The organism is Pelosinus propionicus DSM 13327 (assembly GCF_900114615.1).
Lineage (GTDB): Bacteria > Bacillota > Negativicutes > DSM-13327 > DSM-13327 > Pelosinus > Pelosinus propionicus.
This window is the reverse complement of the sequence record NZ_FOTS01000014.1, coordinates 1-57,671: the sequence shown is the minus strand read 5'-3', so window position 1 is coordinate 57,671 and position 57,671 is coordinate 1. Positions and strand designations below refer to the sequence as shown.

The window sequence follows — 57,671 nt, the reverse complement described above, 5'->3', positions numbered from 1 at the left end:
GGTACAATTGCCAATATGATTGCATCTTTTATACCGGGGCGCCTATTTCTAATGTATGGGAAAGATTCTACAGAAGCCTTTTGGCTAACGGGTCTCATTTATGGACTCATGACAGCCTTTGCATTACTGTTAGTGTGGACTTTTACTTTTGAACGCGATCCCAAAGAGGTAGAATATAATAGTAATATCGGCAGTATCTGGCAGATATTACCTCAGATCTGTTCTGATGTAGCCTCCAGTATGAGAATAAAAACCTTTAGACTACATTGTGTATTAATGGGGGTTGGTGGTATATTTAAAAATCTGACTACCGGAGTGTTTACGTATTTTGTTATTTTCGTTTTAATGTTAGACACAGTTACCACTTCAAATATAACAAGTGTCATGGCCCTTGTTTCATCTATCGCGTTATTGTTTTTTATAGGAACTTGTTATAGATATGGAGGACCTGTTACTTACAAAATATCGACTGTTATCATTTTTGCATCATTACTTGGATATTATGTATTAACCTTAGGGGTTTCCTCCAGTTTGGTAATTATGTTAACGATTCTTGCAGTCATCAATACTGTAGGAAGAACGGGCATTGATTATGTACCCGTATTTCAATTGGCGTTTATCGCAGATGTAGATGAAGCTGTAACAGGGCAGAGAAGAGAAGGATTATTCTCAGGAGTGAATTCCTTGCTCTCAAAGGTCGCAACTGCGGTTGAAGCAGCATTGCTTGGCTTTGTGTTACAGGCGTTTGGATTTAAAGCAGGTGTTACTGTGCAGCCGGAGAGTGCAGTGCTCGGAATTACCATTTTAACTATTGGTGCTCCATTTTTACTACTTGGAGTTACCTGGATTGCTTCAACAAGATTGAAATTAAATAAGGAAAGACATAAAATATTAGTAGATGAAGTTAACAGATTGAAACAAGGTGGCTCTATGACAGATGCTACGGTAGAAGCAAAAACTGCATTTAAAGAATTAACAGGTTGGGATTATAAAGAATGTTGGGGAAATAATAATGTAGTACATGGTGGGGTAAGTGCTGTAACTCACTTTACAGAAAAAGTATAATGAATCATGTGATACTTTTAGACTCAACTTTTGCACTTCAAAATTCAATAGCGAACGTCTCAGATTTTGTTAAAATGGTAATAATATCCACGAAAGAGATGACCATTTATGCAAAACGTACAAATGCAGAGATCTTTTCAAAGACCCTATGCAACAATTTCTGGAGGCTGAGATGGCAGACCATCTAGGTTATGACGAACATAACGAAGATGATAATAATACTGGCAATAGCAAAAAGCATGAGAGCACCTCTAACGCAATCGAAGAGCAAATTATCGGTATGTATGCAAAGTGTATGCCTACTCGTGATATTGAAGACCAATTGAGAGATATTTATGGGATAGATGTATCACCTTAGCAATGTGTGATGAGCTTGGCGAACTAGATAGGGGCGTTGCTTTGGCTCAGTTACTTGAATTTCTTAATGGGGTCGCGAAAAAGGCTAACAAGCGTATTGCAACAATGATTAAATGTCAATTTTCACAATGGATGAATGCCTTGCCCAATTACATCAAGGTTTATTTACCTATTTCTATCTGCGAAAATTGAGTTTTAAAGTAATACTAAATCGCCTGCTAGTATTGATTAGTAATATTTAAAGACTGTTATGGTTGCTATAAAATGCATTTGAGAACCTAAATAGCATTAGGGTTTCAAATGTCATTTTTATTAAAAGAATTAAATGTCTGATAAACAAATCGATTTACTGGTTAGAAAATATGATGTAAATGCATCTATGCTATGTATATATCTTTTCCAAATAATTCAGAATTTTGCTATAAGAATCAAAGAAAGAATAAATAAAATATAAGCTATAATATAAAAAAAAAGAATAAATTGACAATTTATAAAGAATATCAGTAGTTATTAAAGCATATAAGTTCATAATAAGATTCTTCGTGATTATGGAGAGAGGTGACATTTGTTATGCTCCAAAAAACAGCGACAAACTTAGTGTTTGTATGTATAATTAGTGGTTTGTTATTGGCAGGATGTGGACAGAAGGATGCAACTGCTATTGTGGTTCAAGAAGAAGTAAGGGAAAAGGTAAATATTGTATTTTGGGATGAAAATACTGGTACTGACCGTACTCCATACTATCGAGTATTAATAAAAAGATTTGAAGAGCAGAATCCCAATATTCATATTGAGTATATTGGTCTTCCTAAAATATCTGCTAAACAGAAAATTGACACAGCTATTGCTGTAAATGATCTTCCTGATGTGTGTGGTGTACCAACCAGCTGGGTAGCGGATTTTGCAGCACAAAATGTATTGCTGGATCTGGATACATTCTTTGATCAATGGGATGAAAAAAATAAGTTATCGCCATCAATCATTCAGTCGAATCGTGATATGGTACTAGATAAAAGACTATACCAACTTCCTAATACAATGAATATGGAGATTTTATGGTACAGAACCGATTGGCTGAAAGAGGCTGGCATAAAGCCTCCTGAAAATTGGAATGATTTTTTTTTTACAGTAGAGAAAATGACTGATAAAGATAAAAAGAAGTATGGTTTTACGATTCGTGGTGGAGATGGTGCGGCAATACAATTGCTAAGAATGATGTTTGCTTATTCTGGCTTAACTAACTTTTGGGATGAAGATGGAAAATGTCAAATTAATCATCCTAAACATATTGAATTTGTGAAAAAGTACATGTCTCTTTATAAAAAATACACTCCAATGAGTGATATAACGAATGGATACAAGGAAATGATTGCTGCTTTTGATACTGGCACAGTGGCTATGGTTCAGCATAATATTGGATCCTATTCACAACATAACAAATTCTTAAAACCAGAGCAATATGCTCCGGTACCTTTGCCTAAAACAGTGGATGGTAGATTTATACAAGAAAGTGGAAATACGAATGGGTATGGTATTTTCAAAACAACTAAACACCCAAAGGAGGCATGGAGATTTGTAAGTTTTTTATGCTCACAAGCAAGTCAAAGCTACTGGAATCAAAGCATTGGGCAGGTTCCGACACATTTAGATTCATTAAAAGAACCATGGGCAAAAGAATTGCCTCATATGCAGCTTGTATTACAAATGCTTTCTAACCCAAATCTTAAATTCTATCAGCCTCCAATGTATTTACCCGAATATCGTTCCATTTTTGATCAAATTGGCGACCCTGGTATCCAAGCTGTAATGACTAACAAGAAATCAGTAGAAGAGTTTCTAAATGAATGGGCGGCAGCGTTTGAAAAATCAAAAAAGAAATATGATAAATATGTAACTGATAAAAAGAATAGCTAAATTTTAAGAAAAATTTTGATTCCTTCACATGTATTATATTAAGGAGTATCTTGCCATGCAGGACAAGAAATCAAGACTGCGATGGATTTTTTGAAAAATTAAAAAGTGATATTCCGAAAGACAATTAACGTTTGTATATTATATAATAAAAATATAAAATGAGTGGGCAACCTATAGAAGTGCAGGAGAGGGCAGCCATGAAAAATATCTTTTTCTATCAAACGAATATTGGGGAAATTGGGATTGTGGAAAGCAATAATGCAATTACCAATTTATTAATGACAAGAGAAGGCGCTCCTCAGGATGCCGTTGTGAAGGAAACAGCAGTGCTAAAAGAAGCAGGCAAGCAGCTGCTGGATTACCTTACAGGAAAGCGCAAAACATTTAAACTTCCCCTTGCTCCAGAGGGGACGGCATTTCAGCAAACAGTTTGGAAGGCGCTGCAAGAAATCCCCTGTGGCGAAACACGAAGCTATAAAGATGTCGCGAGAAGTATCGGTCAACCAAAAGCTGCTCGTGCAATTGGCATGGCTAACAATAAAAATCCCATTTTGATTTTTATTCCTTGCCATCGAGTTATAGGTGCAAATGGAGATTTAGTTGGTTATGCTGCAGGGCTGAAGGTCAAAGAACATTTATTGAATTTGGAACAATAGATGGGATACGTAAAGACGAAGTTTTTTTCATATGGTCAAAGAGAAATTGAGCACCTGCAAAATGTGGATAGCATACTTGGCGATGCAATGAAACGATTGGGGAAGGTTGAACGTGAGGTGATTCCTGATCTGTTTACAGCTCTTATCCATGCGATCGTTGGACAACAAGTTTCTGTTAAGGCAGCGTATACAGTTTGGCATAGAATGCAGCTCCATTTTGAAGATATGATTCCGCAGCAGATTGCTTTTGCTACGGTGGAGGAAATACAGCAATGCGGTATGTCCACAAGAAAAGCGGCTTATATTAAAAATGTTGGCGAAGCGGTGATGTTCTGCAGTTTGAATCTTATGGAACTATATAACCTGCCAGACGAAGAAGTGATTAAGCGCCTATCTAGAGTGAATGGTATTGGTGTCTGGACGGCAGAAATGCTTCTTCTTAATTCTATGGAACGTCCTGACATTGTTAGCTGGGGCGATATTGCTATAAGACGGGGCATGATGAACCTCTATAATCTTTCTGATATTACAAAAGAACAGTTTGAAAAATACAAGAAACAGTATTGTCCTTACGGCTCTGTAGCATCCATCTATCTTTGGAAATTATCCTTTGAATCATAAGCAGCAAAAAAATCACATAAAACAAACGCCTGCCAGAATCTATACGGATTCGGCAGGCGTTTATGTTGTAATTGTGAGGGAAAAGAATGATATTCCATGTCATATGAAATTTAAGCTGAATTCATTAATGCTTTCAATACATCTTGCCAGCTATTCGCTATATGAATTGCTTTCTCATACGCTGGAGTATTACGCTGTGTCTTAACAGGAAGGCAATTTATCATAATAGTATTATGGTCAGAGTCTTTTAGATGCATTACAACATGTATCGTATTTACATTGGAGTCTGACTTATTACGAATCAAGCCGCCAATGGGGCCTAAACTTTCTAAAAAGGTCTTGCCGATTCTGTCAGTCAGTTTAGTTTCGTTACGAATTGCCGGATTATTTTCAATGATTGAGACATCTATAATATCATTAGGCTCGAAGATTTTATATGACATAGTAGTGGATACGATACAAAATCTTTTTGACTCGACGTCAACATAGAGGAATCCTGATAAATCGATACCATCGACAATTGTACATGCACTTGAAGCTTTAAAGCCATCTAGCTTTGCGACGATCGTGTCAGACTGAACAGCTAAAGCATGAACTTTCTTTTTTAATTGATTACCTTTAAACATTCCAAAAATCAAGGCCCCAATCGCTCCAAGGGCTGTTAATAAGAATATATCAGTCACGGTGTCACTCCTTATTTCCGTTAATAAAGTACTATTACTACAAATAACGGTGTATTCCTGCATAACAGAAGAAGAAAGCCTATGGACAAGGATGGGAAAGGGATAACAGATGTAAATAATCATTATTAAATAATTAAAAACACTAAAATAGACTGACTATTTCCTACTAGAATAGTATGATATAAATACAAACAGCGAATCAAAGGAGGTTTCTAAGATGAAACAGGTAGAATTAAAATATGGGTTTGAGGCATTGGAGCCTCATATTGATGAACTTACTATGAGGACGCATTATAGCAAGCATCATGCGACGTATATCAATAATTTTAATGTGGCATTGGAAAAACTCCCAGAGCTATCCGGGAAGACAGTAGAGGAAGTCTTGGCAGATCTGCCTGCGATTTCTGATGCGGCGCTGCGAGCTGCTATTCAGAATAATGGAGGCGGTTTTTATAATCATAATCTCTATTTTACAATTATGTCACCTGAAGGCGGCGGAGAACCGGCAGGTGCTTTGGCAAAACGAATCGAGAAAGAATTTGGAAGTTTCGCTGAGTTTAAAGAAAAAATAAAATCTGCAGCTGTTGGTCGATTTGGGTCAGGATGGGCATGGCTTTCTACCGATTCTGAAGGAAATCTTGCAATCAGCTCTACTCCCAATCAAGATAATCCTTTGATGGAAACAGGCAACAAATGGATACCCATTCTTACTATTGATGTATGGGAGCATGCTTATTATTTAAAGTACAAAAACCTGCGCCCCGATTATATCGAAGGTTTCTTTCAAGTGATTGATTGGAAGGAGGTAGCTAGATTATACGAAGCGTCGATTACATAATGACTTTTAGAGGCTCCGCTGCTTTTTTTGAGCACGGAGCCTTATTTTTTGATTAAGACTTTGCATGAGAAGCAGTTTCCTTAACATTTTATCGAATCCTATTTGTGATCAGTATAATAAACCTGCAAAGGCAGAGACTAAAAAAAGTCTGCCTCATGTTGCTATAGTACGTAACCTAAACAGCATAGAATGTTTATGGTCTTTATTAATAGAAGCAAACTAGGATGCCAAAGGAAAAGGAGATTTGATAAAAAATGGAATCAGGATGGAAGTTAGATAACAGTTATGCCCGGCTGCCAAAATCATTTTTCACCAGACAGAGTCCAACTGCTGTACCCTCTCCGAAGTTAATCATTTTGAATGATCCCCTGGCAGTATCCCTGGGATTGAACGTCCAGGAACTTCAAAGCAAGGATGGTGTAGCAATATTTGCTGGGAATCAGATTCCAGAAGGAGCTTTGCCTTTAGCTCAAGCTTACGCAGGGCATCAATTCGGAAATTTTACAATGTTAGGGGATGGGCGAGCCCTGCTGATTGGCGAGCAAGTCACTCCTCATGGTGCGCGGCTTGATATTCAACTTAAGGGGGCAGGTAGAACGCCATATTCCCGCCGGGGCGATGGAAGAGCAGCATTGGGACCGATGCTGCGCGAATACATCATCAGCGAAGCAATGCATGCTCTTGGTATTGCAACTACACGGAGCTTGGCGGTAGTAACAACCGGTGAGTCTGTAATCCGCGAGACTGACCAGCCTGGCGCGATTCTGACCAGGGTAGCTGCTAGTCATTTGCGTGTCGGTACGTTTCAATATATTTCAGCATGGGGAACCACTGAAGAACTCAGGGAATTGGCAGATTATACATTGCAGCGACATTTCCCGGGTGCTGAGGATACAGATAATCACTATCTTTTCCTACTACAGGAAGTGATTAAGCGCCAAGCAGCATTAATTGCAAAATGGCAGTTAGTTGGGTTTATTCACGGGGTAATGAACACCGATAATATGACTCTTAGTGGAGAAACGATTGATTATGGTCCCTGCGCCTTTATGGATGCTTATGATCCAGTGACGGTATTTAGCTCGATTGACCTCAAAGGCCGCTACGCCTATGGCAATCAGCCCATGATTGCCGTATGGAATCTTGCAAGATTTGCTGAAACTCTATTACCATTACTGCATGATAATGAGGAGCAGGCTGTCAAAATAGCCCAAGATGCAATCTCAAATTTTACTGCCATGTATCGTTGTAACTGGCTGGCGGGAATGAGGGCAAAACTAGGAATAGTTACTGAAGAGGCACAGGATGAATCTCTTATTGAAGACCTCCTGAGTATGATGCAGAAGTATCATGCAGATATGAGTAGTAATATAAGTGTACAAACACTGAAATTACTACTTGTTTTTTTTTGTCACTTTAATATAATATGGTTGGTAAATATTATGTCCATTTATAAATAACAACTATTAACAGAACGGGGGTAAATATGGGTGTTATAAAAGAAAGGCAAATGAAACTTGGTACGATTTATGAACGTTATGATAGTAAAGGAAATATTATTCAAACTGCAGGTGCTTTAGGGTTTGTGAAAGAATCAACAGAAAAAGGCTTTACATACTTTATGATAATGGATTTAAACGGACAATTAATAGAAGATGCTAATACTTATCTAAACACGACTATACAAAATTCAAATTATAAGAAAATAGAAAAAGCTTTTACAGCCCTCAAATTGTTTTTTGCCTTTCTCAGTCTATATTCTCTAAATGATTACAAAAATGACTTCACGAATGAAAACCTAACCCAATTAAGAACATTCTTAGAAGGTGGAAAAATTGAAGGTAAACTATGGAATATTGATTTATCGGCAAGAAGTAACAGTACCGTAAACTCCTACATTGGTGTATACCGTGATTTTTATAAAAAAATGTATCGTATTAACGACAATCCTTTATTCGATAAATATTCTATAGAATGGGGACAAGGCAAAAAAGAAAAATATTCTAGTAATGAATCATCACCAATTCCAACCCAAGTACCTATGTACATTAAACCAGATGAATACTCAAAAATTATTGAGGACATTAAAGAATATCACAGTCTACGCGACAAAATTATCGTTGACCTAATGTATCAGTACGGTCTTAGAATTGGGGAAGTTCTTGGATTGACATTAGAAGATATAGATGAAAGTGAATTAGGAAATCCGCGAATCATTATAAGAAACAGAGTATCCGACAGACCTGACCAAAGTGCCAAGGGCGTTTTAAAAGTAAAATCGGCTCACAAGTATAAAACATCAGAATATAGGACTTATGGCGTTGGTTTCCAAATCGTATACATTAGTCAATACATGAAAGAAGAAATCGAGGAATACATTGATGAATCAAGAGACGAATTTTTATTAAATCGCTCCGATAAAAAAAGAAATAATTTAGATAAACTAGCTTTTGCAGATTATATCGGAACGAAATCATTGGAGAACAATGAAAATCAATACCTGTTTCTTAGTGATAAAAGATATTCTCCACTAACACAAGTCGGTTGGAACTTCGTACTCCGAGATATTTTTACCAAAGCAGGAATACCGCTAGATAAAGTTGTTCGGGAACACAATTTAAACCATCGTTTTCGGCATGGGTTTGCTATGGTAAGAGTAAGATCAGGAGTGGGAGTTGAAGAATTAGCAGAGGAACTGCGCCATCGTAGCACCGAAAGTTGTAAGGCATATTATAGACCTGATGAAAAGGACAAAGTAGAATTGCTAAATAAAAATCAAGATAATCAAAAGGAGAAATATCAATTTTGATAACTAAGTTGTCAATTGCCGAAGCATTAAGCGATAATTCTATGCTAACTTTGGTAACAAACTGGATGCAAACTGATGAATGGAAAGAAAATATTGCGTCCCTTCCTCCATCTGAACCATACTTAGTAACACATGCTTTTAACAACTTTGTAGAGTTGCTTTCTACTTATGTAATAAAAGAACAAGATTTAACATGGGAAAATTATTGTAAGATAATTCATGGCACTCCTAGACTATATAGGTATCCAAGACTATTACGAAAATCATTTAGAGAATTTTTTAAATTTGCCTCTAAAGAAGCGAAAGACCAAAATGTACGGACTTACTTAGAACAATATAGTTATTTATTCATTGAAAATGAGATATACTCAAACAAAAATAACCGCAACACTCCTTTTTTAGAGCAGACCATTAGTAACTTCCCAATAAACTCTACCCCGTCTGAAGTCTTGCAAGTCAAAGTACCAAGCAGGGGAAATGAAGAAATTGTTACGCATAACATATTTCTTGGCACAGATAATCCCTTAATGCACGAACTTTTGGAGTCATTTATTAATTTTAAAATTACCGCAGATGCTAGATGGATTCATTTAATGAGTCGAGTTTGCTATAGCTTTTTTAATGCTAGTTTATCGCAAGCAAAGATTAGCGATATAACCGACTTCACAGAAGCGACATTCAAAAGTCAAGTTGAATATTTTAACAATTTATTTTTGGAATTGAAATTGGAACCTTCAGAGAAAGAAATAAATTCATTTAAATTCCTTGTCCATTTTTACATATTTTTAAATGATGTTCACCAAAAATCAAATGGTAAACAATTGCTTTTATCTTCAACTTTTAATAAAGATGTATTATTATCAAAACAGGTCAAATCATTAAATAAAGACTTCCAGTTTGTGATCTTAAACCCATTAGATAGTATCCCTGAGTTCGATAAGTGGATTCTCTTTAACCAAGGCACCAAGTCTAATATCTCACACGCAGTAAAGAAAAAAAGAATCGACTTCACGTTAATAAAAAATCCACAATTAAGGATAGACATGAAACAATATGTATGGAGCACTACTTTTCAGCCCAATGGTTTCCCATACAGTCGGTTTGTAACGTTCTTAAATGCGACAGACGATTTTTACCAATCAAGAACAAAACTATCACATATAACCGATACCGACAAACTAACTTTCTTCTCAAATGAGTTTTTATTTTTCTATTATGCAAAGGTTGTTTCCGACGAAAAATATAGTAAGAGTTCCCAAAACAACACTATTCAGGCGATCAGGTCTTTTTTGAAATACCATCAAGACAAATATAAGATTTCTAATATAGTAATAGAGCAGTGGAGACGAAAATCGTCTATGAACGAACGGGGAGGGGTTCCGTTTTCTCCAATAGATTTTGAACAAATTCGTGATGCTTTTAAAGAAAGTATAAGGAATGAAGAGGATGAATTGCTTTATATCGTCTTTCAATTAGCAATGAGTACCAAAATTCGCACAGGAAATATTCTTAGTCTTAAAAGGGATTGCATTGTTTCTGTAGACGAGCAAGCAGGTTATGGAAAAATAAAATATGTTCACAAAACGTCTCACTGTGAACCCGTTGAAGAGGTATTACTCCTTAATCACATACGATTAATCCAAAAGTCTATACAATATTCTCAGAGAGCATTTGAATGCGCTGATGAACGACTAAAAAAATATATTTTTATAGGGTTTAGTAGGTTATGGAATAGCCAAAGTCGTGTTTCTATATCTTTGAGTAGACGCTATGAGCATACGTTCAACTCCCTAATTGATAATTTATATCAAGAGAAAAGAATCAGCAAAAAGTATTCCTTTAATAGTGCAAGAGACACATACATGAATGATGTTTATGAAGGTGTCGAAGACGGGCATTATTCAACGCTAGAGGCTACAACGTTATCTGGCGACAGTCCTAAAACTGTATACAAACATTATCGAAAACGAAACAGAATCAAGCGTTATTTGGAAGCTGTAAATGAAGTCTTTCTATCTTCTGAGGAGGTTTGCGGTACTGTTTTAAAAGATGAAAAAATGGTTGATGAGAGCTTCGCCCCTATCCAGAACAATGCAGGTATATGTTCTGCTATCGAGTGTACGAAAACAGGCGTTGAAGAAGACTGGTTTTATAAATGTTTAGCTTGTACTAAATTTGTAACAACTTGTGAACGCATCCCCATATTTGAGCAACGTTTAGAGAATTTCAAAACCAAAAGAGAAGAATCAACTTCTGAAACAGAAATGAATTACTACACAGGATTAATTGAATTGTATAGTGCTTACCTACTTGAAATGTACTTAAAATTGGAGGATAAAAGTTGAGTACAGATAATGAAATATATGAGGAAATCTCTTGGAATGTAGAAGTTGTTCAACAACTAATTAACAAAGAAAAAGATGCTGATAATTTATTTGTAGAGCTGGACTCTTACTTTACAGTTGGAATACGGTTTTCGGATAGTTTTTGGGATTTTAATTTTGCAAGAAAAATCCCGCTTAGTGCCGATAAGAACAGGTTTGATTTTGCAAAAATCATCTCAAAAGAATTTCGGGTAATTATTAAAAAAAATGTTATTCGCGATTTATATATAAGCAAAAATAATCGAACGACAACTACACATGGGTATTATATGCGTATGAGACGTTTTGCTTTATTCTTGCAGAACGAAAAATTTATGCACAATTTTGCCCACATTACACCCTCTATAATACAAGAGTATATTGATAAGAAACTTAGTAACACAACTAAAAAGAATATAAGTACTAATCTATTCGCTATTCGCAAAATGCTTGATGAACTTGAATTCGGAGGTTACAGCCTCGATTACAGTAGTTTCGAGCCAATTATGAATAGTATTCCGGTAGGAGAGATAATAGCAGAATCAGAGAGTAATAAACACCCTAATATTCCTAAACAATTACATGAACGAATTATAAAGTGTGCCTTACGTGACATGGAAGACGAAACTCTAAGGCTACAAAGTTGTATTATGGCTTGCTTAATTGTTATATTAGCCCGTACTGGAATGAGAAATGGAGAACTACGAATCTTAGAAGCGGGCAAGCTAAAAGAAGAAACGATTTTCAAAAATAAAAAGAGTGCCTATTACCTTGAATTTTTCACCTTCAAAACGACTAGCACAAGAGAAGGTAGATGGACTCAGACATTCTTATTTCCCGATTCGCTAAAAGCCTACCAGACGCTCGAAAAAATAACCGAAGAACAAAGAAACAAATTAAATACTAATTACTTAGTTAATTCATATAAAGGGCGAGTGCTTTCAAATACATCATTTTACGACAGGTTTGACGGTTTTTTCTTGAGACACCAAGAAGAACTAGGATTTAACTCTCTTTCTGAAATAGAAAAATTACAACTTAAACAAAGAACGTTCAAAAATTTACTGGAGGCTAAAACATTTAAAAGTAATTACTGTGAACCAGTAGACTGTGATTTGCTGTTGAGCCAACCTATTTACACCCTAAATCCTCACCAATTTCGTGTTGCATTAGCGAATTGGTTAAAGGATAGAGGATTAACTATAGAATGGATTCGTGAACACATGAATCATATGGAATCGGAAATGACAATGTGGTACTTTAGAGATCCCGAAAGCGTTAAAGAAACCCTCTACTATCGTGCTTCTATGGATGGCACTAGGATTGAAGCCCAAAAAGCTAATCTTGTCAAAGAACTAACCGATCCAGATTTAGTACAAGCATATGAAACAATTAACAAGTTTCTTAAAAAGAAGAAACTTAATATATTTAAAAACATAGATGAAATTTTAAGAATTTTAAAAAAATCCGCAGTAAAAGAATCACTTGTTGGTATGTGTACCAAGGCAATTGGAACTCTATGTGAACAACAAAAACGTTTGGCTTTACTGGAAAAACATTTTTATATTTCTTACCAATTACCTGACATCACATCTTTTGATTTTAATTACAAGCGGCTAATAGAAAAACTAAAAGTTGTCGAGCATAATAAAGCTCTTTCTCAAATAAACCCTAAATTTCAAAAGGATTATGAATTAGAATTTACTGCATTGAAAAACTTTTATCAAAACCGCTTTAAACCAGAACATGAGGATTTAGTTGAGAAAGTGGCGATAGATGGAGAGATCGAAATCCTCAAAGCATACCCTCAGTTAAAACAAGTGATTGGTAGACTTACTGAAATAGATAAGGAGGTTCAGGAGTGGGTGAAGAAGTTGAACTTAGAGAATTTGTTAGCGAACGAACAAAACAATATAAAATAGGTGAGTTAACAATCCAAAGTCCTAAAATACAGGACCAGCTGTTCCAAATCGAAGAATATTTGCAGAGCCTTATTCTCGCACAAAAAGAGATGGCTATAAGAATAAAAGAAATTAGTAAAATAAACATTAATTCTGTCTCGGCTGGAGCTAAAGTACCACGAAGCACTATATACAACAACAATAGAACTCTTCAAGTTTATATCGAAAAACGGTGCAAGGAGATTGAAGACCAAGACATTTTGCAGTTAAAAAGGTTTAACAAGGTTAAAGCCAATGATAAAGCGATTCAAATTATAATTGACGGACTGCAACTTCAAATAGTTGATAACTATGAATTAAAACAGCAAATCAAAGAAGGAGAAAGACAATTAAAATCTCAGATTGGTCAACTTGAAGATAAACAAAAAGAAATCTTTGCACTACAGAAACAAATCAACGAATTACAAAAGCGACAAAGTGGTTCTACCGTTATACCTATCAATACTAACACCAATAAAGTAGCTAGTCGTTCCCAAAAACGAAATCCCAAGGAAATTACTGCAGTCAAGAAAGATAATGAATAAAAACGCAGGAAAACAAACCCAAGGATAGCTTTTTTAGCTAAAATATGATAAGAATATCGATGACAATAAGTTTCGGCTAATCACAAGAATAAGTATACTTTCATAAACAAAAGTTATAAGTTATGTGCTTAATGGATAAACATAGTAAATAAGAGTAATGAAGAGTTTTGTTTAATACTAAGTAGCAGTAAGCGAAATAAACAAAATATATATCTTATTTTTGATGACTTTTGTTTAGAATTGAGAAATGGAGAGTATGCTATGGAAAAAACAATTGAAAGATATAACGAATTGGTAGCCCTTGTGACAAAATATAATAAATAGTATCATGAAGATAACGGAACTTATTAATGTTGATGTAGCTGTTGGGCGCACTGGCAAGATTACTGTTACTGGGATTTTAAAGCCGATTAGATTATGTGGAACTATCGTTCAGAGAGTAGCACTTCATAATCAAGATTTCATTAATGAGAAACAGGTCGGTATAGGCGGTACTTATTTGATTTATAAGTCAGGGGAAATCATCCCTGCTTTAAAAGAAGTGGTAAAACCGCCTAAGATGGTATATATAATTCCTAATGAATGTCTGTATGTGGTCAGCCAGCAATTAGAGAAAAAGGCATGTCTGCTATTAAGTGCGTGAACCCTTTTTGTCCTGTACACTGGTAAGTTAAATCTCATTTTTTACTAGCAGGAATGTTATGGATATTAAGGCTTTAGGAGACCTATATCCAGACATTAGTTGATGAAGGTTATCTTCATAGCTATGCCGATGTTTACCACTTAAAGGAGTATCGTGACGAGTTGATAGAAAAAGGACTTATCGGTAAAGACAAAAATACGCATTAGATTCTTCAAGCTATTGAAAAATCAAAGGCGAATGAACCTTCGAAGTTGCTAACAGGTTTGGGTATCAATAATGTCGGCAAATCTACGGCAAAGGCGATTATGAGACATTATTTCAGTATCCTTACTCTTGCAGAAGCAACTGTTGAGGAACTAACAGCCATTCAAGATGATGGTGAAATAACGGCAAAATGTATTGTCGATTTCTTTGCAAATCCTACAGATAAAGCTGTTATCGATGATTTAATTAAATCTGGGGTAAACATGGAAGTACGTACAGAGATGAGCAATGCCAGGAAATGCTGGACACTCAATAAATCGTATAAAAAAAATCCGCATGAAGTTCATGCGAATTTTTTGCATTACTTTAGTTCTTTATTTCATATGATGTATAATAGCACTAGAATATCCTCCTTTTTTCCGACATAATGTGCTTTTTTATATTAAAATAGGAAGGTGTAAACTAAGCTCTGGTAGAATGTAGATATATAGCAAATAGTTAACTGTGGCGTTTTAAAGGAGTGTATATCTTGGAATTAATGTATATGGATGAAACAGGGAAAAACATTCTTGGACAAACTAATCAAGTAGTATATATGTATGGCGGTGTTATAATCGATAACACAAAGGTCTATGACGCTTTATCAATCTTTAAGAAGAACTTTCAACTAGCTAAGAAAAGTGTAAAGGATAAATGGACAGTTGCTTTAAGGGATAGTGGAAAGAATGAAAAAGAGATTTCTGCCGACTTATCCCGGTTGTTAATTAAATATGAACTACACTCACGGGAAATCTTTAACCCCACAGTTGACTTTGATAAACGAGGAATAATAAAATTGAATCCTTGGAAGTATCACGCACCTTCCGAAATCGGGGATATAATAAACAAATTACTTGAAGAAATGTCTCCGTTTATTGAACGTATATATATATTTAAGACTGACAAAAATAGCATTACAGATTACTTAACGAGTAATGGAATTGCTAAACCCAAAGACAAACACGTTAATAATAGAATGGTTGATTTTATTGTTAATCAATACGGTGAGCGGTTGGTGAGCAAAAACAAGAAAGGTGTTCTAATACCCGATAGATTAGATTCAGATATTAGGGAATGTTTTGTTACAAAAATTAAGGAAAATTCATTTGGTGGAAGATTGTGGTCGGAGCCTGTTGCAGTTGAATCATATTTTAACGGCTTTACCCAACTTGTAGATATAATATTGTACTGCTATCGGATTATTTATTTGCATCAGACTGACAAACCAGCATTTATTGCGATAGAACAAAAATATAACTCAGTTATAAGTCCACTTATAGCTAATTATGATTTGGTAGACTACTTTAAAGAACAAAAATGATATATAATAAAATAAAAATTCTTGACAACTACTATGATAAGAATTATACTAAGAACAGTTCTATTGGTGAAACTCTTGTAACTTAGAGAAAGTCGCGATGACTCTCTTATTACAGGTTTCAATATGTGGCAGTTAGATGCTGGAGAAAGTCGCGACGACTCTTCATGTCTGACTGTTGTTTGTTTTAGTTATATTTTTACCTTAAACTGGATAAACTTATAATGTCCGAGTAAGTCGCGATGACGCTTGGTCTAAGGAACGGGAAGGTATGGTTAACCACCATTGCTTTTCCGTTCCTTTAATTTTGAGAAATTATCTTAACTGTGTTTGCTTCCCATGCTTTGCTTATAAATTCTTTTCCAGCCTAACATCAACAATACATTCCATTGCCACAGCGATCCAGTCCATTACAACTCCATTGGTCTTTATCCTTGAAATAAGACCAGACTACTTATGTGGCTTTCTCTAATTGTTTTTGAAATGAAGGGAACCGACAAGAAGTTGTCTTCTTGCTCATTCATAACATATCCATTTGAATAAGGAAAAACTAGGGCTTATACTCCCTAGCCCGTTCTTCTGACAACTGTTAGGGTGATTACGCGATCCGATGAGCCAGATAGCTCTAATGATGACAATATATCATTTGGATTAATTCTTTGCAATTGCAATTTAGTATTAATTTCTCAGCCCAATTAGTAATTCCTCTAGATACGGAAAATGTTGAGCGATTATGCGTTAGTAATAAGATTATGATAATCTACATTTTCTTGAAAGCCTGTTTAATATGATAAAAGCCCTCCTTTACGCACATTCGTTCTTATGTAATTGACTAATTTCATCTTTATATACTTCTATCATTCATCAAAGCATTAAAGGTTTTTGATAACAAGCTTAGAAATCATCGGAACCAACCTTCCTACTTAATTTTAGCCGTTTTTCTTTATTATCAAGTTCTTCTTGTAATCTTTCAGCTTTTTTCAAAGGCTCTTTACCGCCAATCCAATACACTTTCTTTTTGAGTTCGTCTAATTTAGCCATCAGCGGGAAAAAACCTCCATCGTGAGAAACGATAATAAAATAATCTAGACGTGGTTCATTTAATGCTAATTCTACTGCATCGCAACAAATTCCCATATCAGCAATGTTCTTGTGTACACCATGAAAAATTCGGCGCTCAAACAAGTATTTTTTATATATTTCCATCCAACGAGTTACAAAAGACGGCGTTGTATAATTTGCATAAACTCTTCGGACTACCACATCTCCGAGTTCTTCAGCTTGTGCAAGCACTTTTTTGATTGAAACATCACGTCCTAAACCATCGCCATCTATAAAGAGGGCTACCCATGGTTGCTCTTTCTCGTTTGGCATTGAGTTAGGTTTATCGAAAAAAACGTATGCTTTATGTGCTAGATTGGTTAAATCAATCATCTCTTCCATTTGGAATTCCTCCGTTCCGTGGAGATACACCCTCATTTCAAAAAATGTAGTTACCTTGGCGTATCTAATTATATATATTAAAGTTATCATTAATTTTAATAACTTCATTAATTGAGAAAATGATACTAAATAAAGCCGATTATATATTACATCCTTCTCATTAATCATGTTGTTTGTCGAACTATCTCATATGCCCAGCTAGTACCATCTTTATGATGTGTATAATATGGACTATGTACTAAGAGTGACAAAAGGTTTGATTTCTTCATGAGTTTTTTAGCCCTTGCTTCAGAAAAATTATGTTGTTGCACAAGTTCTCCTAGAATTTCTGAAATTAAAAATTTATCTGCACTATCAAGAAACGACCTCATTTAAATTCAACCTCCATATCCTTTTACAATCGGACACTGGCATTGCTCAATTCTGTCTGGATTACGGCAGATAGTGCCCATGATATCTTCAATGGCAATCTCGTCACTTAATAAGTCGGCATGGCAATGAGGACAGCTAGTTGGATATTCGTAATTTAATTGTTTTCCTTCATTCATTTTCTTCATCCTCTTGATTTCATTCTGAAATTTAGATTGTAATCAACGCACTAGGGACATAGAGTTCCCACATGAGTCGGTAGTCTCTCACACTTGGAGTGGGACTACCTGTTTATTTTAGGCTTGTTTGATTTAATAATACTCTAATTGTTGCAATAAGCTCAAGCACTAAAGCAAGCCAATTTTGCGACGAAAATTTTTTGAACGATAGAAATTATATCCTCTTGTTTCTTCGTCCAACAACAGGATTAAAAGTATGAAAATAATCGTTAAGGACATAAGGATTGTTCATTGTATATAAATTTCTTTATAATATTTGTTAGGAATCTACAAATATAAAACAAAACACAAAGCACAGGAAAGTTGTAGATAGAATGTTGGGCAGTTTTCAATCTACAATATTGTAAAGCAACTGCAGTTCCAATTGGAATCGTCGTACAAAACGCCTCTTTTTCTTTTTCTAGGACTGTAAGACTTTTAAAGGTATTTATTTAGGCAATGCTTGTGTTTGTGTATTTCTGTGGTAGGAACTGGGAGAATAATGTCGAAAGATATACTGCTATCATATGATGAGGAGGGATTTTATTGGGCTTTCCTACCATTAACGAGGTCGAAGAAATTATAAAGAACAATAACCTTAAAATTATTGAAGTAGAGGAATCGCCAAGAGGAGATTATAGGCTAAATGATGAAAGAGAAGATGCAATACAAGAACTATGCAGTATAGCAATTGATAACGGTATCAAAACTATGTTTCTCAAATCCGAAACCCTCAAAGGGGAAGAGTTGGAGGAAATTTTAATAAACGAAGAGACGATAACTTTAGATGAATATGGCGAGAGATATAAAGACATTCTAAAAAACGTCAAACGCCATAACGATAATATTAAAAAGATGGCATCGAGCGGGTGCTATGAGATGATTCTTTCAGTACCTATTAATGGTATTATATTTGCCATTTGGTTTTTACAGGATTGGTTTACTAATCTCCCCGACCCTCAAGAGACCTTAGATAAAATAACAAGCGGTTACGAAGAAGAGATACAACAATTAAGAGAAGTAAAAGCGAGACAAGAGGATGCATTAGACGAGGAACTAATCCAGCTACTTGTTCAGGATGAAGAGTTTAAATATGAGACGAGTAGAAGCAGACGGTATTATGCTTCTGAGATCTTTGGAAAAAGGTATCCGGGTAAATATAAGTCTTTGCTTGAAATAGATGCTCTAGCAAAAGAGGCACAAAATCGAATAAAAAAAGCGAATCAACTAGACCTTGAAAAATTAGTAGCGATTGTCATAGAGGACGAAACCTTTAAGAATTGTTACAAGAAATCAACAAAGATTGCCTATCTTAATTCCATTTTGCCTAAATACACCGACAAGGTTCTAATGAAGACTGAAGTTGAACAAATTGCGGAATTAGCTTGGCTAAAGCTAGGCAATTAATCGGGTTAACTTATCTATTAGCGAGGGTGATGAAAAGGTTTTCAATCAACTTAATGCCATTTGCAACTTACGAGTAGGCTTGTGAAATTGAATAAGGCAGATTTCTTCAAATTCATCTACTCCGTATTGTTATAACGATGGCATTGAATTATAATGTGTCATAAAGGCTCTTTTATAAGTTATGCTAGTTATAATAAAGATAGGAGTAGTTGAAAATGGACCACACCCATATATCTAAATCTATTATCATAGGAGTATTGTTGGAAGAATATGAGAGGCTGTCCGATATGGAGAAAGCTTATCAGAAAAGAGGCGATAACTCTATTGTTGCTCAAATACAGTATGAGAGAGAATTTATCAGAAAATCGTTTGAGGCTAATGGGCTAGACTTAGATAAGATGGTTTGGAATCAATGGGAAATGAATCGGTGGACCGTAGCGCCCAAAAAGAATAATCATCCATAAAGACGGACTTTTGGCTTTGCTTTTTATATGTTATGACTATTGTAATTTAGATATGGCTCGAAGCTTTGTGGAAAAGTGTCAAAAAGTATATTTTAGACAAATGAAAGGGGAACAATGAGAACACTTCAGGAAATTCGAAACAAGAATAATAGTAAAGAAGATTTTCTGGTAAATGGACTTGAAAATAAAAAGAACCCTTTTTCTCTACAACGTATTGCTGAAGGGAAAAAATTTTATTATACTGTTGTAAAACCTATTGTTCAGAGGACTTTTCGCAAACAGGTTGAAAAGGGAAACCTTTAGTCCTTGTATTTAGCCATCTAGGTTTAAGGAGATATCCTATCTTTTTTCGTGTGTCTATGTTATAACTCGATTATCCAGAGGGGCAAAACCCCTCAACCTGTTAATCAGGTTTTGTGTAGAAGAAGCTCCTGTGCTTGGTACAGGGGCTTCTTTACTTATATCAGAAAATAGCAAGGTTCGTTCGGGAAGCTAGTTCTAAGCTGATTTTAAAAGAGTAAAGGTTTGAAAAATCGATTGAGTTTTAAAACAGGGTAGCTCGATACATAATATACAATAAATCATGGAATTGGTAGAATTATGGCAGGTGCACTTTTTAGATTTGTCGAATGTTACAAGAGTAATTATTTGAAGGTTATTTGAAAGAGTAATGGTAGGAGGGGACTATGGCACTAATCGGTAATCGGTATAACGTAATTCGTGAAATCGACAGAACGAATACAAGTAGGGTGTGGCTAGCCGCAGATCTAATGAATAATAGTAATTTGGTAGCTGTTAAGGTATTATCAAGCATTGACTCTACAAGTATTGGTGTTAAGGAATTGTTTCGTCGCGAATGTGAATCTTTGGCTAGACTTAACCACCCTAATATTATAACGTATATAGATTCCGGGGTAGAAAATGATAAACTCTATCTTGTGACTCAGTACTTTGAATCAAAGAATCTTAAAAAGATTATCGAAAATAAAGAAATAAGTCTTGGTGATATTTTACAAATTTTTCTAGGTATATTAGAAGGAATTGCAGATGCACATCAGAAGAATATTATTCATCGCGACCTAAAACCATCAAATATTTTAGTAGATGAACTCACAAAAGTTAAAATTATAGATTTTGGTATTAGTAAAATTATGGGGTATGCCTATAACTCTACTGATACTCTTAGAGATTATATGACAGTGGCGTATGCATCGCCTGAACAGCTAATGCGGCATGAAGCAAAGCCTACTAGCGACTTATTTTCCGTTGGGGCAATACTTTTTTTCCTTCTTCAAGGAAATGATCCACCAGATAATAAAGATCTTCTTTTGGATCAGGTTGATGAATTAGCTTGTGATGTTATCTTAAAAGCTCTTCTTAAAAGCATGTTACAAGTGAAGCCCGAATTAAGACCGCAGAGCATTCGTTTAGTTATCAGTGAAGTCAAAGCACTTATTCGAAAAAACACTGTTAGAATCACTCATAATTTAACGTTGCATTTTGGTATTTGTAAGCAATTATATGACCTTGGATTGATTAGGTATCACGTTGGTGACTATGCCAAAGCTTTTATTCAAAAAGATTTAAATAAAAGTAAAATTTATAAAAGAAAAAATAATTATTATCTAATAGGAGAAAAAGCAAGATATCATTGCATTTTGTCATCTGAAAAAAGCTGTTTGTTTATTAAGAGGTTAAATAGCCTTGACTACACTGAATGGGAAAAGGAAACAAAATATGCTGTTGAGGTTAATGCTAATTGGATTATTGTATCTCAAGGCAATAAGCTTTTTGAAGATAGCCAATTGGTAGAATTCCTATCTCAAGTGGAAGATGAGGAAAAGAAGCGGCAGGTTCAAATAGGAAGAGAAGAAACGCAAAACAGACTTATAAAAAAATGGGAAAGATTTATTGATGAGCAAATGCTAGAGATAAAAAGAAAACGAACGCTATGCCATTATGACTCTTTTGAACTATCTCAAAATGGAGACCAACTTATTGTTCATTCCGGAAACGGCTCATGTGATTTTGAACAAGGTGATTATGTTCAAATGTCGATAAACTCAGGAAGAACTATGTCTATTGGAACAGTAGACGAAGTTCGGGGAGAGCAGATCTGGATAAATCGTAATTTGATTGCAGATATTGAGAATCTAGCGACAAAGGGGACTTTAGGAATTGATACTCAGCAGGCGGAAACTACTTTACGGCGCTTAAAATGGGCAGTAAAAGCGATTAGAACAGGAACAACTGTTAATCCAATTTTATCTAAGATTATTAGTGATCCAGAAATTATTTCTATGTATGGTATTTCCCCTGTAGATAAATTTTATCAAAATCTTGATACTTCTAATGAAATAGCAGTAGAAAAAGCTTTAGCTACGAAAGATATTTTTTTAATCCAAGGACCGCCTGGAACTGGTAAGACTACAGTAATTACCGAAATAGTATGCCAAATATTGAAAAGGGATCCGAAAGCAAAAATTTTACTGAGTTCACAGTCTCATGTTGCTGTTGATCATGCTTTAAATAATATTCACAAACAATTAAATAATAAGAGAATTATTAGAATCGGTAGAGCAGATAAAATCTCAGAGGATTCTCAATTTTTAATGATGCCTAACCAATTGAAAAAATGGGTATCTGAAGTGAAAGTTAGCTCGAAAAGTGAGTTGTTAGAGTATCTCAGTTTAAATTATTGCCTTACAGAACAAGGACAAGTAGACATTAAAGAGTATCTTGAAAACGATAAAAATTTGGATTCATTTGGTAATGCAAAAGTATCCCATGATGGAAAAGATGGAGAAATTAATAAATTAGTATTTTTAACTAAAGAATGGCATAAACGACTAGGAAAATTAGATGAATTTGATGAAATTTTTGCACAAAAGGCTTCTATTGTCGCCGCAACATGTTTAGGAATTGCATCGCGTAATGCATTAAATAGCATGGTATTTGACTGGGTTATTGTTGATGAAGCAGGACGTGCTACTGCACCGGAGCTTCTAGTTCCCATTATAAGAGGGAAAAAAATTATCTTAGTTGGTGATCATCGACAACTTCCTCCTGTAGTTAATGGCGACATTAAGCCTATTTTAAAGAAACTTGGTATACGGGAGGAAGAACTTGAAAAAAGTTTATTTGAAGAATTGATTGAAAGAGTTCCGGAAAATGCAAAAACTATTTTGACCTCACAATTTAGAATGCATCCAAGTATAGCTAAATTGATTTCGGAGGTGTTCTACCCAACCGAAATTATTACAACAAAGAAAACAGCGGAAGAAAGAAAGCATGAGATGTCGTGGTGGCCTCGTACAATAGCTTGGTTTGATACGGCAAGTATGCTTGATTGTGATGAGCAAGAATTAAACTCATCTAAAAAAAATAATGCTGAAGCTAAAGTAATCCTTAAAATTCTTGAACTCATTGAAACCAGATATAACAACGTACCTGGAAAAGTTAGAGTAGGAGTACTATCCGCCTATTCTGCACAAAAGGGGTTACTGCACAATTTAATTAAGCCTAATAATACTGATAAGTGGAAGAATATAAAAATAGTTATTGATAATGTAGATGCATTCCAAGGTTCTGAAACAGATATTTCAATTTATAGTATTGTTAGGTCTAATAAGGATAATAATATTGGTTTTTTACATGATTATCGTAGATTAAATGTAGCTCTTTCAAGAGGTAGAAATGCACTTATAATAGTAGGTAATGCATTTTTTGCAGAACGAGCGCAGACTCCTTTTGGGAACCCTTTTTTAAACTTGCTATCTTTCATGAAAAAGTATCCTGCTGAATGTCTTATTGAAGACGCAAGAACTTACTTTAATATTGGGGGAAGCATAAATGGCGATTGAGCATTTAGTAGATAAATATAAAGATGAATTACCAGGCTATAAAATCTCCGGTTATATTGAATTGTGCGCACCTGTCTTCAAATGTAGTTTGCATTGTCTAATGCAAAGTCGAGGTCAACTTCCAGTAGTAGTCGAATTTGTACTTCATTACTATAGTCTCGGACTTAGTTTGGATAAAATTTCTTTGATTATAGGATTGGACGAAGAACTGGTTGATCAAGCGTTTTGGGAATTAGTGTATCAAGAGTTTATAAATGATAGGACTCAACGAATAACCCAAATCGGACACGATTATTTACAGGAAAGACGTATGGATAAAAAAGAACAAATATTAGTACCAGTGTGTATAGACGGTTTAATAGGAACGGTAAAGAGAGAGAGTTCTCAATTAATGAAAAGTAGGCAAGTTAGAGAAAATGGACTTGTAAGTCTGCGACCAGTTATCTCTCCGCCCAATGTAGACTCTGTTGAATTTCAACAAGTAAAAAGAGTTATAAATGAGTACAAGAAAATTGATGCGGAATTGTATGATGGTGACTTAATTGATTTGGTGAACGTAGAAGGAAATAAAACTTTTTTTAAACGGCTTAACGTCCTGTTCTATACTAACGATGAAAAAAATACTCGTATTGCCGTTTATGAGGGGCTGGTTCGAGTGGAAGGGTATGAGGATGCCTTAAATGTTTTGGAGAATAATGATAATGTTATTTTAAAAGGACTCCCTGCTCATTATCCACAGTCGAACTTAATCTCAGGATTAGATTTGAGTGAAGAATATTGTGGCCCTGGTATTATTTATGATAACTGGATAAGCCTAATTAAAAGTGCAAATAGTAAAATTACACTAAGCCTACCATTAATTGACATTTGTAGTCCGAGTGATATATTAATTGAATCTTTAATAGCGGCGTTGAAAAAGGAAGTTCATGTAACAGTATTATCTAGTGGACGTGAATTTTGCTCTAAACATCAAAAGGAGCAATATATTAAGCTGTTTGAATTAACAAAAAAGTATAAGAGTCTGCATTTAGTGCAAATACCTCTTTGGGGAAATAAGGTACTCACAATTGATGATAACAGCGGGGTAATTTCGGATTTTTGTAGGACGACAATTCATTTACAAAGTAGTCAAGAGGGATATGTTGAGTACGGATATTTGCTAAATAAAGAAAATATTGAAAAATGTCATTCTATTTTAAATCAAAATACAAAGAAGTCAGAGGTACTTCAAGCTAAAATTGTTGATAAAAAATGGTTAGCTTTAAAAATGCTGACAATCAAGGAGCTTATCAACGGAGTTGATGAAAGGCTAAAAGATATTAATGGCAAAGGGTGGCTTGGCGATTCGGTTATTCCTAATAGTATAGCTTTACTTTCCGTCCCGCTAGCATATAACGAAGATTCATTTAAAACATTTATTACCGCAACTAATATTTCCATTACTGAGTCCATAGAAACAGTAGAAAAAGGTTATTTTTGGAATAGTTTTAAAGCAATTTGTCCGCCGGGAATTTTTCATGTATTAGAAAAAGTTAGAATGTATCGAAATTTTTGTAATCACATCGAAATCGAAACAAAATATAAATCTAAATTTTATCAATTTCTTGATGAAGATTTAGCAGGATGCTTACCTCATTTTATTAATAATGGCTTTCTATATCTTCAAATTAAGTTATTGGAAAATTTAGAAGTAGAACTACGAAATTATTTAAAGTGATACAAAATCAGGAGCAGTGAACTTAGCTTTTGAAGTATTGTTATATTAAAAATGACCTAAAATAATTACTACTTTTAGCTTAAAGTATAACAATTATAAAAAGCGAGACTAACCTTTAATTAAGAACGGTTATCTCGCTTTATAATTTAGAAGTTCATACTTTTGTAATGTAAAAGTAAAGAGTAATTGATTCTTAATTTAAAATTAAGAATCAATGTTTCTCAGTTATTGTGGGAGGATGAAGATTTATTAATTTAATCTTCATCCTCGTACCAATCTGCTTTCAATTTTCCCCAAGGTAAATCATTTATTGCATAATCATAACCCCATGAAAGTCGATAGTTTACCCATTGATTTAAAGTTGCCATTATCATATCGATATACTGAGCTATTAGAGAAATTAACATATATTTTTCCTTCTTTGAAACTGTCACCAATTTTATGAACATTTTGGGTACGGGTTGAAATAATAACTGCGTCTTTAATCACATGCACAATACTCACTCCTATTAGATAAGTTTTAACTTAAAACAAAGCCTTCTATCTTTTGAATCTTTTTCCTTCTTACTTTTTCGTAAATATAAGTAAGATAAAACTGTATAGAGAATATAAGCTATTCATAGGAATATTAAAAAATTCGCACTAATTATAACATCAGAATAAATCTGATCTGAAGATAATAATTATTATATCGGATTTACGAAATGTAAAACATTACACATACTGTTAATAAGATTCCATATGATATGAAAAAGTTTAGCAAATTGTACTATTCTTTAAAGGAAATGGCTACTTAAGTCTCTAAGTATATCTTAAAATGAATATTGGTTAAGAGGTGAACCTATGTCGGCGAGTCCAATTCAAGTTTTTGAATATCTATTAACATTAAAGAATTTAACGGTTCCTGTGGTTAGGGACTTTCAAAAGTATGATGATAAATATTGGTGGCAAAGTGAACTTCCTATTGGAGAGGGATGTTTCCTACATAGTAATACAAAAGATACAGAAGCATGGTTAGAGGTATATAAGCAAGTAATTGAACCATCTCCAGTAATACCCAAGGAACTTGAGGAATGGATTAAGATTAAAGGGACTGAACCAGATAAGTTTCCACAAGTATACAGCACTATATCAAAACTAACGTATGAAGAAAAAGAAGAATTATATGTAGGGCAGAAAAGAATTGAAGAGCTAAAAGTAGAAACAACGACGCTTACTGGTGATGAACTTTCAAAAGTAGAGGATGTTCTAGCTAGGCTGGTTAAGCGGATAGAGGATTTAAAAGCAAAGAACGAAATTCTGTTTGATGCGGAGCCACAGCGAATGGCACTGTGGCAAAAATGGCTAGACGAGAAGTGGAAGCCTTGGGCTTCAGATACTCTCCCAAAAACAAAAATACAAAGATTGTATGGTGAATTGTTTACCCTTTATCAACGGTTACGACGGGAAGGAGACTCCACAGAACTTGTTTGGGGTCATGGTTTGCTGGCATGGAGTGTAAATGACAGCCGTGTATTTCGTCCTGTTTTAACAACTAGAATTGAACTTTTGTTCGATTCTAAAAAGGGACTTTTTCAATTGGTTCCAACTAGTAATGGAACAATTCTTGAGTTAGATATGTTAAGTAATATAGATCTTCCTAATTCTACTCATTTAGTGTCAATGGAGCATTTTATTCAGGATGTTGGAATAAATCCATTAGAAGACGAGATATTAAAACCATTCTTAAATGAATTAGCTCAAACACTATCTCCTAATGGTAAAGGAGAGGCTGAATTAATTTCAGGTCGAGGATTGACAGCAGAAAGTAATCCAATAATCTATAACGCTCCCATTATATTTCTTCGTAGCCAGTCAGGAAGGCAATGGCAGGCGGAATTAAAGGCAGTAATTGAGGAAATACGAAATGGACATTATGTACCGGAAACTATAGAAGCTTTAGTATCCGTAGATGTATCAAAGCAAAGCGAAGAAAGACAAGAAACTGAATCTAGTCAATGGAAACCTATTGGTCAAGAATTACTTTTTCCTCTTCCCGCAAATGAAGACCAAAAGGAAATTGTAAGAAGACTAAGCAAAAATATTGGGGTCGTAGTTCAAGGTCCTCCAGGGACAGGTAAGAGTCATACTATTGTAAACCTTATTGCCCATCTACTAGCACACGGTAAACGTGTTTTAGTTACAAGTCAGACGGAGCGAGCTTTGCGGGTACTAGGTGATATGATTCGTACTAAGTTGCCTGAGATTGCGCCACTTTGTGTGAGTGTGATGGGTGGTGATGCACGTTCGGTTCAGGAGTTAGATCTTTCGGTCACGAAAATTTCCGAAGGGTTAGACAAAATGAATGTGGACATATTGTCAGCAGATATCACAATACTACGCAAAGAAATCTCTGATTGTAAAAGTAAAATTGCAAGAATAAAAACAGAATTAGGAAGAGCTACTGAGGCTGAAAACGGGAAAGTTAATTTTGCAGAACAAGAATTCTCTCCAATGCAATTAGCAGAATGGCTTGTTGGAAACCAAGAGGAATATGGCTGGTTTCCTGATGAAATAGATGATTCTATTGAAATCCTTTTCTCTGATTCTGAGTTGATAAAGTTATATGGATTATTGAATGAGATATCGAAAGAAGATGTAGATAAAGTATTGCGACGACGTCCAGAATTAGAAAACCTTCCTGATGGAGATATGGTTTCAAGCACATACAATAAGTTAATGCAGTTGCGATCAAGAAATGATGACCGCGAGGGAAAACTTAAAGGTTGCCTTTTATCTCCAAACGCCGCTGTCAAAGCTACTGAGAGCTTGATGGTTACAGAAAGGGCTTTAGCAACTTTTGAATTGTTGTCCGAGGAATGGTTAGTTAAAGTATTAGACGACATTGTACACGGGGAAAATCGAATAGTTAGTTGGCAAGAACTTGTTACTGACTGTAAGGAAAGAAAACGTGCAATTCGTGAAATAGAGAATAAAATTGTTGAATTTTCCTTAGAAATTTCTAGCAGTTTTGACCTACGACAAGTTCGAGAAGATGCAGAGATTATACGGACGCAGTTATCTAAGAATGGAAGCCTGGGCTTTATGTTTAAGCTGTTAACTGGTAAAAAATCATTATATATTCTAGATCAATTCAAAATCAATGGATCTAGTCTCCGCACAGTAGAGGATATCGGAATATTAATACATCATATTGATATGCTAGAGGCAAAAAAACGCCTTGTGCAAAAATGGAATAATAGTATCAAAATTGTAGATGGACCATCGTTAAGTGAGTCAGAACCTAAAATGCTACAAATATTAGAAAAGTATATTGGTCTTATTGAAGTTGCTTTCAGTTGGAAGTTTGACCACTTAAATGCTTTAGCATCTGTGTCGGAGGACATTAAGCCGCACGGAGTTCTTGAATGGACAAATCCAGAATGGCTAAATTGCTTTAAAAATAGTCTCGTCGCATATATAGAGCTATTAGAATACAATCAATTGAATAAAGAGTTTGAGTCGTTCTCAGGTTTCTTAAAGCAAGGCTTATCTATGGAGAATGCACATGACTCTTGGTCAACATTGTATGATGCGTATCGTCTCGGTGATGGTAATCGATGGATAGGTACTCTAAAGGAGCTACGTAGACTTCGTGCGTTAGAACCCAAGGTACAAGAATTAATAGAATTAAAAAAACGATTAAGTTCTTGCGCTCCTCGTTGGACAGCACAGATTGAAGCTGAGGTAAGGTTTGAGGACATTTCTGAGCCACCTTCTTCTTGGCGAGGTGCTTGGGATTGGAGAAGAGCGGAATGTTGGCTGAAAAAACATTTTACTAAATATAAATTAGAAGAACTATATGAACAACTAAAGCATGCTCGAGATGAAGAATCAAGGTTAATACAGACCCTAGTTGCCAAATCAACTTGGCTTGAGCAGAATAAAAGAACAACTGACGTGCAAAAAAGAAGTCTTCGTTCTTGGGTACAAACTATACGGAGGATCGGTAAAGGAACTGGGAAATATGCCGCAAAACATCAAGCTGATGCTAAAAAAGAGATGGCGTCTTGTCGTGGAGCAGTTCCTGTATGGATTATGCCTTTAAACAGGGTCATAGAAAATTTTAAACCATCTGAGGAACCATTTGATGTTGTGATAATGGATGAGAGTAGTCAATGCGACTTGTTTGCACTAAGTGCGTTATTTAGAGCTAAACGAGCAGTAATAGTGGGGGATGACAGACAAATTAGTCCTGAAGGCGTTGGTAAAGACCAATCAGAAGTTTATAAACTAATAGATCGGTATCTCATCGATATTCCACAACGAGAGAGGTTTACGTTACAAGATAGTCTATATGATACCGCTCTGAGAGTGTTTCCTGGTCAGCAGATTATGTTGAAGGAACATTTTAGATGTGTTCCAGAGATTATTCAATTTAGTAATGATATGTTTTATGGTGGTACAATTGAACCTCTTAAGGTTCCAAGTACAGGTGCGCTGACTCCACCGATAGTTTCCGTACGAGTGGGAGATGGATATCGTGATGAAGGTTCTTCTGCTGTAAATGAGCCAGAGGCTAATTCATTAGTTGATAAAATAGTGGAACTGTGCAGTAAGGAAGAGTATGAAAATAAGACAATGGGAGTAATCTCACTACAGGGGAAAGAGCAAGCCTATGTAATAGAGCAACAGCTTCGTGAAAAACTCGGAGAAGGCGGAATGATAGATAGAGGAATTATCTGTGGAGATGCCTACTCTTTCCAAGGTGATGAACGTGATGTAATCTTTCTTTCTATGGTTGCCGCTCCTAATGTTCGTTCAGGTGTATTAAGTAAGCGGTCCGATGAACAGCGATTTAATGTTGCGGCGAGTAGAGCAAAAGAGCAATTATGGCTTTTCCATTCTGTAGACTTAAAAGATTTGAACCCAAATTGTATGCGGTACCATTTACTTCAATATTGTCTCGACCCCAGAAGAGCAGAATACGAAATGGAGGATGCGGAGAAGTTGTTTCGAAGATATGGCTCAAGCAAGCTTCATAAAGACATTCATAAGTTAATCGTTGCACGAGGGTACCGCGCTATCCCAGAATTTAAAGTGGGAACTCACCCATACCGAATTGACACCGTTATTGAAGGTATGAATGCACGTTTAGCGATTGAAGTTGATGGCGATGAATGGCATGGTCTTGATAGATGGGAGGCTGACCTTGAACGGCAAATGATTTTAGAACGAGTGGGTTGGAATTTCTGGAGAGTAAGAGGCAGTGCCTTTTATCGAGATAGGAAAACGGCTTTAGAATCTTTATGGACAACATTGGATGCTATGGGAATTCAGCCGTATAAAAATTAAAGGATTTATATTGCTAAATGAAGGTATGCTCACAGTTTTGCTGTGCATATAAAGTGGAAATGGGAAGTCGTCCATGTGGATGACTTCCCATTTAATTTAATTATTATCTTGGATTAACAATCTTGGCAAATTACTTTTGTTGATCAATAATTCTTCAGATATTAGGATGCTTTTGTTCCAACCAGAGAATAAGACGTTCCAAGAATATACGGGTGATATTACTAACAGGCTTATGTGTTTTTATAATCTTTATCAAAATGGGACTTAAAGTGTAATAGGTGTTAATAAAAATACGACCAAGAACACTTTGGCCTAGTATTTTGTCTCTAAATCTGCGTAGAGTAAGCACTTGTGGCGCATCATAATCGCCATATATAGTGGTAGCAATAAAACAGCCAGATTTCTTGGCGACCTGTCTTGTTTTTTGCGATTCAATATTAACTGTAATTTCGCTACGGAATTCTTTCATTAATTTAAGGTGTTGGAGGGATTCTTTTATTTCCTTGTTACTAATTTCTTCAATACCTATCATTGTCCGCGCACCGGGATAACCATCAGAACTCCCCCACGAATCAATCCATTGACCATTGTGGCAAAACCAACGACGACGGTCAATCGATAAATAAGCCCAGCTCTTATCTCTTATTGGGTTTATTGTGTTAGGCAAATCTTTCAAAAACTGCGCAATTTTCTTTGAGTCAAAAAGTGGACATAAAGATTGGCGTGCAATTATATCGTTTATAAAATTTTGCAGTTCTTCTTTATTAAATACCCAGTCACCGTTTTCTGTGTCAATATATCCATATTGTGTCCATCGTTTAGGGTCGAAACTAATTTGCCTACAGTTAAACGGATTTTTTTCATCATTATATTGATGTTGCTTGCAATAATCAGAAGACGCTTTGAGACGGTTTTTTTCACGAAAACACCAAAGCACACCACGTAATTCAGTGGATTTTAAGATTTCGCCGTTTGTTTCAATACGCTGTGTCTTCCATCCACTGGTTAGGTCTAAAATCTGATATAGGTTCTCTATGTCGCTTGCGTCGAAAATGGCTCCATATATTTGTTCTTTCCCCTCACCGGAAGTGAAGTATGTAGGTTGTTGTTTTACAAATTGGATTGCTTCTTCACGCTTTTTACTTGTAGAGTTCCCAAAGCTAACTTTTATAAAAATTTTTTTCGCTGTACTTCTATTTTTAATGTTTTCGATTTGCTTATTTGAATGATTAATAACGTATAGATTAGACGTTAAATTGAGGGACTCTAAAAAACTAATCCAATCTTTCTGCTTGTCAGATAGCTTATCATTTTCACTTTTAACCTCTCCAAAAAAGAAATCCTTGTCGTCGTATATTATTAAATCGGGCAGTCCAGCTCTATTTTCATTAATGTTATTTAATATCCGTTCTAAGATACAAAGTAGTTTATCTCTATCGACTAGTTGTGTCGCAATTGCTAACTGATCCACTGAATATTTTGACCAGTTTTCTATGAGTCGACAGTTAGTATTAAAATGCAAATGATAACTCTTCCTTAATATTTCTTCAATGTTTTTGTGTGAGAGTTCTTGAATCTTATTAGTAATTAACGCTTTTCGTCGAGGGTAGAATTCAGTTTTGAATAGGTCCGAAGGCATGCCATTGATACTTACTGTCGGATCATAGTATTTATTGAAATCATCAGATCCTGGAACAAGGTCTATTTCTAAACCGTGTTGTATGACCGTAACTGCACCTTGTATTCGTGCAAAAATGACATCCCAAAAAAGTAGAGCAAGAAGATACCACCAATAGTCATTTTCTGACCAGATTGCTTTGTACCCATTATTAACTAGATGTTTAATTACAGTTTCTTCAGGAAAAAGCTCATCATTGCCTAATTTATATCTGATCTTTCCTTTCTCATTACTGGGGATTTTTTCAAAATTAAGATTAATGATTTCCACACAAATCACTCCAATACAAACTATTAAAATAGACTTCTAATAATTTTGATCAGAATCCTGCATTAACTTGCAGATGTTTTTGACGGAACGTTCAATTGTGTTAGGATGAACAAAAAACTGATAAATAAGAAGAACTGCAGGATAAAGATAATGCTTAATCTAATAGTAAAGTATGAGAAATTTCTTCTTTTAGAGAAAGTTAATATAATGAGAAAATAGAGGTATCTGAATGGAAAACATAGTCATTATTGTTACGAACATTAAGGGCAAGGATAAGGATGACGATCTACTTGATAACGATTTGTTATTACATATATTTGAAAGCACGTGTATGGAACTGATGTTGTTACATGGAGAAGTAAAGAAAAATCCTGGTAGGCTTATGGTTATTGATGATACTATCTCGTTAAGTTCGAAAGTTACCTTTCAGAATGAAGAATTCTTATTGAAATTTTCAAAAGGGACATATAAAGAAAATTGTACAATTTCCATTGAAATTTTTTATGAGAAAAGCGGAATGGCGAATGAAAAATTAAATATGCCCTTGTATCTTTTTAAAATAGGTATAAAAGATTGCCTTCTTAAGTATTTTAAAGAAATATATTGGGAAACAGACACACAGAATGAAGGAATATGTAAAGAGCTTTATCATAAAATGCACTTTATTGAAAATAATTTTCGACACTTAATAAATAAATATATGATTGCAGAAATTGGCTATTCTTGGTTTAAAAAAGTAATTCATCAAGAGTATATTGTAAAAGCCCAAGGGTTTTCCCAGTGGTATTTACAAAAAAAAGAATATAAAGCCTTCAAGAACGTTCAACCGTATTTATTTAATTTACAGGTAACAGATTTGATAAAAATGCTGAAAAATAGTTATGTTGGCACCGTTGATAAGGAATTAGTATATGAGCTTAAAAAAATTGCAAATAGCTATCAAGGAAATATTAATGAAATTCTAAAAGAAGAATATCAACAATTGCTCGAGTGTCAATCTATTTGGGAGAAAGAATTTATTGATATATTTGGAGTTGATTTTGAAAATCAATGGAATGAATTTGGGAATATGCGGAATATGATTGCTCATAACAAACCAATTTGCTTAGAGCTATATAATGATATTGTTGCAATAATTAACAGATTATCTGGGACTTTTATTAGGGTAGAGCGAATTTATAAAGGCAATCTTCGTTCCTCTGAAGAAAAAGATGTAGAATACTTATATGATAAGTATTCTGATGATTTTTACATGGTAGAAGCAGGGATAGATAGTATTCCTGAAGATGAAAGAGAAGTTTTACAAGAAATAACTGATACTGAAGAGTATGGTGAATTAACTTCTCTATTTGAAGAGTTTGAATCTAATATATATTGGAAAATTGAAGATTTACGCTCAGTTCTATATGATATTCAGAGTATACGCTTGAAAAAAATTAAAGTAATTAATCTTAAATCAATGTTAGAAGTACTGTGTAAAATTATTTATAATTATAATGAAGCTAAAAGAAATATCACGCTTCGGTACATAGATGTAACTAATCACATAAAAGGTTTAGAGGTAATTTTTGATGAGATGATAGATAATTTCGATGCCGCTCTAAAGCATTTAGATAGTGTCTATAATGAAATTTTTTATAGTGAAGAGTTTCATCTGGGAACTATTGCAAAAATGAAAAATATTTCTGGTGATGTTTTAGAAATTGTCGCCAACGGTTGTATTTGTATTGATAAGGGAAATACAGATACTTTATTAATCGACTTAGTTGAAAATGGTGAAACTATCTTGACGGGTGAGATTATTAAGTTTTATAGTGATTATGAAATCAATGATGAAGGAATTTCTATACCTATAAATGAAGATGGGCTATGTATAAATATTGAAGAAATAGTAGAATACATAAAAAAAACTTTTGCTGATTTGGATGATACACTATCTAAATATATCGTTGACCTACAACAATTTGTTTAAAATCTGCATCAGAATACTACCGTAATTCATGGATCAATTCACTAGCATATTCCTGATTGTTATTGTGGCGTGATACTTCAACTTTATCATTTCAAAAGGAGAAAATGTCTAAGGATAACGGATAAGTATTGTCAGAGACATTAATCTCAACTTTATAAGTTGGCTTCTTTGTTTATAGATTGGTCAAATGCAGATGAATTAATTGAGTATTGCAAGGATTTTGTAAAGCAATTTGAAAATCAGGAATTTCCTATAACACATTATCAATTTATATTAAACAATGGATAGGTGGTATAAAAAAACTAAGAGAGATACTCAAACAAGGTCATGTCAGCACTGAAACGTGAGATAAGGAAAAGGCACTGGACGAATATAAAAAATGGTATGAAAAATATAATATTGTTGTGGGTTCTGCTAAAGCTAGGTACAAAAGAGGGCAAATGTAGTTGACTGATGAAGAGTTCAAGAGAGCGTGTTGCATAGAAGCGGCAGTATTAAAATATATAGAAAGTGCAAGGGAAGCTCAAAAAATGTTAGGGTTGAAAATTAATCAATATCAGAGGTAAATTTAATACATTCTTCAATAAAACAAAAGCAGAATTTATACGAGCTACAAAAAATGTATAAAAAATTGTCCATTTAGATTGCTACTAATTTGTGATTTGCAGTCTTTTGAATGAGAATCAATTATTACCTTAACTTAATAATTTGATCAATTTGCAAAAACCTATTTACTCAAAGCAAACTTAGATAAATCAACAATTCATGAGAATGGACAAATTAATTAGTAATCATACCGAGTGATTATACCAATACTTTTTCTTCATTAGCCTTTAATACGCCAGAGAATACCGCCTTATTTGGTACCACAGAATTTACTCAGTGGTATGAGAATTGGCAGACGAGAGTAGGCAGGCAGCAGGAAAGCAAGGAAGTTTTACATCAATTGATGAAAAATTCGAATCCTGCGATAATTCCGCGCAATCACCGAGTGGAAGCTGCGATCGAAGCTGCTGTGAATCAAGGAGAATACGGCGTAATGGAGAAATTGCTAAGTGTTCTTTCCCGCCCCTATGATCATTCACCGGAACAAGATGAGTTTTCCACATTGCCTGAGCCATCCTCTTATCCTTACCGAACCTTTTGCGGTACTTGAAGTTAAAACACAGGGCTGCATACAATAGTATCCCTCATCAATAGAATAGAATGACCAAGGCCTGCAATACTGCGTGACTTAGCAGGCCTTGGTCATTATTATGGTATGCAGCATTGCAGAAAAGAAATAAGAGTGACTCTTAACTGTCTCATGATTGTACCCATTTAATAATGTTAAATTGGCACTTTAAATAGATATAATATATGGATTATGATATGACCATTACCGTCTCTTCGAAATAAAAGACAAGGGGAAAAAGAATGAAAACAATGAGACTCACCAAGCAAGCATTAAATAGTGAACGCACTCGGATAATATTGAAAACTGCATTTTATGGTGTACTATCTACGGTATCAGAAGATGGCATGCCCTATGGGGTACCTCTAAATCATGTGCTGGCAGACAATAAACTATACTTTCATTGTACGGTAAAGGGACATAAATTAGAAAACATCCTTCATAATTCTAAAGCATGTTTTACAGTTGTAGGAGATACTAAAATGCTGCTTGAAATTTTTACTGCACATTTTGAAAGTGTTATCGCCTTTGGAACAGTACGTATACTGAAAGAGCCAGTAGATGTAGCTCGTGCAGTACGGCTGCTTTGCGAAAAAAATACTCCCCAGCGTTTAGATGTAGTTGATTCAGTTATCGCTGGTTACTTGTCAAAGCTAAATGCTTTAGAAATGACCATTGAACATCTTACAGGGAAAGCATCAGAAGATTGAAAATTCGGCATGAATATCTGCGTATCTTTTGGTAAATAATGAGTTGATAAACAAAGGTAAAATTAGTGAAATCCTGGAAAGTATAATATGCTTTGCAGGATTTTATATTTTTTATGGTAAATACAGTAGCAATATCAATTTATTTGGCAAAAATTAAAATTGTAAATTAAGGGAAGGCGGTAAGAAAATGGAAAGAGTTTCGTCTGCTATCCAAAAATTTTATTTTGATTTGTCTTTCTGGTTTTTTGTATTTTGGAAGCTTCTATTTATTATTACCTACGATACCTCAATTTGTAGCTAGTTTAGGTGGAACGACGAGCCAAATTGGTATCGTTGTAGGAGTTTTTACACTCGCATCAGTTGTGTTGCGTCCTTATTTTGGTAAAATGGCTGATCGTCATGGGCGCAAAAAAGTGATGCTATTTGGTGCAGGCCTGTTTTCACTTTTATTTGCAACCTACGGGCAAATACAAAATGTTGTTCCTCTATATGTAGTGAGAATCATGCATGGTATTGCTCATGGAAGCTATTTAGCTGCTTCTTATGCTTATGTTGCTGATCTAGCACCTCTTAAGCGTCGGGGAGAAGTTATGGGAGTCTATGGTATTGCCAATGTGGTGGCAATGGCACTTTTTCCAGCTTGGGGCAGTATGATTATCACAAGTACTCATGATTTTTCTCGCTTATTCTTCTTTTCCATTATTACTGCTGGTGCAGCATTTTTGTCGGTTCTATTTGTGGACGAGATTAAGCCGGCAGAACATGAAAAGCAAGCAGTGAGTATTTGGGCTATTGGCCGCCAACCAGCTGTATTAGTTGCTTCATTAACATTTTTTACCGCAGCAACTGTTTATGGTACTGTAATCACATTTTTGCCAGTATACGCACCGAAGCAAGGGATCAGTAATTTCGGAGTGTTTTTTACTACGTATGCAATTTTTACTTTCATAAGTCGAATCGCAGCAGGTAAATTATCTGACCGATATGGGCGGCGTAAAGTGATTATTCCCTTCTTAACTCTTTTAGCAATTGCAACATTCTTACTGCCGTTTTTAGAGACTGTAACATTGTTGCTAGTAATTGGCGGATGTTTTGGTTTGGGATTTGGTGCATTTATGCCTGCATTGAATGCTTTTGTGGTTGATCGGACATTACCACATGAACGAGCGAGTGCACTTGCCTTTTTTACTTCCTTTATGGATATTGGAATTACCACTGGAGCAGTACTGTTAGGGATCGTTGGCGAATATTTTGGGTATGGAGTAATGTACAGTGTGGGGGGGATGATTGTTAGCTTAGGAGTGGCATTGTTTGCGATTTGTTCAAAGGAAACTCTTCAGCAAAAAGAGGTCAAGTAAGAGCAAAAGAATAATGTATTAGCTTACGCATCTGCAGTATACGGTGTTTAGATGCAAATTCTAATCGATAACTGGATTAGTAGATCTGATTTTTAAAGGGGAAGCGTAAGCCGTATGCCAACAAGCATCTTATTCTTCTTCCTTGGATCATATTTTAAAGCGGGTCCTATGTAGCTGGTTCGATTGAATATGTTAGATTGAAATAAGTATGCGGCATCAAGCGAATGGTCACCATACGCGCTAAACTCTACTAGGTTGCCTGAATTTAAAGCAGGTACAGCTAGCCGTACACCAATGCTAATCTTATTTGCCTTGTGAGAATCATATTTTAAAGCTGGTCCAATGTAGCAGCTGCTCTTGAAAATGTCAGTTTGAAATAAATACGCAGCGTCAGAGGAACCGCTGCCATAGACACTAAGTTCTAGTAGTTGGGATTTCAAATTAGCAAGTTGATTATGCTGAAATTCTTCTGTCATTTGGTTAGGTGACTTTATTTGACTATAAGATTTCTTGTCTATAGGTACTATATCAGTATTGACTTTATTTTCTTCTATGTATGCTGTTTTAGGTGAATTAGTAGCCTGTTCTTGAGGAAGTGGTTTTTCTGTATGATTAGCAGCTTGTTGTGATTCGATTTGTTTAAAACCATAATCTAAGAGTTTGATAGCATCTTGCCAACGATTTTCACTATGTAATACTACAGTGATCAATTGCACACCATTCCGCTGGGCAGCTGCAACCAGACATTCTCCAGCTTCTCGAGTAAAACCTGTTTTTACTCCATTACTTCCAGGATACATACCTAGCAGTTCGTTGATATTTTCTTCTTTTTCGTCAGTGCCTCGATTCATAAAATGAATGGTCTGATAGTTATGACTCACATAGTCAACAAAGCCTGGTTGATGATAAGCATAAGCGGTAATAATCCCTAGATCATGTGCTGTCGTATAATTGTACGGATCAGGCAGGCCGTGAGGGTTAGAAAAATGAGTATTATTAGCCTGCAATGTAGTAGCTTCATCATTCATCCAGTTAATAAACACTTGCGGTGAACCTCCGCCTACATGTTCGGCTACTGCCTGTGCAGCATCATTGCCGGATACAGCCATCATACCACGCAATAAGTCTTGTAAAGTCAGCTGATCACCTACTTTTAATTCAAGACTCGAACCTTCGATTCCGACCGCACTAGCATTCACCGTAACAATCGAATTTAAATCTCCGTGCTTTAGAGCTACCAAAGCTGTTACGATTTTGGTAGTACTAGCTGGATACATAATTTTATCTTTATTCTTTTCATAAAGAACTTGATTGTTATCGGCATTAATTAAATACGCTGCTTCCGAGTTAATTTGAGGCGTTGCTGACACGGTCATAGTTTGCATAAACAAAAAAAAGAAAAATAGCAGTATTTTGCTCTTGCAAGGCACATACATATCTCTCACTCCTTAGTAATATTACGATAAGAACACAGGTAATTTTGTATTCTTTCGAACTTTAGTCGATATATATCGGCTAAAGTAATTATACTCTCTGAAAATGTGTATGGCATTTGAAGAGAAAGAAGGTTAAGCTAAAATGCTTCTGGAAGTATAAAATTTTATAGTATATGTTTCTCTTTATTTTTTCTAGCGATAGCATATATTTTAAGAATCATCCACCGAAGGAATATTGCTATTGTAATATAGATGGGGAAGCCATAATAATACTTCCATTTAAGGAGCAGATAAAAATCGCCCCACACCAGCAGCGGTTCTAAAATAAAGCAGAATACGGTTGCCATTAGCAGTGTTGCCCACAAAAAAGTTTTCCAAGTCTTGCAATTCTGGTAAATCAGAGAATAGATCATTGGTAAGCTAGCCAGGTCTACTGCTGATAAAGGCGGAAATATTGCAATAATATCAGCGGGATATTCCCAGAGAGTTAGCTCTTCCCCCATTTCATCCAAAATGAGAGTAATGATGGCTGTTAAACCCGCATGTAAGGTGATTTCCGGCAGGCGGGATTTATCCACCAATTTGCACCAAACCAGGGCAGAAAAAGCAAAGACACCGATTAAAACAAACCATCTAAAGTGAAAAAGATCTTCCTGCAGCCACTCATTGATACGCAAGTAAGTTAGCAGCTTTTGCAATTCTACAGCCGTAGATACTTCGGTATCGAAAAACATAGATTGCCTCCTTAGCTAGAATGTTTTTGAGCATTTTCGGCAATGGAATAGATGAGAACAACGGCCCCTTTGATGAGTAGCGCCGCAGTGAGGTATAGCAAGAAGCTATAGCCATAGCTCCAATTCAGTAATCGATAGAAATCAGCCCAGACCAGGAGCGGGTCAATGATAAAGGACAGTAAGCCAGCAACAATAAAAGCAGCGCAGCTAAAACTCTTCCAAGTAGGAAAGAATTGATAAGCTAGGGATAATGACAGAGAGACAAATAATAAGTTAATAGCGGTTATAACCGGAAATACAGGAAATAAATAAATGGGATAAACCCATAAAATTAGTTCTTCGCCGCATTCATCGATGCCCATCATGACAATCGTTATTAAAACCGTATACAGTAGAACTTCTGGTATTCTTGTCTTATTGAGTAGTCTCCACCATAAGACAATAGAGAATGTAAAAAGTCCTAGCAGAAACCACCATTTGAAATGAAAAACATCTTGCTGCAGCCATTTGCCAATATGTACCGAAGTAAGCATGTTTTGTATTTCTATTTCAGCTGCTAAGCCGGTTACAGAAAATAACATATGCTGCCTCCTCAACGTAGTTAAACCCTTTTTATTATGCCACAAGAGAGGGGCTTGCATTCTATTATAAATTAATCTTATGCAAGAAAGATAGGCTGCTTTTCGATTTTCGATAATTAAATCACATATCGTAATCCCATTGTACCCTTCTTCAGCAGAGTGAGCATTATATTCAATCATCCTTGGACAAGCTATCTAAAGATTATATGATCAACTTAGCAGTATAGAGGTTCAGCAGCAATCCACTTATAGCAGGAAAGAATAATTGCATTCGAGAGAAAAGACGATCTTAATATTTCATAAAGATAATAATCGCTATGTTGAATAGGAGTTGAAAATATGGTATCTCACTCAAAAATACGACGAACAGGAGCCGTTCTCAAGCTATTTGCAGGCTTCTTTACAGAGATTGCCTGGTATAATTTCCTGCGTAAAATAATTGGACCTAAAATAGAGTCTCGACTGCCGCAGCTTTATCGTAATCAGGCCATTCGATTCCGAGAGACAGCGTTAGTTTTACAAGGATTAATGATCAAAGTCGGACAATTTTTCAGTACCCGTATTGATGTACTGCCAGTAGAATATATTTCAGAATTAACTCTCCTGCAAGACCAAGTTCCACCTGTAAGCAGCAGTCAAATCAAAGAAGTGGTTAGGAGAGAACTTGCGAGTAACGTGGAAGATCTATTTGCTGATTTTGATGATCATCATATCGCTGCAGCATCCTTTGGACAGGTTCATCGAGCTGTTTTGCTATCTGGGGAAGTGGTGGCAGTCAAAGTACTAAGGCCTGGTATTGAAAAGATTATCGAGATCGATCTCACTGCCTTTCGAACAGTAATCTGGATGTTAAAGATGTTCACTAAATGGGAGAAGTATGCGGATTTTGATGCTATCTATGCTGAATTTAGTGCTACCATCCGTGAAGAACTTGATTATCGCCAGGAACTATCTCATCTGGAACAGTTTCGGGCAAACTTTCAAGACGATCCGATGGTTTCAGTTCCAGCTGTTTATCCGGAATATTCAAGACAGCGAGTGTTGACACTGGAATTCGTCTCCGGGTACAAAGTCACAGATCGTGCCGAATTATTAGCAGCAGGAATTAACCCAAAAAACGTCGCAGGAACTTTAGTGGATTCTTACCTTAAACAAGCATTGATAGACGGATTTTACCATGCTGACCCTCATCCAGGTAACTTGTTTGTGAGGCCAGATGGCGGAATTATTTTTATTGATTTCGGCATGGTAGGCAGAATTACGGAGCATAACAAAAAGGCTGTCCGCAAATTGATTAGTGGAGTAATCGGCAGTAATGCTGAAGACGTATCCCGCGCATTGCAAGATCTAGGCTTTATCAAACCAACAGCCAATCTCTTAAGTCTGCAAAAAGCAATTGGTTTATTATTGATTGGTTTGCAGGATATGCAATTAGAAGAGATTGGTAAATTGAAGATTGACGGACTTTTAGAAGAATTACGTGAGTTTATCTACTCTCAACCCTTTCAAATTCCCGTACATTATACTTTTTTGGGTAGAGCTGTGGGAACTCTTTCAGGGATTGCAACAGGGCTAGATCCTAATATGAATATCTTAGAAGTGATAAAGCCTTATGCGAAACAGGTTCTTGGTCAAGACTTTTCACCTTTGCAGCTGGCTTGGCAAAAGACAAAAAAAATAGCTTTGTCGGGCGTGGAGATTCCGACTTTGCTGGAGCAGACTTTAAGAGACTTCCGTTCTGGAGATGTCCAAGTTAAAGTAGAAATGGGACCTGTTCTAAGGCAATTACGGTTTCAGGAGACCTTAGCAAATCGGATTGTATGGACAATCTTATTGGCAGGTACAGGGATTGGAGCGGCTGTGGTTTGGAGCAGCGGGCAAAAGACATGGCTATTTCACTACTATATATTATGGGGGTATTTGCCTTGCTGTTAATAAATAATCTTTTCAAACGTGCTGAAAAAGTATTGCGCTGGCATCGTCATTCTCGTCGATGGCGAGATTAGAGATATCATAGAAAAGAAAAACAAAAAGCGGTTCAATTTTATCACTGAAAGGAGAAGCGATAAGCCTTGAAAGATAAAATTATAGTAGTAGGCGGATATGGTAAAGTTGGGCAAATCATTTGCAAAGATCTTGGAGAGCTGTTTCCTGGAAAAATTTTTGCTGCCGGAAGAAGCTATGATAAAGCAAAAGAATTTTGTTTAAGAACGAATGGCAAGGTTTTACCATTGCAAATGGATGTACATGGAAATAAAGGACATGAAGAGCTCTTTCAAGAAGCATCTCTAGTGGTAATGTGTCTAGATCAACAGAATCCAGGGTTTGTGGAAAGGTGTTTAAAAGAAAAAATTCATTATGTTGATATCTCAGCTTCTCATGAATTTTTACTGAAAGTGAAAAGCCTGAGTTCCAGCATATCATCAATAGAATCGACTGCTGTGCTTAGTGTAGGATTAGCTCCAGGTGTGACAAATGTGCTGGTGAAGCATAGTTTACAGTATTTAGACCAAATTCATTCTGCGAATATTTACCTTATGTTAGGTTTAGGCGAAGCACATGGAAGGGCAGCAATTGAATGGATGATCGATAACATGAACACAGTGTTTTTTGTGAACGACAAAGGCGTTAAGAAGCAGGTAAGAAGTTTTGAGGATGAAAGAAAAGTAATTTTCCCTAACAGAATTGGTCAAAGAAGTGCTTACCGATTTAATTTTACGGATCAACATGTTTTACCTGAAACCCTAGGGATTCCCTCTGTATCCACAAGAATCTGTTTTGATTCAGCAATCATTACCAATCTAATCGCATTATTGAAAAAAATAGGTGTTCTGTCTTTGCTGCATCAACCATTTTTTCGCAGGCTGGTTATTCATTTATTTGAGAAGATTAAGTTAGGATCAGAGATCTACGTTGCTAAAGTGATTTCAGAAGGAATCATTAATGAGCAAGTAATTCATTATGAATGTTCTGTTTATGGCGAAAAAGAATCTTATATTACAGGAAAAGTTGCAGCTTTTGTTGCTAAGCGCATTTATGAAAAACCATATCCTGCAGGCATTTTCCATATGGAAGAATTGTTTGAATGGGAAGATTTATTTGATGAACTTCAGTCTTTTACTCATTTTGAAGGTAAGAAGGATCTTAGCCAGTAATGAAAGCATATCAAAGCTATTAAAACAATGGAGGGTTTTGTATGAAAGTATTATTAATTAATGGCAGCTCCCATAAAGAGGGTTGTACATTCACAGCTTTAACAGAGGTAGGCATGCAATTAGAAAAAAATGATATTGGAACAAAGATGGTACATATAGGTGTAAAGCCTATCAGTGGTTGTATTGGCTGTTATAAATGTCAAGAACTTGGAAAGTGTATCTTTACTGATGATATAATTACTTCATGTTTGAACGAAATGGAAACAGCAGATGGATTAATTATCGGCTCACCTGTGTATTTTGCATCAGCTAACGGTAATTTAATTAGCCTGTTGGACAGAATGTTTATGATTGGCTCAATTAGGAATCTTTTTGCTCATAAACTAGGTGCTGCCATTGTATCGGCAAGACGTGCAGGAACAACGGCAACACTGGATGAATTATATAAATATTTTACAATAGCTGAAATGCCGGTAGTGTCATCAAGCTACTGGAATATGGTACATGGAAATAGTCCGGAAGAGGTACGTCAAGATCTTGAAGGCATGCAGACGATGCGTAATCTTGGCAATAATATGTCATGGCTTTTAAAGAGCATAGAAGCTGGGAAGAAGGCAGGCATTATGCTGCCACAAAGGGACAAGAAAATAAGAACTAATTTTATCAGATAAAAAGAAACCTTCAAACGCTTGCTTTTGATTTGGGGTGTTGATTTACGGAAATCTATCAATACTGAAAGGTTTCATCTTGTAGTCATTCTAAGTACTTGCATCCCTCTATCTGGGGCAGGTACTCTTAATCATGTGTTAAGAATCTAAAGATAGGAGATTTCAATAATGCTCATCAGACGATATAAAACAGAAGATTGTTCCGAAATGATTCAACTCTTTTATGATACAGTTCATACCGTTAATGCAAAGGATTATAATCCTGCTCAACTTCATGCTTGGGCATCGAATGATATCGATAGTAGTAAATGGGATAAATCACTTTCGGAAAATTATACGATTGTAGTAGAACGTGATAGCATTATTATTGGATTTGGAGATTTAAGTCGTACCGGACATTTTGACCATCTGTTTGTCCATAAGAATTTTCAGGGCCAGGGGATCGCAACGTTAATTGCAAATGAAATTGAAAAATATGCAGCCGAAAATAATATATTGATGATTACAACAGAAGCTTCCATTACTGCAAAACCTTTTTTTATAAAACGTGACTACAAAGTAAGTAAGCAACAAACTGTCGAGCGTAAAGGTCAATTGTTTATTAATTTTTTTATGAAGAAACAGCTGACAAGTTATTAAGAATTTGCGAGATTAAAAGAACATTTTAAACAAAAGAAGCAGAGTTTTAATAAATTCTGCTTCTTTTGCTGCACTATTTTGTTATCTAGTTACATTATTACTACCACAGGAATTTTTAATTATGTTGCAGTACTTTTTATCCTGCAAGAGTGTTAATTTCTTGATATTTTTTAAGTCCTGTATAAAGATCTCCAAGATAAGGATTCTTTTTTGTAGTTACGACTTTGTAAATCATATAAATAAATACTGCTACATTTGAAAGTAATGCTGCCAAACTCCATGCGAGAAGAAGAGCTGGATCGTAAGTAGACGAAACTGCATAAGCACCCTTATCAATAAATGCAGGGAAGGTTTGAGCAAACATACACCACAAGGCTAACGTATGTGCACGATGCTGCAGCCATGCGCCTTTTCCGACAGTAAATGCACAAAGCGTTGGAGCTAACAGCAATGCGAAACCACAGTACCAAGCATGGCCTGGAAGACAGTTATAAGTGTAATCAAAATTCCAAAGATCATAGGCTATTATCCAGAACCATAGCATATCGGGCCATAGCATATCCATACTTCCATCTTTTTCAGTCTTTTTCCTTATACAAATTCCAAGCCAGCCAGTGATCGTTATGATATTCAAAATACCAGCAATTCCATTTATGAAATTCCATGAACCTCCAAGAACATACATTGCTTCATCCGCTAACATTCCGCCGCCGGCATAATGAAGACCAACCTCAAAATCACGAATTACGGCTTCTAATATGTTAATAGCTAGAATTAAAGGCGGAAAACATAGTGCCCATTTCTTGTCTGAAAGCGCCCACTCTTTACCTGTTGATTTATTTATTCCCTTAATATGTCTGATACACCAAAAACCGATACATCCAGCGGTAGAAGAATATACTTTGGCTAGATGGAACCAATCAGTATAAGTTGTATCTTTCAAAGTTGTAAACCATAATACAGAAAGTATGACTGGTAGGACAGTGAAACAGAAAAGACCAATATATTTGGATCTCCGAGTTACTTCATTTAAGTAATACAGTCCAGCAAAAACGAGTATCCAAATAGCCCATACACTCAAAGCTGATGCCCCTTCGGCATAGTTGAAAGTAAACATTCATTACCCTCCTTTAATATGAAAAAATTTACATTTATAGTATTTATTATAAGGAGCGTATAGACTGTTATTCAATAGACAGATAAATGAGAATGTCAGGATTCCCGATATTCTTCCTCCCATTGCTTCTTATTGTTCTTTGGCGAAACCTGCTACTGAACGAGCAATATTTCCTACTATCATTATCAAAAGTTTTCTAAGAATAATTTGTGGTTCTCTTTTCATTCCTTCGCTTACCCAATCTATAATTAAACCGTTAAATACATGCCTGTAAAAATTAACGATAAAGAGTTGATCGTTATCGGCTAATTTGACTCCCATATTTTCAACACATTCTGTAACTACATCATTAAGCAATTTATTTGAGAAATTTGTAAAGCAGGTATTAGCCTCAGGCCAATAGGAAGAATGATATACGTGCAAAATCATTTTTGAGTTTTTTTTCAAATAGTTCATTGTAGCCAAAAATCCGCCTTCCCAGGTCTCAAACGTTCTGTTCTGTGCAATTTCTGCAGTTAATTCTTCAAATACTATGACTTTGAAGATATCGATGATATCCGTAAAGTAATAGTAAAAAGTCTGTCTGTTTACATTACAATGTAAACAAATTTCTTTTACTGTAATTTTGTCTAAAGGTTGGCTCACTAGTAATTTCTTAAATGAATGAATGATTGCAGTTTTAGCATGCTGTTTCATAATTTTTTCCTCCATAGTGGGATTGAGTATGCTTGTAGCTGCTTCCATTTCTTCGGAGAAGATTTCGTTGCTAATGCATACATTTATAATCTATATGCAAAATACATGCCAGATTTTGGTTGGATTGCTTTCCCTAAGCCTAATTATTAGCCGTATCTATATATGTTTAAAAATAACATGTTTGCTATAGAGTTTGGAAAATTTGCATAAAAAATAATGATTCCTGTCAGGAGCTGACAAGAATCATTATTTTTTTATAGGCTTTAGTCTGTTACACCATTAGCATCCCGTACTTTTTTAATCTTCTATAAAATGTGCGAAGCGGAATACCCAGATAATCAGCAGCCTTAGTCTTATTGTTATGGCATATTTTTAGTGCCTGAACAAAATCTTTGCGCTCATCATAGATATACTCATTCTGATCTTGCGTATTCGAAACGAGCTGTGAGGCAGCAGCATGCTCTCTAAATTGTGCTCCAACTGTAAAATCGCTTAAATAATGACGGATTTCTTGCTCACTAATTTCCAGCTCGTCATTGGTGCTGATAATCCCTTCCAGCGTATTTTTTAATTCCCGCACATTTCCTGGCCATAAATAGTGCTTGAAAAAAGAAGCAGCACTTTCTGATAATCTTACAGCTGGTTTGCCTAACTGGGCACAAATTTGGGTAATGAAGTGTCTGGCAAGTATCATGATATCACTTTCGCGGCTGCGTAAGGGTGGAATATGAATTCGTATAATGCCCAGTCGATAGAACAAATCCTCTCGAAAAAGGCCGTCCGAAATTTTTTTCATTAAATTTTTATTGGTGGCGGCAATGATACGTACATTCACATGGACAACCGTATTACCCCCCACCTTCCGGAAACTTTTCTCCTCTAAGACACGAAGCAAGATAGCCTGTAAATCTAGCGGCATGTCGCCAATTTCATCTAGAAAGAGTGTTCCATTGTCAGCAAGCTCGAATTTACCTAAAGTACCTTCTTTTTTTGCACCAGTAAATGCACCGCTTTCATAACCAAATAATTCACTTGCAATAAGATCCTTAGAAAGAGAGGCGCAGTTAATTGCAATAAAGGGTTGGTTACGCCGCTTACTATTGTTGTGAATTGCTTGAGCAATAACATCTTTTCCAACGCCGCTTTCCCCTAGAAGCAAAATATTACTATCTGTGAGAGAGGCGGTTTTACTGCGTTGAATTACAGCCTGCATGGCGTCGCTTTTTTTTATGATAGTATCAAAGCTGTATTGTGCGTTGCTAGAATACTGAGAATTTAACCTGCTGATTTGTTTGATGGAAGTGATATGCAAAATGATGCCGTGGGTATGAAATTTCTGCTTTAATGGTGCAGCACTAATGCTGATATCAATCTGCTTTCCCTTTACATCCAAACGGATATTCTTATCGGTGACTTTTTGATCTGTATCAATTATCTTCCAGAAAGACTTGTTAGAGGATGTAGTAGGGATAATGTTATCTAGTCTCTCATAGTAATAATCCCTCAATGGGAGTCCGAATATTTTGATAACTTCATCGCTCATTATTAGAATATGACTTTGTCCGTTGGAGCGGTCAATACTTAATATTCCATAGTTATCTGGCATATTGCCGAGTGTATTTACAGTACCGAACCAAAATAACTGTAATTCGATCACCTGAGTTATGGTAAATACCCAGGACAGCATATTATCACTCGAACTGCATCTGGGTATGGCCAAGGCAATTCCTCCGTAAAGCTCGCCATTTTCAAGTTTAATCGGAGCAAAAAAATATGCCCCGTTTGTTAAAAAGCGGGAAAAGTTATTTTCACCTATCAAGGATACAAGACTTTCCTGCAGGATACCCAATGAAAATACATTGGTCCCTATTTTTTTTCTGACCAGCGTGTTGCAATCTTAATGTGGTTATTGGCCGCCCATGTTTGGAATCGATCTTTACCATAAAGCCGTAAGAGGCAGCCAGATTTATCAAACAGTATCAAACCATACCCGTTATCAATATAGCGCTGCTCCAAAGGTGCCAAAACGCTGTTTGCGAAGACACGCAGTCGTTTTGTGTCTCTTTTGATTCTGTTAAATTCCTGCGGAGAAATTTCTTCGGGCAGTGCATTCATGTAGTCCAAATTATAGGAAAGACTCGTTTCCCAGCTCTGCCGGGTAAGGTTATCCATTTCCTGCCGTGCATCGGGATCAATGTGCATGTGCATCCATTTATCCATAAAGTTATCTTGAGCGTTCATGAGATTCTCTCCCTTCAAAGTCATTAAAAAAGAATGCTATAAGGCATATCGGCAGTTTTTTTGTAGACTATTGCAAGTCAGTGTACAGGATTTATCTTTGAGAAAACCATTTTATGGAATACAAGCATATTTTGAGATTATCATGAAATTGTTGTTAATTCAATAGCTTTATATGTACTAACAACTTCAGGATGAAGCTACAAGTATTGTAAGTTTAAAGTTACCTTACAGAAGGTTCATAATTAGCGTACGTATATTTGTGCAGAATTTGCCGGCTGCACGGGTTTTTTCTTTTAGAGATCGGCGTGATGTGACATGAAATGGCATGTACAGTAATTGGTTGTGGCTTGAAATGGCATACTTTGGTTGCACTGCTCTTAGCAGGGAGCATGGAGATATGATTAGCATGCAGCTAAAAGGCACGGTTCAATTCTAGCAAGGTCTCATGGTACGCATGCCGTCAAGCTTCATCTTAGCTGATTTAAATAGAATCGCAGAGGTATAGATCCTTCGTTTAAAGATCCCAATAATTGTAAAGTGGCATGAATTTTGCAGTACTAGTTAACAGCAATACGATATGGTTAGTACTGAAAGGAGATGAAAACCTAATTGTTATCTTATTTTACTAAACCAGCACTACAATATTCTTCGTTAGCATTGCCTGCATCTGTCATAGGATCAGGAATATTTGCTATTGCCAGCCAGCAGCACTCATTTCTCTGACCAGGGATTTACTAGAACTGATTTTAGGAAGGGTAAGATGGATCTTTGTAAAATCCAAATGGAAAGATTAATCATTGATCATGCGAAATATAGATTTGACCGCTTTGGCTATAAAAAGACGACAATGGATGAAATAAGTAAAGACTGCCGCATTTCCAAGAAAACAATTTATGTTTATTTCAAGGATAAGGAACATTTATTTCATAGTCTGCTATGGTACGAAAGTCATAAAGCTAAGAACTATATTTTGGCTAAGACCCAGGAAAGTGACGACCCGGTGGAACAGCTGAAAATCTTAATTAAAACCACAGAGGAATATTTTAATCAAAATTGTTTTCTTATTAGGCTTTTAAATGATGAACAAGCGTTATACCCCATTGCTTTTCAAAGAAAATACCGTCAGGAAGTGGAAGAGGCCCTAGTTCCTTTAATTGTTGAGATACTAACGCAAGGTAAAAAAAATGGAAAGATCCGCGACATCGATGTTAGCAGTGTAGCTTATGCTGGCTTAAAAATGTTTCAATGTTACATGCAGACTCGCTATTTGGAACAAGAAACAAAAAATCTAGGATGCTCTGTTACGGTATTGATTGATCTGCTTATGCAAGGGCTGCTTCGAAATGAAAGTATATCAATGTAAAGTATTAAAAGCGGAGGTTGGACTATGTTGACTGAAAATCGCATCTTTCTGTTCAAACATCAAGTTGCATATATTTTGCTGGTGTCCTTGATTAGTATCATTTTAGGTGGATGCTCCACCGCCACGGTAGCAAAGGAGGTTTGGGGGCGGGCAGAGGCCAAAGAAGTGGATGTAAATTCGAAGATACCAGGTCGGGTTTTAACTTTGATGGTCAAGGAAGGTGATCATGTGACAAAAGGGCAGATTCTTGCCCGGATTGACAGTCGTGATATTGCCGCTAAGGCCAATGAAGCTCAGGCAGCGATTAAAGCTGTAGCGGCTCAAGTATCTCAAGCTTCTACGGCGACTTCCTTGCAAAGTCAGACTGCTGAGGCAACCGTCGATGCAGCTCAGGCACAATTAAGTAAGGCTGCATCAGATTTAACGTTAGCTGAAACCGACTACAAACGTTTCAAAAAACTTGTAGAGTCAGGGTCCGTTTCCCGCCAATTATATGATACGTATAATGCTCGCTACGAAGCGGCACAGGCAGGGTATGCCTTGGCAGAGACCAATGTGACCAAGGCGCAGGCTGGGTTATTGCAGGTATCTATGAGCAAAGATACTGAAGAAACAGCCCTGCGAAGAATGCAGCAGTCCCAAGCTGCCCTGCAGTTTGTAGAGGTTGCATTGGATGAAACCGAAATCAAGGCTCCTTTTGACGGGCTCATCACTGCCAAGTATGTAGAAGAAGGTGCGATGGTCTCAATTGGTATGCCGATTGTAGCGATTCAGGATTCCGTAGACAACTGGATCAATGTAAAAGTGAAGGAAACCGAACTGGATAAGTATCAGGTTGGCCAAACCGTTCAGTTGCAGGGACGTGACAGTGCTGTAAAAGTTCAAGGAACAATTACTGATATCAGCAAAAAAGCGGAATTTGCAACCTATCGTTCCACGAATGAGCGTGATGACAATGACATCATTACCTTTAATGTTAAAATCCAGGTCAATTCCGATATTCTGCGTCCAGGTATGAGGTTCAAGCTTATTGATGGGGGAAAGTAATATGTGGGAGATCATAATTCAGGAATGTAAGGCATGGAAGAAACGGCATGCATCACTTGCCATTCTTTTTGGAGTGCCCTTTATGTTTGCCCTGCTCTTTGGATTTCTCTATAGTGCAAATGTAATCAAAAATATTCCGCTGGTGATTTATGATCAGGATCAGAGTCTGGTCAGCCGCGCTCTGATTCAAGCTTTTTCCGATTCGGAGCGATACCAAATTGTCGGTCAAGTGAACGGTCAAGAAGAACTGGATGAATATATAAGGAATAAAAAGGCAATAGCCGCTCTCACCATTCCGTACCATCTCTCCCGTGATATTAAGCAAAGTAAGGTTGTGAATCTTTCAATTGAAGTCAATTCCCCAAATATAATGTATGCTAATTCGGTTCTTTCCACTTATCCAGAAATCACTGGGCTTGCGAGCGTTGGTGTTGCCGTAAAGCAAATGGAGGGGCTGAACCAGCCCCCGGCTCAGGCTGTGAGAAGTGCAGCTCCGGTAAGAATTAATGTTCGAATTACCGACAATCCGACAGCGTCTTATACCAATTTTGTTTTGCCCGGTTTTACTATAAATGGCTGGATGATTGCTATGTACCTTGTGACCAGTACACTCTTAACCGCAGACTATTTTGATTTGGCGCGGAGAAATCTGCCGACGTGGATGATCATTACCAGTAAGCTGTTACCTTGTTGGCTGCTATCAGTTGTGTCCTTTATTTTGTCATTTACGTTGCTTGTTACTTATTTTCATATTCCGCTGCGCGGAAGTGTACTTCATTTGTTATCGGTTGCTGGCGGGTTTGCATTTGCTGTTAACGCATTTGGACTGTTCGTCTCCTCAATTACGCCGAACATTATACTGGTAATCGTGAATTTTGCTGTATACATTATGTCGGCCTTTCTTTGTTGTGGATACAGCTGGCCGGTGATTGCCTTCAATGATTTTGCCAATATCTATTCCGCCATATTACCGATTACTTACTGCGCGGTCACCATTCGGGAAATTATGCTGTCAGCTGCTTCGCCGAACATGGTTAAAAATATTCTGGTTCTAATTGCATTTGGTATTGGTTGTTGTTTGGCGGCAAGAAGCATATTGTCGCTGCGCTATAAAAAAATAAATGCGAATCCGCAGTCTGAGGAGGGCTTTCCATGCAATGGTGGATGATCCTAAAAAGGGAAATGCGTCAAATTTTTGTAAAAGATCCTCGTTTAGCTGTAGTAATATTTGGAGCTTCGATCATTTATCTGGTGATATTTTCCTTGTTGTATGGAACGCATGTTGTAAATTATGTACCGCTGGCAATTTATGATGAGGATCAGAGCTATATTAGCCGTGGTCTTATTCAAGCCTTTACCGATTCAGAAAAGTTTGATATTGTCGTCCAGCCTGCTACTGTGGATGAAATGCAGCAAATGCTTCAAGACCATACGGTCTACGCTGCGGTTCATATTCAGCGAGGCTTTGCGAAGGAGATTGTCAGCGGCCGGTCATCACCCGTGTTTTTTATGACCAGTGGTATTAATTTGGCTATAACGAACACGGCAACAACGGCTGCTGCCGAAATTGTTGGGGCTTTCAGCCATAGTGTCAGTATGAAATTGGCGGAAAAGGCAGGCTTAAAGCCCAGTATGGCGGACAACAAAACCGCCCCGGTACGGGTTTCGCTCAGGGTTCATGGAAATCCAACGCTCAGTTACCTATACTTTTTTGTCATTGGCCTGTCGATGGCGGCTTTCCAACAAGCGATATTTTTGCCAGTTGGCGCAAGTATAATTGGCGAGTACCAGAGGCTGCATGAATTGGCGGACAACTCAGCCCTGAAAATTATTGGGTTAAAACTGCTGTTATACTATCTGCTGGATACGCTTTCATTTTTTTTGACGCTGCTAATGGCGGTGAAGGTTTTTGCGATTCCATGTAGAGCGGACTTTTTCAGTATACTCCTTTTATCGACTGCATTTATTTTTTGCGCAATGGGATTCAGTGCTGTAGTTTCTTCGTTATGTGACAGTGAAGTCACCTTTAGTAAGCTGTCACTGATCTATGCAGTTCCGGCCTTTACGCTATCTGGCTACATGTGGCCATTTTCGTCAATGGACATCTTTAGCCAAATATTATCTTACTTTATTCCTCTTACTTATTTTGGAGATTCCTTACGTGACTTGCTGCTAAGTGGGCATACGCCGCTATTGGTGCGAAATGTATTGCTACTATATTTCACAGGAGTCGCTTTAATCGGCTTGGCCATCGCGATTTTCGCGTATCGGCGAAAGCAGATTCTAAGTGCTGAATCCATCAGAGTTGAGAGTGTAATATAACTGTAATGTACTTGCAAGTAACAAAGGAGGTATTTAGATGAATTGCTGGAAATATCGCAGAATCTTTTTATCGATTGCTATTCTGGTATTAATAGTGACTTGGTCATCGGTTCAAGCCGCTGAGGATGAGCTGGAAAAACTGACGTTGAATGAAAGTATTGCATTAGCTCTGGAAAATAATCCATCGCTGAAAATTGTCCAATCTGCTAAGGAACAGGCCCATTGGAAAGTAAATCAGGCCCGCTCCTATAAAGGCATAACTCTTAATTATGACTATACCAGAGGTCGAACCAATGAAGCGCCTTCCTGGTATAATAACACGACGATTAATTATCCGGTTTCTTTTTATCCGGGCACAACAAAAGAGATTGAGTATCCTGCTTGGACAGAAACATATGGTGTTTATAGGCATCAATTACAACTTCTATATCCGCTTTATACCGGTGGTAAAGTTGAAAACACGATTAACATGGCCAAGCATGGCGAACAGATCGCTGATTTTGCTCTAATTGCCGCCAGGCAGCAACTGACAGCGGAAGTAACTACTGCCTATTTTCGCGTATTGCAGGCGCGGAATCTTGCAGATGTAGCAAATCAGGCTGTAGATGATCTAAGTACCCATTTAAAAATTGTGCAAAATCATTATGATGTCGGCACAGTAGCGCTCTCCGACTTACTTCAAACCGAGGTTCGTCTGGCTAATGCCCGTAATAATTTAATCAAAGCTCAGAACGCTTTTAGTTTAAGCTGTTACAATCTCAATAAAGTGATAGGCCTGCCTCTCCATAGTAAGGCCGTACTGACGGAAAACTTTGCATTTGAGATATACAAACCGTCAGTAGATGAATGCATTGTAACAGCATTGGATAAACGACCGGAAATGGCCCAGGTCAAACTTCGTGCCGAGGTAGCTCGGGACCATCGTAAAATTGCTGAAAGCGGCAATTTGCCAACCGTTGCTCTGCTTGCAAATAAAACATGGCAGGATACGTATCCAAGTACCGCAAAGGAGACCTCCTTTTGGCAGGTAGGAGCTTTTGTCAAGTTCAATGTATTTGATAATGGGTTGACAAAAGCGGAAATTAAACAAGCCGAAAATGAAATGACCGGAGTAAAGGAACAAATAGAGCAGACCAAAGATAAAGTTACTTTGGATGTATGTCAGGCCTATTTAAATGTACAAGAAGCCAGCGGAAGGATTGAGAACAATAAAGTTGCAGTCAATCAATCTGAAACTGACTATAAGATAACACAAGAACGTTACGAAAACGGCGTTGGGACAAATCTTGACGTTATGGATGCAGAACTGCATATGACACAGGCGAAAATTAACTATATTCAGGCGTTATATGACTATCATATAGGCAGGGCTCAACTTGATAGAGCAATGGGAACAATTCAGTAAGCAATGATTTTAGATGAATTTCTCATAAGTTTTCAAAAAAACGTATTGCACGAATTTTTGACAGTAAACTTTAAAAGAGGTGAGTCAAGAAATGGATGCATTTAAAATTATTGAAATTAAGCAGAGTGTTTTTGAAGATAACAATCAGCAAGCAGCTTTACTCAGAGAAGACTTAAAAAGGAATAAAACTTTTTTATTAAACCTGATGTCATCACCCGGCTCAGGTAAGACAGCCGTTTTGTTGCGTACGATTGGTCTATTAAAAGATGAAATGCATATTGGCATTATGGAAGCAGATATCGATTCTGCGGTTGATGCAGAAAAGATTGCAGCTACTGGTGTGAAAACGATTCAGCTCCACACTGGCGGTATGTGTCATTTGGATGCAGAGATGACCAGGCAGGGGCTAACTGAAATTGGTGCAGCTGATTTGGAATTTGTCGTTCTCGAAAATATAGGGAATTTAGTATGTCCAGCGGAGTTTGATACCGGCTCAGTGAAGAATGCCATGATTTTGTCTGTCCCCGAAGGTGATGATAAGCCTTTAAAGTATCCACTGATGTTCTCCATTTGTGACGTAATTCTTATTAATAAAATTGATGCCATGAGTGTATTTGATTTCGACATGCAAGCGGCTAAAGAGCGGATCAAAAAACTAAACCCTGATGTACAGATCTTCCTGGTTTCTGCTAAGACCGGTGAAGGTTTTGAAGCGTGGGCGGACTGGATTCGTACTGAAGTAAGAAAATGGAACAAAAATGAATAAATAGAGGCAATGAAATAACGCAAGCGTAAGAATGCCGTTACCTTGACAAATGTCAATCGGTGACGGCATCGCTTCCCTCCGAGGTCAGAGTCTTTTCACAATAGTTTGCAATAACATAGAGTATCTAAGTATGGCTAACGTAAGTGGATAAATGCCAAAATCAAAAATAGAAAGGTAAAATAGCGCATAGAGAAACTTTATTTTTTGGGGGAATCTATATGGTTAAAGAAAAATTATTAGATCTTGCCAATCATGTTAACCGATCAAAACGTGGTTCAACTTTTGCAATTAAGTCAGAAGATCCGGAATATATGATTTTCGAACCTGTTGTTTCGGATGAGATGGCAGAAGTTGGACTTTGTCTGGAATTGCGCAAACCGAAGAGTGCGGAAAATGTTGCAGCTATGTGCGGTAAATCTGTAGAAGCAACAGCAAAACTTTTATGGGAATTGGCAGTTGCCGGTGTTTGTTTTGTTAATAAAATTGACGGTGTTGATAAATACTGGCTTGATACCTGGATACCTGGCGTTATGGAAATGATGGTTAACAATAAGGAAAATGTTAAAAAGCATCCGCAAATTGCAGAGGCTTTCGAAGCATACGGAAGGATAAGAGGACCGAAGACAGCTGGTAATTTCCCTGTAGGTAAAGGCTTAATGCGGGTTATTCCCATTGAACAAGCAATTCAAGGTGAAACGCGAAGAGCGTCATATGAGGAAGTCTCCAAATATCTCAACGAAAATGAAATCTTTTCTGTTTCAGATTGTTCTTGTCGTACAGCAAGAGAGGTCAAGGGAGAAGGCTGCGGTCACTTGAAGGAAGATATGTGTGTGCAGATGGGCCATGCTGCCGAATATTATATACGTACAGGTAGAGGTCGACAGATTACTCGAGAAGAGGCTTTTGAAGTTATTAAAAAAGCCGAAGCAGATGGTTTGGTACATCAGATACCGAATACAGATGGTTCCGGAAAAACTCACGCGATTTGTAACTGCTGCGGATGTTCCTGTTTTTCTCTGAGAACTGCAGAGATGTTCTTAAACACCGATATGGTCCGTTCAAACTATGTTGCATTAGTAGATTTAAATAAATGTGTTGCTTGCGGACAATGTGTTGAAAACTGTCAAGTTAACGCATTGCGATTAGGTCAAAAAATTTGCACTAAAACACCCATAATCGAAAAGAAACGCCCTCTTCCCTATGATAGACCGCATCCCAAGAAATAGACATTGAGAGAAAACGCCCCCTGTTGTAGGATAGAAACTACGACAGGGGGCGATTGCATGAAAAGGGAATATACGCACATCAAAATAATGGAACCAGAGATAATCGCCATGCGTGAGCAAGGCAAAACACGCCAGGAAATAGCAGATGCACTGGGGCTCACAAAGGTACAAATCAAAAATTGGGTTCGGCGTTATAACAGGAAACCGGAAGTTTGCATACCTAAAAAGCGGGGAAGACCGCGCACGTCACCATTCACAAAACAGCGTGAAATGGAGCTGCGCATTAAAGCATTGGAACGGGAA

The 57,671-nt window shown here is 36.4% G+C and carries 48 protein-coding genes and 2 pseudogenes (1 of these 50 running past the window's edge); 38 read left to right on the top strand and 12 right to left on the bottom strand.

Annotation, left to right across the window (positions count from 1 at the left end; translation table 11 throughout):
* The 6 genes and pseudogenes from BMZ99_RS09380 to BMZ99_RS09355 form a co-directional block, all read left to right on the top strand.
* Positions 1-1,065, top strand: the 3' portion of a protein-coding gene (locus BMZ99_RS09380; protein WP_090935808.1) for an MFS transporter. The gene continues 459 nt to the left of window position 1, outside the view; 1,065 of the gene's 1,524 nt are visible here — the last part of the coding sequence; its start codon lies beyond the left edge, outside the window; it ends in the stop codon at positions 1,063-1,065.
* 127 nt (positions 1,066-1,192) lie between these two features.
* Positions 1,193-1,420: pseudogene (locus BMZ99_RS09375) on the top strand (IS256 family transposase); the annotation flags it as partial.
* A 5-nt stretch (positions 1,421-1,425) separates the two neighbouring features.
* Positions 1,426-1,614, top strand: coding sequence for a hypothetical protein (locus BMZ99_RS26285; protein ID WP_090935802.1), 189 nt, complete (start codon positions 1,426-1,428; stop codon positions 1,612-1,614).
* A 378-nt stretch (positions 1,615-1,992) separates the two neighbouring features.
* The gene (locus BMZ99_RS09365; RefSeq protein ID WP_090935799.1) at positions 1,993-3,336 is read left to right on the top strand and encodes an ABC transporter substrate-binding protein; all 1,344 of its coding nucleotides are present in this window, start codon (positions 1,993-1,995) and stop codon (positions 3,334-3,336) included.
* 197 nt (positions 3,337-3,533) lie between these two features.
* Positions 3,534-3,992 carry a methylated-DNA--[protein]-cysteine S-methyltransferase gene (locus tag BMZ99_RS09360; protein ID WP_090935795.1) on the top strand — a complete coding sequence of 153 codons (459 nt, stop codon included), beginning with the start codon at positions 3,534-3,536 and terminating at the stop codon, positions 3,990-3,992.
* Positions 3,993-4,055: 63 nt separating this feature from the next.
* Positions 4,056-4,613: a DNA-3-methyladenine glycosylase family protein gene (locus tag BMZ99_RS09355; RefSeq protein WP_245754894.1), complete on the top strand. Its 558-nt coding sequence runs from the start codon at positions 4,056-4,058 to the stop codon at positions 4,611-4,613.
* A 110-nt stretch (positions 4,614-4,723) separates the two neighbouring features.
* On the opposite strand, the gene BMZ99_RS09350 is transcribed toward BMZ99_RS09355, so the two are convergent.
* Positions 4,724-5,296 carry a hypothetical protein gene (locus BMZ99_RS09350; RefSeq protein WP_090935789.1) on the bottom strand — a complete coding sequence of 191 codons (573 nt, stop codon included), beginning with the start codon at positions 5,294-5,296 and terminating at the stop codon, positions 4,724-4,726.
* 217 nt (positions 5,297-5,513) lie between these two features.
* Here BMZ99_RS09350 and BMZ99_RS09345 point away from each other — a divergent pair, with 217 nt between their 5' ends.
* The 10 genes and pseudogenes from BMZ99_RS09345 to BMZ99_RS09300 all read left to right on the top strand — a co-directional run bounded on the left by BMZ99_RS09345 (position 5,514) and on the right by BMZ99_RS09300 (position 15,998).
* A complete protein-coding gene (locus BMZ99_RS09345) occupies positions 5,514-6,134 on the top strand; it encodes a superoxide dismutase (protein ID WP_090935786.1) in 621 nt (206 codons plus the stop codon).
* Positions 6,135-6,388: 254 nt separating this feature from the next.
* Complete coding sequence (locus BMZ99_RS09340) at positions 6,389-7,594, top strand: protein adenylyltransferase SelO (RefSeq protein WP_245754893.1); 1,206 nt, start codon at positions 6,389-6,391, stop codon at positions 7,592-7,594.
* A 26-nt stretch (positions 7,595-7,620) separates the two neighbouring features.
* Complete coding sequence (locus BMZ99_RS09335) at positions 7,621-8,943, top strand: tyrosine-type recombinase/integrase (RefSeq protein WP_090935783.1); 1,323 nt, start codon at positions 7,621-7,623, stop codon at positions 8,941-8,943.
* Complete coding sequence (locus BMZ99_RS26720) at positions 8,940-11,288, top strand: hypothetical protein (RefSeq protein WP_217645069.1); 2,349 nt, start codon at positions 8,940-8,942, stop codon at positions 11,286-11,288. The genes BMZ99_RS09335 and BMZ99_RS26720 overlap by 4 nt, the downstream gene beginning before the upstream one ends.
* The gene (locus BMZ99_RS09325; protein WP_090935780.1) at positions 11,285-13,228 is read left to right on the top strand and encodes a tyrosine-type recombinase/integrase; all 1,944 of its coding nucleotides are present in this window, start codon (positions 11,285-11,287) and stop codon (positions 13,226-13,228) included. Before BMZ99_RS26720 ends, BMZ99_RS09325 begins: the two co-directional genes overlap by 4 nt.
* Positions 13,168-13,791: a hypothetical protein gene (locus tag BMZ99_RS09320; protein WP_090935777.1), complete on the top strand. Its 624-nt coding sequence runs from the start codon at positions 13,168-13,170 to the stop codon at positions 13,789-13,791. The genes BMZ99_RS09325 and BMZ99_RS09320 overlap by 61 nt, the downstream gene beginning before the upstream one ends.
* 328 nt (positions 13,792-14,119) lie before the next feature.
* A pseudogene (locus BMZ99_RS09315) lies at positions 14,120-14,329 on the top strand (NAD-dependent DNA ligase LigA); the annotation flags it as partial.
* A 44-nt stretch (positions 14,330-14,373) separates the two neighbouring features.
* Positions 14,374-14,460 carry a hypothetical protein gene (locus BMZ99_RS27565; protein ID WP_090935771.1) on the top strand — a complete coding sequence of 29 codons (87 nt, stop codon included), beginning with the start codon at positions 14,374-14,376 and terminating at the stop codon, positions 14,458-14,460.
* A gap of 237 nt (positions 14,461-14,697) precedes the next feature.
* Positions 14,698-15,066 carry a helix-hairpin-helix domain-containing protein gene (locus BMZ99_RS09305; protein WP_175490515.1) on the top strand — a complete coding sequence of 123 codons (369 nt, stop codon included), beginning with the start codon at positions 14,698-14,700 and terminating at the stop codon, positions 15,064-15,066.
* A gap of 110 nt (positions 15,067-15,176) precedes the next feature.
* Positions 15,177-15,998: a DUF3800 domain-containing protein gene (locus BMZ99_RS09300; protein ID WP_245754901.1), complete on the top strand. Its 822-nt coding sequence runs from the start codon at positions 15,177-15,179 to the stop codon at positions 15,996-15,998.
* Positions 15,999-16,889: 891 nt separating this feature from the next.
* Here the strand turns inward: BMZ99_RS09300 and BMZ99_RS09295 are convergent.
* Positions 16,890-17,438 carry an NYN domain-containing protein gene (locus tag BMZ99_RS09295; protein ID WP_175490514.1) on the bottom strand — a complete coding sequence of 183 codons (549 nt, stop codon included), beginning with the start codon at positions 17,436-17,438 and terminating at the stop codon, positions 16,890-16,892.
* Between the two features lie 377 nt (positions 17,439-17,815).
* On the bottom strand, positions 17,816-17,986 hold the full coding sequence (locus BMZ99_RS26280; protein WP_175490513.1) for a hypothetical protein: 171 nt from the start codon (positions 17,984-17,986) through the stop codon (positions 17,816-17,818).
* Positions 17,987-18,571: 585 nt separating this feature from the next.
* On the opposite strand from BMZ99_RS26280, the gene BMZ99_RS09285 reads away from it, so the two are divergent.
* The 5 genes from BMZ99_RS09285 (at position 18,572) to BMZ99_RS09265 (ending at position 25,476) form a co-directional block, all read left to right on the top strand.
* Positions 18,572-19,432, top strand: a complete 861-nt coding sequence (locus BMZ99_RS09285) for a hypothetical protein (RefSeq protein WP_090935755.1) — start codon at positions 18,572-18,574, stop codon at positions 19,430-19,432.
* 215 nt (positions 19,433-19,647) lie between these two features.
* A complete protein-coding gene (locus tag BMZ99_RS09280; protein WP_090935752.1) occupies positions 19,648-19,896 on the top strand; it encodes a hypothetical protein in 249 nt (82 codons plus the stop codon).
* A gap of 114 nt (positions 19,897-20,010) precedes the next feature.
* Positions 20,011-20,199 (top strand): hypothetical protein, encoded by a 189-nt coding sequence (locus BMZ99_RS09275; protein ID WP_090935749.1) that lies wholly within the window; start codon positions 20,011-20,013, stop codon positions 20,197-20,199.
* A 383-nt stretch (positions 20,200-20,582) separates the two neighbouring features.
* Positions 20,583-23,759, top strand: coding sequence for a serine/threonine-protein kinase (locus BMZ99_RS09270; protein WP_090935746.1), 3,177 nt, complete (start codon positions 20,583-20,585; stop codon positions 23,757-23,759).
* Entirely contained in the window at positions 23,749-25,476 is a 1,728-nt protein-coding gene (locus BMZ99_RS09265) for a hypothetical protein (protein WP_090935743.1), read from the top strand. Before BMZ99_RS09270 ends, BMZ99_RS09265 begins: the two co-directional genes overlap by 11 nt.
* Positions 25,477-25,730: 254 nt before the next feature.
* On the opposite strand, the gene BMZ99_RS26275 is transcribed toward BMZ99_RS09265, so the two are convergent.
* On the bottom strand, positions 25,731-25,883 hold the full coding sequence (locus BMZ99_RS26275; protein ID WP_175490512.1) for a hypothetical protein: 153 nt from the start codon (positions 25,881-25,883) through the stop codon (positions 25,731-25,733).
* Positions 25,884-26,319: 436 nt separating this feature from the next.
* Between BMZ99_RS26275 and BMZ99_RS09260 the strand changes: the two genes are divergently transcribed.
* On the top strand, positions 26,320-30,810 hold the full coding sequence (locus BMZ99_RS09260; protein WP_090935740.1) for an AAA domain-containing protein: 4,491 nt from the start codon (positions 26,320-26,322) through the stop codon (positions 30,808-30,810).
* A 154-nt stretch (positions 30,811-30,964) separates the two neighbouring features.
* Here BMZ99_RS09260 and BMZ99_RS09255 read toward each other — a convergent pair whose 3' ends face one another.
* Positions 30,965-32,758: a CFI-box-CTERM domain-containing protein gene (locus BMZ99_RS09255; RefSeq protein ID WP_090935736.1), complete on the bottom strand. Its 1,794-nt coding sequence runs from the start codon at positions 32,756-32,758 to the stop codon at positions 30,965-30,967.
* Positions 32,759-32,987: 229 nt separating this feature from the next.
* Here BMZ99_RS09255 and BMZ99_RS09250 point away from each other — a divergent pair, with 229 nt between their 5' ends.
* The 4 genes from BMZ99_RS09250 to BMZ99_RS09235 all read left to right on the top strand — a co-directional run bounded on the left by BMZ99_RS09250 (position 32,988) and on the right by BMZ99_RS09235 (position 37,972).
* Positions 32,988-34,730 carry a hypothetical protein gene (locus tag BMZ99_RS09250; protein ID WP_090935733.1) on the top strand — a complete coding sequence of 581 codons (1,743 nt, stop codon included), beginning with the start codon at positions 32,988-32,990 and terminating at the stop codon, positions 34,728-34,730.
* A 949-nt stretch (positions 34,731-35,679) separates the two neighbouring features.
* The gene (locus BMZ99_RS27560) at positions 35,680-35,886 is read left to right on the top strand and encodes a hypothetical protein (protein ID WP_407670187.1); all 207 of its coding nucleotides are present in this window, start codon (positions 35,680-35,682) and stop codon (positions 35,884-35,886) included.
* Between the two features lie 260 nt (positions 35,887-36,146).
* Positions 36,147-36,614 (top strand): pyridoxamine 5'-phosphate oxidase family protein, encoded by a 468-nt coding sequence (locus BMZ99_RS09240; RefSeq protein ID WP_090935729.1) that lies wholly within the window; start codon positions 36,147-36,149, stop codon positions 36,612-36,614.
* 224 nt (positions 36,615-36,838) lie between these two features.
* Positions 36,839-37,972 (top strand): MFS transporter, encoded by a 1,134-nt coding sequence (locus BMZ99_RS09235; protein ID WP_175490511.1) that lies wholly within the window; start codon positions 36,839-36,841, stop codon positions 37,970-37,972.
* A 92-nt stretch (positions 37,973-38,064) separates the two neighbouring features.
* Here BMZ99_RS09235 and BMZ99_RS09230 read toward each other — a convergent pair whose 3' ends face one another.
* The 3 genes from BMZ99_RS09230 to BMZ99_RS09220 all read right to left on the bottom strand — a co-directional run bounded on the left by BMZ99_RS09230 (position 38,065) and on the right by BMZ99_RS09220 (position 40,723).
* Positions 38,065-39,357, bottom strand: coding sequence for a D-alanyl-D-alanine carboxypeptidase family protein (locus BMZ99_RS09230; RefSeq protein ID WP_245754892.1), 1,293 nt, complete (start codon positions 39,355-39,357; stop codon positions 38,065-38,067).
* A gap of 215 nt (positions 39,358-39,572) precedes the next feature.
* Positions 39,573-40,142, bottom strand: a complete 570-nt coding sequence (locus tag BMZ99_RS09225; RefSeq protein ID WP_090935720.1) for a CBO0543 family protein — start codon at positions 40,140-40,142, stop codon at positions 39,573-39,575.
* 11 nt (positions 40,143-40,153) lie between these two features.
* The gene (locus BMZ99_RS09220; protein WP_090935717.1) at positions 40,154-40,723 is read right to left on the bottom strand and encodes a hypothetical protein; all 570 of its coding nucleotides are present in this window, start codon (positions 40,721-40,723) and stop codon (positions 40,154-40,156) included.
* Between the two features lie 339 nt (positions 40,724-41,062).
* Here BMZ99_RS09220 and BMZ99_RS09215 point away from each other — a divergent pair, with 339 nt between their 5' ends.
* The 4 genes from BMZ99_RS09215 (at position 41,063) to BMZ99_RS09200 (ending at position 45,185) form a co-directional block, all read left to right on the top strand.
* A complete protein-coding gene (locus tag BMZ99_RS09215) occupies positions 41,063-42,658 on the top strand; it encodes an ABC1 kinase family protein (RefSeq protein WP_245754891.1) in 1,596 nt (531 codons plus the stop codon).
* A 137-nt stretch (positions 42,659-42,795) separates the two neighbouring features.
* The gene (locus BMZ99_RS09210; RefSeq protein ID WP_090935714.1) at positions 42,796-43,878 is read left to right on the top strand and encodes a saccharopine dehydrogenase family protein; all 1,083 of its coding nucleotides are present in this window, start codon (positions 42,796-42,798) and stop codon (positions 43,876-43,878) included.
* A 41-nt stretch (positions 43,879-43,919) separates the two neighbouring features.
* On the top strand, positions 43,920-44,549 hold the full coding sequence (locus BMZ99_RS09205) for a flavodoxin family protein (RefSeq protein WP_090935712.1): 630 nt from the start codon (positions 43,920-43,922) through the stop codon (positions 44,547-44,549).
* A gap of 165 nt (positions 44,550-44,714) precedes the next feature.
* Positions 44,715-45,185, top strand: coding sequence for a GNAT family N-acetyltransferase (locus BMZ99_RS09200; protein ID WP_090935709.1), 471 nt, complete (start codon positions 44,715-44,717; stop codon positions 45,183-45,185).
* A gap of 136 nt (positions 45,186-45,321) precedes the next feature.
* Here the strand turns inward: BMZ99_RS09200 and BMZ99_RS09195 are convergent, their stop codons facing one another.
* The 4 genes from BMZ99_RS09195 to BMZ99_RS09180 all read right to left on the bottom strand — a co-directional run bounded on the left by BMZ99_RS09195 (position 45,322) and on the right by BMZ99_RS09180 (position 49,239).
* Positions 45,322-46,302 carry a DUF5692 family protein gene (locus tag BMZ99_RS09195; RefSeq protein WP_090935706.1) on the bottom strand — a complete coding sequence of 327 codons (981 nt, stop codon included), beginning with the start codon at positions 46,300-46,302 and terminating at the stop codon, positions 45,322-45,324.
* A 129-nt stretch (positions 46,303-46,431) separates the two neighbouring features.
* A complete protein-coding gene (locus tag BMZ99_RS09190) occupies positions 46,432-47,046 on the bottom strand; it encodes a TetR/AcrR family transcriptional regulator (RefSeq protein ID WP_217645067.1) in 615 nt (204 codons plus the stop codon).
* Between the two features lie 223 nt (positions 47,047-47,269).
* The gene (locus BMZ99_RS09185; RefSeq protein WP_090935700.1) at positions 47,270-48,817 is read right to left on the bottom strand and encodes a sigma-54 interaction domain-containing protein; all 1,548 of its coding nucleotides are present in this window, start codon (positions 48,815-48,817) and stop codon (positions 47,270-47,272) included.
* Positions 48,818-48,864: 47 nt separating this feature from the next.
* Entirely contained in the window at positions 48,865-49,239 is a 375-nt protein-coding gene (locus BMZ99_RS09180; RefSeq protein ID WP_090935697.1) for a hypothetical protein, read from the bottom strand.
* A 760-nt stretch (positions 49,240-49,999) separates the two neighbouring features.
* Here BMZ99_RS09180 and BMZ99_RS09175 point away from each other — a divergent pair.
* The 8 genes from BMZ99_RS09175 to BMZ99_RS09140 all read left to right on the top strand — a co-directional run.
* The gene (locus BMZ99_RS09175) at positions 50,000-50,602 is read left to right on the top strand and encodes a TetR/AcrR family transcriptional regulator (RefSeq protein ID WP_090935694.1); all 603 of its coding nucleotides are present in this window, start codon (positions 50,000-50,002) and stop codon (positions 50,600-50,602) included.
* Between the two features lie 24 nt (positions 50,603-50,626).
* A complete protein-coding gene (locus BMZ99_RS09170; RefSeq protein WP_217645066.1) occupies positions 50,627-51,649 on the top strand; it encodes an HlyD family secretion protein in 1,023 nt (340 codons plus the stop codon).
* A gap of 1 nt (position 51,650) precedes the next feature.
* Complete coding sequence (locus BMZ99_RS09165; RefSeq protein ID WP_175490510.1) at positions 51,651-52,817, top strand: ABC transporter permease; 1,167 nt, start codon at positions 51,651-51,653, stop codon at positions 52,815-52,817.
* Positions 52,802-53,971 (top strand): ABC transporter permease, encoded by a 1,170-nt coding sequence (locus BMZ99_RS09160; protein ID WP_090935689.1) that lies wholly within the window; start codon positions 52,802-52,804, stop codon positions 53,969-53,971. The genes BMZ99_RS09165 and BMZ99_RS09160 overlap by 16 nt, the downstream gene beginning before the upstream one ends.
* 37 nt (positions 53,972-54,008) lie before the next feature.
* On the top strand, positions 54,009-55,376 hold the full coding sequence (locus BMZ99_RS09155; RefSeq protein WP_090935686.1) for a TolC family protein: 1,368 nt from the start codon (positions 54,009-54,011) through the stop codon (positions 55,374-55,376).
* Positions 55,377-55,467: 91 nt separating this feature from the next.
* Complete coding sequence (gene hypB / locus BMZ99_RS09150) at positions 55,468-56,142, top strand: hydrogenase nickel incorporation protein HypB (protein ID WP_090935683.1); 675 nt, start codon at positions 55,468-55,470, stop codon at positions 56,140-56,142.
* 218 nt (positions 56,143-56,360) lie between these two features.
* A complete protein-coding gene (locus BMZ99_RS09145) occupies positions 56,361-57,368 on the top strand; it encodes a 4Fe-4S binding protein (protein WP_217645065.1) in 1,008 nt (335 codons plus the stop codon).
* Between the two features lie 57 nt (positions 57,369-57,425).
* Positions 57,426-57,671: helix-turn-helix domain-containing protein (locus tag BMZ99_RS09140; RefSeq protein WP_090935679.1), on the top strand; the 246-nt coding region annotated here is incomplete at its 3' end.

Excerpts from the sequence above, each read along its gene's own strand:
- BMZ99_RS26285 (WP_090935802.1), top strand. The coding sequence starts at position 1,426 with ATGTGTGATGAGCTTGGCGAACTAGATAGGGGCGTTGCTTTGGCTCAG.
- BMZ99_RS09365 (WP_090935799.1), top strand. The coding sequence starts at position 1,993 with ATGCTCCAAAAAACAGCGACAAACTTAGTGTTTGTATGTATAATTAGT.
- BMZ99_RS09360 (WP_090935795.1), top strand. The coding sequence starts at position 3,534 with ATGAAAAATATCTTTTTCTATCAAACGAATATTGGGGAAATTGGGATT.
- BMZ99_RS09345 (WP_090935786.1), top strand. The coding sequence starts at position 5,514 with ATGAAACAGGTAGAATTAAAATATGGGTTTGAGGCATTGGAGCCTCAT.
- BMZ99_RS09340 (WP_245754893.1), top strand. The coding sequence starts at position 6,389 with ATGGAATCAGGATGGAAGTTAGATAACAGTTATGCCCGGCTGCCAAAA.
- BMZ99_RS09335 (WP_090935783.1), top strand. The coding sequence starts at position 7,621 with ATGGGTGTTATAAAAGAAAGGCAAATGAAACTTGGTACGATTTATGAA.
- BMZ99_RS27565 (WP_090935771.1), top strand. The coding sequence starts at position 14,374 with ATGTCTGTATGTGGTCAGCCAGCAATTAGAGAAAAAGGCATGTCTGCT.
- BMZ99_RS09300 (WP_245754901.1), top strand. The coding sequence starts at position 15,177 with ATGTATATGGATGAAACAGGGAAAAACATTCTTGGACAAACTAATCAA.
- BMZ99_RS09295 (WP_175490514.1), bottom strand. The coding sequence starts at position 17,438 with ATGGAAGAGATGATTGATTTAACCAATCTAGCACATAAAGCATACGTT.
- BMZ99_RS26280 (WP_175490513.1), bottom strand. The coding sequence starts at position 17,986 with ATGAATGAAGGAAAACAATTAAATTACGAATATCCAACTAGCTGTCCT.
- BMZ99_RS09280 (WP_090935752.1), top strand. The coding sequence starts at position 19,648 with ATGGACCACACCCATATATCTAAATCTATTATCATAGGAGTATTGTTG.
- BMZ99_RS09275 (WP_090935749.1), top strand. The coding sequence starts at position 20,011 with ATGAGAACACTTCAGGAAATTCGAAACAAGAATAATAGTAAAGAAGAT.
- BMZ99_RS09270 (WP_090935746.1), top strand. The coding sequence starts at position 20,583 with ATGGCACTAATCGGTAATCGGTATAACGTAATTCGTGAAATCGACAGA.
- BMZ99_RS09265 (WP_090935743.1), top strand. The coding sequence starts at position 23,749 with ATGGCGATTGAGCATTTAGTAGATAAATATAAAGATGAATTACCAGGC.
- BMZ99_RS26275 (WP_175490512.1), bottom strand. The coding sequence starts at position 25,883 with ATGTTAATTTCTCTAATAGCTCAGTATATCGATATGATAATGGCAACT.
- BMZ99_RS09260 (WP_090935740.1), top strand. The coding sequence starts at position 26,320 with ATGTCGGCGAGTCCAATTCAAGTTTTTGAATATCTATTAACATTAAAG.
- BMZ99_RS09250 (WP_090935733.1), top strand. The coding sequence starts at position 32,988 with ATGGAAAACATAGTCATTATTGTTACGAACATTAAGGGCAAGGATAAG.
- BMZ99_RS27560 (WP_407670187.1), top strand. The coding sequence starts at position 35,680 with ATGAAAAATTCGAATCCTGCGATAATTCCGCGCAATCACCGAGTGGAA.
- BMZ99_RS09240 (WP_090935729.1), top strand. The coding sequence starts at position 36,147 with ATGAAAACAATGAGACTCACCAAGCAAGCATTAAATAGTGAACGCACT.
- BMZ99_RS09230 (WP_245754892.1), bottom strand. The coding sequence starts at position 39,357 with ATGCAAACTATGACCGTGTCAGCAACGCCTCAAATTAACTCGGAAGCA.
- BMZ99_RS09225 (WP_090935720.1), bottom strand. The coding sequence starts at position 40,142 with ATGTTTTTCGATACCGAAGTATCTACGGCTGTAGAATTGCAAAAGCTG.
- BMZ99_RS09220 (WP_090935717.1), bottom strand. The coding sequence starts at position 40,723 with ATGTTATTTTCTGTAACCGGCTTAGCAGCTGAAATAGAAATACAAAAC.
- BMZ99_RS09215 (WP_245754891.1), top strand. The coding sequence starts at position 41,063 with ATGGTATCTCACTCAAAAATACGACGAACAGGAGCCGTTCTCAAGCTA.
- BMZ99_RS09205 (WP_090935712.1), top strand. The coding sequence starts at position 43,920 with ATGAAAGTATTATTAATTAATGGCAGCTCCCATAAAGAGGGTTGTACA.
- BMZ99_RS09200 (WP_090935709.1), top strand. The coding sequence starts at position 44,715 with ATGCTCATCAGACGATATAAAACAGAAGATTGTTCCGAAATGATTCAA.
- BMZ99_RS09195 (WP_090935706.1), bottom strand. The coding sequence starts at position 46,302 with ATGTTTACTTTCAACTATGCCGAAGGGGCATCAGCTTTGAGTGTATGG.
- BMZ99_RS09190 (WP_217645067.1), bottom strand. The coding sequence starts at position 47,046 with ATGGAAGCAGCTACAAGCATACTCAATCCCACTATGGAGGAAAAAATT.
- BMZ99_RS09180 (WP_090935697.1), bottom strand. The coding sequence starts at position 49,239 with ATGAACGCTCAAGATAACTTTATGGATAAATGGATGCACATGCACATT.
- BMZ99_RS09175 (WP_090935694.1), top strand. The coding sequence starts at position 50,000 with ATGGATCTTTGTAAAATCCAAATGGAAAGATTAATCATTGATCATGCG.
- BMZ99_RS09170 (WP_217645066.1), top strand. The coding sequence starts at position 50,627 with ATGTTGACTGAAAATCGCATCTTTCTGTTCAAACATCAAGTTGCATAT.
- BMZ99_RS09165 (WP_175490510.1), top strand. The coding sequence starts at position 51,651 with ATGTGGGAGATCATAATTCAGGAATGTAAGGCATGGAAGAAACGGCAT.
- BMZ99_RS09160 (WP_090935689.1), top strand. The coding sequence starts at position 52,802 with ATGCAATGGTGGATGATCCTAAAAAGGGAAATGCGTCAAATTTTTGTA.
- BMZ99_RS09155 (WP_090935686.1), top strand. The coding sequence starts at position 54,009 with ATGAATTGCTGGAAATATCGCAGAATCTTTTTATCGATTGCTATTCTG.
- hypB (WP_090935683.1), top strand. The coding sequence starts at position 55,468 with ATGGATGCATTTAAAATTATTGAAATTAAGCAGAGTGTTTTTGAAGAT.
- BMZ99_RS09145 (WP_217645065.1), top strand. The coding sequence starts at position 56,361 with ATGGTTAAAGAAAAATTATTAGATCTTGCCAATCATGTTAACCGATCA.